We start from the raw sequence: 57,671 nt of genomic DNA on the forward strand, positions 1-57,671 counted from the left end.
CTCCAACATTGCAACATCGAGCCTGATGAGCGGTGTGCCGACCTCACTGCGCGATTGAAGACAAGAAAAACAGATTTTTGCCGATGACAGGAAGACCAGCGATGAATGCGCCACTTCGAACCGAATCGCCTGAACTTGCGCCGCAATCGGCCGATCCGTTGGATCATCTCGCCGATGTGCTCTTCCACAAGATGGGCACCGACGGCGTCTATGCCCGCACCGCGCTCTATGAGGACGTGGTCGAGCGATTGGCCGCGCTGATCACCCGTCACCGCGATGATGGCACCGAGGTAATGCGGTTCCCGCCGGTCATGAACCGCGCCCAACTCGAGAAATCCGGCTACCTCAAGAGCTTTCCGAACCTGCTTGGCTGCGTCTGCGGTCTCCACGGCACCGAGCGCGAGATCAACGCCGCCGTGAGCCGCTTCGATGCCGGCGGCGACTGGACGACCTCGCTGTCGCCCGCGGACCTCGTGCTGTCGCCGGCTGCGTGCTACCCCGTTTATCCGATCGCGGCCGCCCGCGGTCCGCTGCCGGCCGGCGGCCTGCGCTTCGACGTCGCCGCCGACTGCTTCCGCCGCGAGCCGTCGCGTCATCTCGATCGCCTGCAGTCGTTCCGCATGCGCGAATATGTCTGCATCGGCACGGCGGACGACGTCTCCGATTTCCGCGAGCGCTGGATGGTGCGCGCGCAACAGATCGCGCGCGACCTCGGCCTTTCCTTCCGCGTCGACTATGCCAGCGATCCCTTCTTCGGCCGCGTCGGCCAGATGAAGGCGGTCAGCCAGAAGCAGCAATCGCTGAAATTCGAGCTCCTGGTACCACTGCGCTCGGAAGAAAAGCCGACCGCCTGCATGAGCTTCAACTATCACCAGGCACATTTCGGCACGACCTGGGGCATCAAGGACGCCGATGGCGAGCCGGCCCATACCGGCTGCGTCGCCTTCGGCATGGATCGTCTCGCGGTCGCCATGTTCCACACCCACGGCACCAACCTCGATGCGTGGTCGGCCAAGGTGCGTGAGCTGCTCGGCTTGCCAGCCCACGCCATCGCCGACGCTCACATCGAAGGCTGGCGCTGACAGCGACTTGATGCCGTGAACGCGCAGAGGCCACAAACCCGGTGCCGCGAAATCAGCGAGGCGGACCTCGACGCCGTCGCCGACTTGCTGACGCGCGGCTTCGTCGGCCGGTCGCGCGACTACTGGATGCAGGGGTTGCGGCGCCAGGCCGCGCGCGAGGTGCCGCAGGGCTATCCCCGCTTCGGCTACATGCTCGACCATGACGGCATGCCGGTCGGCGTGCTGCTCCTGCTCTACTCGCTGCGCCCGAACGACGGCGAGCTTGCGATCCACTGCAATCTCTCGAGCTGGTATGTCGAGCCCGCGTTCCGCAACTACGCGCCGATGCTGACCAAGATCGCGCAGCGGCACAATGAGGTCACCTATTTCAATATCAGCCCGGCGACCTGGACCTGGCGGATCATCGAGGCCCAGGGCTTCCGCGCCTATTGCAAGGGCCTGTTCTTCTCGTTCCCACTCTTGTCGCGCTCTGCGACCGACATGACGGTGGAAGTCGTTTCCGCGGACGCGACCGAGGTCGATGGCCTGCCGGCGTCCGACGTCGAGCTTTTGACGCGGCACGCGGCGTTCGGCTGCCTCAGCCTGGTGTGCCGGACGGCAAACGGCGCCTTCCCCTTCATCCTGTTGCCGATGCGCATCCGCCGCGGCTGGATCGCGCCGCCCGCGATGCAGCTCATCTATTGCCGCGATGTCGCCGACTATGTGGCCTGCGCCGGCGCGATCGGACGGGCGCTGCTTTCGCGGGCCAAGGTTTCGGTGTTGCTCAATGCCAACGGCCCGGTCGAGGGACTCGCCGGCTTCTACACCGAGCGGCGCGGCCGAAAATATTTCAAGGGCCCGCATCGGCCGAGTCTGGCTGATCTCACCGACACGGAATTGGTGCTGTACGGGCCGTAATATAAGAGCCCGTCATTCCGGGATGGTCCGAAGGACCAGACCCGGAATCTCGAGATTCCGGGTTCGATGCTTCGCATCGCCCCGGAATGACGGATGAAACAGTTACGCCGCCAACCTCACCGCGTGCGCAAAATCCCAATAGAGTTTTCTCGCCCGCGTGTAGAAGGGGCCGGGCTGGAGCTGCCGGTCGTCAATCCTGATCACCGGCGCGACCTTGGCGAAATTGCCCGTCGAGAAGATCTCATCGGCGGTCTCGAAATCCTTATAGCGCAGCGTCTTCTCGATCACGGTGACGCCGTCACCGCGCAACAGCTCGATGACCCGTTGCCGCGTGATGCCGTTCAGGAAGGTGCCGTTCGGCGCCGGCGTGTAGGCCACGCCATCCCTGGCCATGAACACATTCGCATTGCCGAATTCCGCGACATTGCCGAGCAGATCGAGCATCAGGCAATTGTTGAAGCCGCGCGAGGCCGCTTCGATCAGCGCGCGCGAATTATTGGGGTAAAGGCAAGCGGCCTTGGCGTCGACCGGCGCGCATTCCATGGTCGGCCGTCGGAACGGTGACAGCGTGATCGCGCTGCCCACAGGCTGCGGCATCGGCGCCTCGTAGAGACACAGGCACCAGTTGGTGGTCTCAGGGTCGAACAGCACGCCGCCACCGGAGCCATGCTGGGCCCAATACATCGGGCGAATATAGAGTTCGGCAGTCGGCGCAAAGCGGGCCATGCCTTCACGCGCCAGGCCAATCCAGGTCTCGGTCTCGACCACCGGCTTCAGCCGAAAATTGGTGGCGGACCAGTTGACGCGGGCGCAGTGCCGGTCGAGATCGGGCGAGACGCCTTCGAAAGCGCGCGCGCCATCGAACACGACCGAGCCGAGCCAGGCCGCGTGCGTGCGCGGCCCCATGATCGGCGCATTGCCGTCATGCCACTTGCCGTCGAAGAAGGTCCAGGTCTGCGAATAGCTGACGGGTCTTGCGATATGGGCCATGGTTGCCAATCCTGACGGCAGCGCGACGAATTGCGCATGATTGCCGCAATTCCTTAATCGATTTCATCCTATGTCGATACGGCCGCCCGTTCACGGGAGAATGGCGGCCATGGTAAGGTCTCTTGGTTAACCGGAACAGCCATGCCGCTCGATCCTCTCGCCAAGCGTTTCCTCGCCATGATGGCCGCGGCTTCGCCCGGGACGCGAACGCGGCCGACCGCGAGCGAGCGCCGCCAGTCGCTGGCGAAATTGATGCAGTTTGCCCGCACCGAGGCGACCGACGTCACAGCCACGGACGGCGTTTTGCCGGGGCCGGCGGGCGACATTCCCTACCGCCTGTATTCGCCGGCGCGAGACGACGACACACCGTCTGGCGGCTTTGTCTTCTTCCATGGCGGCGGCATGGTGGCCGGCAGCATCGAGACGCATGACCGGATCGCAGCCGCGCTTGCGGAGGCGACCTCCTGCCGCCTGATCTCGGTCGACTATCGCCTCGCGCCGGAGCACAAGTTTCCAGCGGCGGTGGAAGACGCTATCGCCGCAACCGAATTCGTCGCTCGCAACGCGGCTTCTTTCGGCATCGATGCGGAAAGGCTCGTGGTGGGCGGCGATTCCGCCGGCGGCACGCTGGCGGCGGTGGTCTGCCAGCACGCCCAGCGCCATGCCTCCCTTGCGATCGCGGCACAATGCCTGATCTGTCCCGTGCTGGATTTCGAGGAAATCTCGCCCTCGCGCGAGGCCTTTGCCGACGATCATCTCATCGGCAAAATGACGCTGCAAGCCGATCTCGCCGACTATCTGCCTGATGGCGCCGATGTCGCCGACGTCAGGATTTCGCCGCTGCGCGCGCTCAACGTGAAGGGGCTTCCCACCGCGATCATCCACACCGCGGAGTTCGATCCCGTCCGCGACGAGGGCAATGCCTACGCCCGAAAGCTGCTTGCTGCCGGTGTCAACGTCGAGCACATCTGCCACGACGGCATGATCCACAATTTCCACGCCATGGGCGCGGTGCTGCCGCAGGCGCGGCTGGTGCTGTCGCAGATCGGCGAGCAGGTCCGCCGCGCCGTCAGCGCGCGAGAATTTGAGTCAAATTTTAATTAATCGACCGCAATTCGTTAGGGTTATTTCGTCAATCTTGGCGCGAATTATTGCTCGTTTTACGCCTCGCCTCTAATCAACGGAGAGGACAGAACGCATCTCGAAAAAGATGCGATGTACCTTCGCGGAGGCCGACGATGCGCAACGAGACGATAGCCATTCACGCCGGCTACGAGCCCGATCCGACCACCAAATCCGTCGCCGTCCCGATCTACCAGACCGTCGCCTACGCCTTCGATACGGCCGACCACGGTGCCGCCCTGTTCAATCTCGAGGCCGAAGGTTTCCGCTATAGCCGCATCGCCAATCCCACGACATCGGTGCTGGAAAAGCGCATCGCCGAGCTGGAAGGCGGCGTCGGCGCGCTCGCGGTCGCGACCGGCCAGGCCGCGCTGCATTTTGCGTTCGTCAATCTCGCCGACTTCGGCGGCAACATCGTCTCCGTTCCCCAGCTCTACGGCACGACACATACCCTGCTCGGTCACATCCTGCCGCGCCAGGGCATCATCGGCCGCTTTGCCGAAAGCGATCAGCCGGACGCGATCGAGAAGCTGATCGACGAGAACACCAGGGCCGTGTTCGCCGAGACCATCGGCAATCCCGCCGGCAACATCTGCGACATCGAAGCGCTCGCCAAAGTCGCGCATCGCCATGGCGTGCCGCTGATCGTCGACAACACCGTTGCCACGCCGATCCTGCTGAAGCCGTTCGACTACGGCGCGGACATCGCCGTCCATTCGCTGACGAAATTTCTGGGCGGCCACGGCACCACGCTTGGCGGCGCCATCGTCGATTCCGGCCGCTTCCCCTGGAAGGACCACGCCGACCGCTTCCCCGCCTTCAACAAGCCCGACGCATCCTATCACGGCCTCGTCTATGCCGAGCGTTTCGGGCCGAAAGCCTATATCGAGCGTGCGCGCAGCGTTTATCAGCGCACCATGGGCTCGGTACTGTCGCCGTTCAACGCGTTCATGTTGCTGCAGGGCATCGAGACGGTCGCGCTGCGCGTCGAGCGCCATGTCGAGAATGCACGCAAGGTCGCCGAGTACCTGCGCAAGGACCCGCGCGTCGCCTGGGTCAATTATGCCGGTTTCCCCGACAGCCCCTACTACGCGCTCGCGCAGAAATATCTCAACGGCAACTCCTCGTCGCTCTTCACCTTCGGCATCAAGGGCGGCATGGAAGCGGGCAAGACCTTCTACGACTCACTGAAGCTGATCACTCGCCTCGTCAATATCGGCGATGCCAAATCGCTTGCCTGTCATCCGGCCTCCACGACGCATCGCCAGATGCCGGTCGAGCACCAGCGCATCGCCGGCGTGCTGCCGGAGACCATCCGCCTCTCGATCGGCATCGAGCATATCGACGACATTATCGAGGACATCGATCAGGCGCTCGCGCAAGCCTGCGGCCGGCAATCGCTCCAGGCCGCGGAATAAACCAGCGAGAGCGGCATGGCGCTTACCTTCGACAAGCAGCGACCGATCCCGAGCCCCGCGCTGGCGCCGGCGCAGAACGAATTCGAGCGCCCCACCGAAGCGGAGCTGACGATCGCGCTCGTCAACAACATGCCCGACAGCGCGTTGAAGGCAACCGAGCGGCAGTTCATGCGGTTGGTGCAGGGCGCCGCCGGCAAAAGAAGCGTTCGCTTTCACTACTTCGCGCTGCCGTCGGTCAGGAGGTCCAAACCAGCAAAAGAGCATATCGACAAGGAATATACCGAAATCACCGAGCTCGATCGGTTGCACATCGACGGGCTGATCGTAACCGGCGCCGAGCCGATCGCGCCTCGTCTGCAGCAGGAGCAATACTGGCGTGAGTTCACCGGCCTCGTCGATTGGGCCAGGACCAATACCCGCTCGACCATCTGGTCCTGCCTCGCCGCCCATGCCGCGGTGCTGCACCTTGACGGCGTCGAGCGGCAGCGGCTGACGCAGAAATGCTCCGGCGTCTATGACTGCGCCAAGGCCACGTCCCACGACTGGCTCCTCGACGATCTTCCGGCCTCAATCAAGGTCTCGCATTCGCGCCTCAACGAGGTCAGGGAAAGCGAGCTCATCGCACGCGGCTATCGGATCCTGACCCGTTCGACCGAGGCAGGCGTCGACATCTTCGCCCGCGATTTCGACAGCCGCTTCATCTTCTTCCAGGGCCATCCCGAATACGACGCGCTGTCGTTGCAGCGCGAATATATGCGCGACATCGCGCGCTACCTTGGCGGCGAGCGGGAGACCTATCCCGCGATCCCCGCCTCCTATTTCGACGCGACGACCGAGGATATTCTGGTGAATTTCGAGCGGCGCGCACGCAACGAGCGCAGGGGCGAATTGGCCGCCGAGCTTCCCGGCCTGACGCTCCGTCCGAGCGTGCCGGCCGGCGGCGCGGCCACGACGATTTTCCGCAACTGGCTGGATTATCTCAGCGTGGACGCACGCGCGATTTCTTCCGAATCCATTCGAAAGTGATTTCGCGCATGCGCACCGACTGGTCGTCGTTCAAGGCTCGGGTTTCGAACCGCCTTTCCCGTCATTTCCTGGCAACTCCGCTTGCGTGGTCCGGCAAAGAGCCGATGGTGAGCCTCACCTTCGACGACATCCCCGACAGCGCCGCAAGGGTGGGCGCGCCGATGCTCGAGGAATATGGCGCACGCGGAACCTTCTATGTTTCCGGCAGCCTGCTCGGCCAACGGTCCGACCACTGGCGCGGCGCGGATGCCGACGACATCATCGCTCTGCGTGCGGACGGCCATGAGATCGCCTGCCACACCTATTCACACCGGCTCACATCTGATCTCGATGCGGCCGCGCTGGCCGAGGAGATCGAGCTGAACCGCCGCTTCCTCGAGGGGCTGGATTCCTCGATCCGTCTGGAGAATTTTGCCCACCCCTACGGGGTCGCTTCGGTCACACGCAAGAGTCAGCTCGCCGGCACCTTCCGCTCCTCCCGCAGCATCCTGCCCGGCGTCAATCACGGCAATATCGACCTGCAATTCCTGCGCGCAACGCCGCTGGTCAATCAGCATCTCGACGACGCCGGCATTGAGTGTGTGTTCGACGAGACCATCAAGACCGGTGGCTGGCTGATTTTCTACAGCCACGACGTGGCAGCGACACCGAGCCCCTATGGCTGCACGCCAAGACTGATGCGCCGGGTGCTGGATGCTGCTGTACAGCGCAAGCTGCCAATCGTCAGCGTTGCAGAGGCGCTGCGGCGGGCTGATTCAGCGGAAATTCGTGCTGCTTAGGTTCAGCTTTTTTACTTTGCGCATTGCCGGACGGCCGGTTCCCATCTTTCCGGATCATGCGCGCGGCGGCGCGCCGACATAACCCATGAACAGGATGAGACCGGTCTTCTCGTCTCGCAGCGCGAAGACGAATGGCTTGTCGACGACCATCCTGATGTGATCGGAGATTCCAATCCCGCGCGTGGTCATGACCGCGGTCGCGGCGGCACCTTCGGTGCCTTCCTCGCTCACGCGCAATTCGATCTTTTGCAGGATTCGCGAGATGGTGAGGGGCTCGTCCGAGAAGCCCTCGAGCGCGTCAGGCGAATGGCGCTCAGCGGCAAGCCCGAGCGCATCCAACGCTGGTAGCAGCTCGCCCGCGGCCGACAAGGTCAGCTTCGGCAGGGCGATCTCGCCGTCCCGCGCCTCAAAACCCTGCCCGTTCAGCCAGCCGGCCACCGCAGCAAACTCCGGCGCCGGCGCAGGCACGGATTTGGTGGTGGCGACCACCAGCCGGAAATTCTTGTTTTGATAGCCGAGCTCGGCGGCGACGAAGCGATCATCCTGGCGGAAGCGGAACGGCGCGACCTTCGAATGCATCATCTGGACCTCCACCGGCTTGCCGGAGGTGGTCTGGAACGGTTGTGCTTGCGTGCTGGACGGCCGGAATGGCGTCTGCCACTTGTCCTTGAAATAGAGCGCGTTGATCGCGACAAGACCAAGCGTTTCCGGCGCCTCGCTGATGATCGTCGGGATCAGATCGTGCGTCTTCTGCTTGACCCATCCATTGATGCGGTCGACGACCTTGGCGTCGGCCAGATGGTCGACCAGCACGTCAGCGCCGGCGCCGGACAGGCCATACATCGCGAGCGGCTTTGGATCGACGGCGCGATCGAAGGCAACGAGATTGGCGAGCACCAGCGGGCCGTCCTTGCGGCTCTGGGCGATGATGCCGGAAACGCTACGCCGCATCTCCCGTAAATCCTTCTCCGCCTTGTGCCGTGCTGTCCGCTTAAAGCCGAGCGCACGGTGGATGGCCCGACGCATCGCGGGGCTGGCGCCGAGATCGACCAGCGACAGGATCGCCGCAAGGCTTGCAGGCGAGACCACCACATTGGCGTTGGTATTGTCCTTGGCGCCGTCGACGGCGCCGATTTCCTTATGGCCCGCGAGGTGGCGGATCAGGAGACCGCCGAGCCGCATCTGCGCAGCAAGCACGCCGTCATCGCCCATGATCGCATCGTTGTCGGTGACCAGCACGTCCGCCAGTGAGGAGCCACCGATCAGGCCCAGGAGGGCCGTGAAGCCGCCCTTCAGAAGCCATCGTCGTTGGACCCACATCGGTTTCATGGCGATGCGCCTCAATCCTGAGCAACTGCACGGGGATGCCGGGGGCATTTGACCATGCCAAAGCGGAACGGTAGCGTGATCTAAATCACGGAGCCCCGTCGGGCCCGCTGCCTTGTCATGGCCCATCGATGTCGCTAGCTGCGGCCGAATCTGGCATAGGATGGGCGCGATCGTGCCTCTTCAGAGTTCAAGTTCATCCATGTCGGTTTCCGCCAGCGCGACCCCTCAGAAGGCCGAAACCGATGCCAGCGACGCGCTATCCCTGCTCAATTCCGTGTTCGGCCTGCCCGCCTTCCGTGGCGCGCAGGAGAAGATCATCCAGCATGTGGCGCATGGCGGCAATTGCCTGGTGCTGATGCCGACTGGCGGCGGCAAGTCGCTGTGCTATCAGTTGCCAGCGCTCTTGCGCGAGGGCTGCGGTATCGTCGTCTCGCCGCTGATCGCCCTGATGCGCGACCAGGTCGCAGGTCTGATCGAGGTTGGCGTCAACGCCGCGGCATTGAACTCGACGCTGACGCCGCAGGAAGCTTCCGACGTTGAACGACGCCTGATCGCGGGCGATCTCGACCTGCTCTACGTGGCTCCTGAACGGCTGGTCACGCCGCGCTGCCTCTCGCTGCTGGCGCAGGCGAAGATCTCGCTGTTTGCGATCGACGAAGCCCATTGCGTCTCGCAATGGGGTCATGACTTCCGGCCCGAATATGTCGCCCTGTCGGTGATCGCCGAGCGATTTCCCCGTGTCCCTCGGATTGCGCTCACCGCGACCGCCGACGAGCTGACGCGGAAGGAGATCGTTGAGCGGCTGCAGCTTGCCGATGCCCCGCAATTCGTCTCGAGCTTTGACCGGCCCAACATTCGCTATGAAATCGTCGACAAGCAGAACTCGGTCGCGCAGCTCAAGGCCTTCATCGCCGCGCGCCATGCGGGCGAAGCCGGCATCGTCTATTGCCTGTCGCGCGCCAAGGTCGAGGATACGGCTTCCGCGCTCTCCGACGCCGGAATTGTTGCGCTGCCCTATCACGCGGGGCTCGAGGCCAGCGTGCGCGCCCGCCATCAGGACCGCTTCATCAATGAGGACGGCATCGTCATCGTGGCGACGATCGCGTTCGGCATGGGGATCGACAAGCCCGATGTGCGATTCGTCGCCCATCTCGATTTGCCAAAGAGCATCGAGGCCTATTATCAGGAGACCGGCCGCGCCGGGCGTGACGGAAAACCGTCCAGCGCCTGGATGGCCTACGGCCTGTCCGACATCGTGCAGCAGCGGCGGATGATCGAGGAATCAGAAGCCTCCGACGCCTTCAAGCGCGTGTCGATGGGCAAGCTCGACGCGCTGGTCGGGCTCGCCGAAGCCGCGCATTGCCGCCGCAGCCGCCTGCTCGGCTATTTCGGCGAAACTGTTGTCGCAACGACTTGCGGCAACTGCGACAATTGCCTGACCCCGCCACGCGTCCGCGACGGCAAGATCATCGCGCAGAAACTGCTCTCCTGCGTCTATCGGACCGGACAGCGGTTCGGTGCGATGCATCTGATCGACGTGCTGGTCGGCCGCCTGACTGAGCGGGTGACGCAATTCGGACACGACAAGCTTTCGGTGTTCAACATCGGCCGTGAGCTGAATGAGAAGCAATGGCGCGCTGTGATCCGCCAGCTCATCGCCATGGGCCATCTCCGCTCCGACAGCGAGGCCTTTGGCGCTCTGAAATTGACCGAGACCGCGCGCGGCGTGCTGAAGGGCGAGACCGAGGTGTGGCTTCGCGAGGAAGACCCGGCCAAGCGCATCCGCGCCATCCGCACCAAATCGCGCCGCGGCGATCTCGCGCCAGCGCCCGAGAGCCCCGCGGGCGATGTCGATCCCGACTTGCGCGCAAGGTTGCGGGCGTGGCGTTCCGAGGTCGCGCGCCAGCGCGGCGTGCCGGCCTATGTGGTGCTGCACGACTCCACCCTCGACGGCATTGTGCGAACCTGGCCGACCACGCTGGACGAGCTCCGCGGCGTTCCCGGGATCGGCGACAAGAAGCTCGAGCACTATGGCGAGGAGCTGTTAAGGCTGGTACGAGACCGAGCCGATAGTCGCTAACTCGTCATGCGCGGGCTTGACCCGGGCATCCATCAAAAAATGATTCTCGCTGAGCGATGGATTGCCGGGTCAAGCCCGGCAATGACGAAGCCAATTGGAACGACAAGCTCACCCATTCCGGAAGGCGTAGGCATATCCGTTGATTGCGGGCGCGCCGCCGAGATGGGCGTAGAGCACTTTCGATCCCGCCGGGAAAAAGCCTTTCTTCACGAGATCGATCAGGCCCTGCATCGATTTCCCCTCATAGACGGGATCGGTGATCATGCCTTCGAGCCGCGCGGTGAGCCGGATCGCTTCTTTGGTGTCCTCCGATGGCACGCCGTAGGCCGGATGCGCGTAATCCTCGATCAGCACGACATCGTCCTCGACGATCTCCTTGCCGAGTTCGACCAGGCGCGCGGTGTTCTGGGCAATCGACAGCACCTGCGCCTTGGTCTGCGCCGGCGTGAAGGATCCGTCGATGCCGATCACCTTGCGCGCGCGGCCGTCCTTGGCGAAGCCGACCAGCATGCCGGCATGGGTCGAGCCGGTGACGGTGCAGACGATGATGTAGTCGAAGGCAAAGCCGAGCTCCTTCTCCTGCGCGCGCACCTCCTCGGCGAAGCCGACATAGCCGAGCCCGCCATATTTGTGCACGGAGGCGCCGGCCGGGATCGCGTAAGGCTTGCCGCCTGCGGCCTTCACCTCCTCGAGGGCCTGCTCCCAGCTCTTGCGGATGCCGATATCAAAACCTTCATCGACCAGGCGGACATCGGCGCCCATGACGCGGCTCAGGAGGATGTTGCCGACGCGATCATAGACGGCGTCCTCATGCGGCACCCAGCTTTCCTGCACGAGGCGGCACTTCATGCCGATCTTGGCGGCCACCGCCGCAACCATGCGGGTGTGGTTGGACTGCACGCCGCCGATCGACACCAGCGTGTCGGCGTTGGAGGCGAGCGCGTCCGGAATGATGTATTCGAGCTTGCGCAGCTTGTTGCCGCCGAAGGCCAAACCCGAATTGCAGTCCTCGCGCTTGGCGTAGATGTCGACGTTGCCGCCGAGATGGGCGGATAGCCGCGGCAGTTTTTCGATTGCCGTGGGCCCGAAGGTGAGCGGATAGCGCGCGAATTTTTTCAGCATGCGTGATCCCGATGGTTGGTGCGATTCCGCGCCAGCCCTATCATCAATGACGCCGAAGGTGCTCTCGAATGCGGGCTACGATTTTGATCTGGATTGCGCATATGGCGTGATTTGTTATAACTTTAATCACAAAATGTCACTTCTGCGGAAGATTCTTTCATGGACGACCTCGATCGCATCGACCTGAAAATGCTGCGGCTGCTTCAGAACAACGGGCGGCTTGCCAATGCGGAGCTGGCCGAAAAGGTCGGCGTCAGCGCGGCGACCTGCCATCGGCGGACCCAGCGGCTGTTCGAGGAGGGTTTTGTTCGCGCGGTGCGGGCGATGGTCGCGCCCGGCAAGGTCGGCAAGGGCGCGCTCGTCATGGTCGGCGTCGTGCTCGACCGCTCCACGCCCGAAAGCTTTGCCGCCTTCGAGCAGGCCGCCGCAAAACTGAAATTCGTGCTCGACTGTCATCTGGTCGCGGGCGATTTCGATTATTTCCTGAAGATCCGCGTCGCCGGCATGGAAGATTTCAACCACATCCATGGCGAGCAGTTGATCCGGCTTCCCGGCGTGCGCCAGACGCGCACCTTCTTCGTGATGAAAGAGGTGGTCGACAACGCGCCGCTGGATTTCTGACGGCCCGCCCCTGTTCGATCGCGCCCGCTGGCCGGAGCGACGGCCAGAGGCGGACGTTCGGGACGCCGTCGCATGGCGCAAGCCATGCTTCCGCGACGGGGCTAGCGAGCCCCGGAGGCAGCGCCAAGCATATGGACTTTCTGAATTATTGTCCCTACCCCAGAGGCTATCGCGGCGCTTCGCCAAGCGGCGTGATTGCAAACCACGGGGAGATCGGAGCTGAAATCCGTGCCAGACAACCGGCCATTGGCCTCCATTGAAGCCGTCGAAAGCGGGCTTGCCACCCAGGGCTATATCGCGAGCCGCCAGATCGCGACCGCGGTCTACCTGTCGGAGCAGATCGCAAAGCCCATCCTGGTCGAAGGGCCGGCGGGCGTCGGCAAGACCGAGCTCGCCAAGGCGATTGCCGGCTGGCGCGGCCTGAAGATGATCCGCCTGCAATGCTATGAGGGGCTGGACGAGGCCAAGGCGCTCTACGAGTGGAAATACGCCAAGCAGCTGCTCTACACCCAGATCCTGAAGGACAAGCTCGGCGAGGTGCTGGGCGGCGCCGAGACCCTGCACGCCGCGCTCGACCAGCTCCACGATTTCGGCGACGTGTTCTTCTCCAAGGAATTCGTCGAGCCACGGCCGCTTCTGCAGGCGCTGGAGCAGCCTACGGGCTGCGTGCTCCTGATCGACGAGATCGACAAGTCGGACGCCGAGTTCGAATCGCTCTTGCTGGAGATCCTGTCGGATTTCCAGGTCAGCATTCCCGAGCTCGGCACCGTCGCAGCCGCCGTGCCGCCGACCGTGATCCTCACCTCCAACAGCGAGCGCAATCTCGGCGATGCGTTGAAGCGCCGCTGCCTGCATCTTCACATCGGCTTTCCCGAGCAGAAGCTGGAGGAGCGCATCGTCGAAAGCCGCGTGCCCGGCATCTCCGAGAGGCTCCGCAAGCAGCTCGTCAGCTTCATTCATTCGATCCGCACGCTCGACCTGAAGAAGCAGCCTTCGGTGAGCGAGACCATCGATTGGGCGCGGGTGCTGGTGTTGCTGCAGGCCTCGGAACTCGGCCATGAGATGGTCAAGGACACGCTCAACGTGCTCCTGAAATATGAATCCGACGTCGAGGCCGCGCTGCCGCATGTGACGACATTCGTGGCCAACGCCTCGCGGCAGAACGTGTTCGGCTAGCGGCCAAGGGACTATCATGAGAGAGAACCTGCATCGCTTCTTCCGGGCCGCGCGGGGAGCGGGCGTGCATGTCTCTCCGGCCGAAAGCATCGATGCGATGCGGGCGGTCGCCAAGGTAGGCTTCGAGGAACGCACCATTCTGCGCGACACGCTCTTGCTGACGCTTGCCAAGAGCGAGGACGAGAAGAAGGCGCTTGGCGCGTGTTTTGACCTGTTCTTTTCGCAGCCGGAACCGTCGGGCGAGAAGAGCGAGCGCGACGCGGCGAATGAGAATCAGGCGCCGCAGGATCAGGCCGCGCCCGGCGCGGGCGGCGGCCAGTCGCAAAATCTCGGGTCGCTGGCGCAGATGCTGCTGTCACAGGACACGTCCGAGCTCGCAGCCAGAATGGCGAATGCGGCGAGCGCCGCAGGCCTCCCCGACATCCGCTTTTTCACCCAGCGCGGCATCTTCCAGAGCCGCATCCTCGAGCAGATGGGCATCCACCGCCTCAACGACGACCTCGACGCACTGACCTCGAGCAACCCGGCGCTGGCCGAGCGGCTTGCCGCCGCCACCGATGCCCTGCGCGAGACGGTGCGCGAGCGGGTCTCGCAGGCCTTGTTGCTCTACGGACGTGAAGAGTCCGAAAACCTGCGCAACGAAATCCTGCGCAACGCGCCGCTCGGGCGAATCGAGCCGCGGCAGATCGAACAAATGCGCACGCTGATCCGCCAGATGGCGCGGCGGCTGCGCGAGCGCTTTTCCAAGCCCCGCAAGCGGCAGCGGCGCGGTCATCTCGACGTGCGGCGGACACTGCGCAAGAACGCCGCCTGGGGCAGCGTACCCTTCCTCACCGCCTGGAAGCGCAAGCACCGCGACAAGCCGAAGATCGTGGCGCTTTGCGACGTCTCGGGTTCGGTGGCCCGGGTCTCCGATTTCCTCCTCCTTCTGATCCACAGCCTGCACGAGGTCGTCTCCGACGTGCGCTCCTTTGCCTTCTCCGGTCACCTGATCGAGGTCAGCGACGTCCTCGAATCGAAGAGCGCGGAGGAAGCGATGCGCGACATCATGGCCAGGGTCGGCTTCGGCTCGTCCGACTACGGCTCCTCCTTTGCCGATTTCGAGCGGCAATGGATGGAGACCGTGACGCCGCAGACCACCGTCATCGTGCTCGGCGATGCCCGCAGCAACAACCTCGATCCCGGCGCCGACATCCTCCGCCGCATCTCCGAGCGCGCCAAGCGGGTGGTCTGGCTCAATCCGGAAGGCCGCATGACCTGGGGTTGGGGCGATTCCGAGATGCCGCGCTACGCGACCTTCTGCAACGTGGTGCGCCAATGCGCCACCGCCCAGCAGCTCGAGCGCGCCGTCTCCGATATTGTCGCGACGTATCAGTAGCGCGGGGCTCCGCCTCACCTCTCCCGCTTGCGGGGAGGTCGCATCGCATCGAAGATGCGATGCGGGTGGGGGAAACTCCCTCCGCTTTGAACATTGTCAATCGCGGCAGCACCCCCATCCCAGCCCTCGCCCGCAAGCGGGAGAGGGAGCGCAGCCGCCGTCATTTCACTTCGTCTGCGAGCTCTCCGCCTTCGCGGCTGTCACGAGCGGGCAGCCGCCCTTGTCCAGCGGACGGAAAGCCTGGTCGCCGGGCACGGTCTGGATGATCTTGGCGTAGTCCCAATCTCCTTTCGATTCCTCCGGCTTCTTGACCTGCAGCAGGTACATATCGCGCACCACGCGGCCGTCGATCCGGAGCTTGCCGTTATGGGTCATGAAGTCGTTGATCGGCGTCTCCCGCATCTTCGCCATCACCTTGAGCGGGTCCTTGCTGTTCAGCGCCTTGACCGCCTTCAGATAGTGGAGGGTCGCGCTATAGACGCCGGCCTGCACCATGGTCGGCATGTGGCCGACCTCCTTGATGAAGCGCTGCGAGAAGGCGCGGGTCTCGTCATTCTGGTCCCAGTAGAAGGCCGTGGTGAATTGCAGTCCCTGCGCGGCCTTCAGCCCGAGCGCATGGACGTCGGTGATGAACATCAAGAGTGCTGCGAACTTCTGGCCGCCCTGCGCAATCCCGAACTCGGCGCCCTGCTTGATCGAGTTGGTGGTGTCGCCGCCGGCATTGGCGAGGCCGATGATCTGCGCCTTGGAGGCCTGGGCCTGCAGCAGGAAGGAGGAGAAGTCCGAGGTGTTGATCGGTGCGTAGACCGCGCCCGTCACCTTGCCGCCTTCGGCTTCGACGACCTGGGCGGTATCGCGCTCGAGCGCATGGCCGAATGCATAGTCGGCGCCGATGAAGAACCACGACTTGCCGCCGGACTTCACGATGGCGGAGCCCGTGACGTGGGACAGCGCATAGGTGTCGTAGTTCCAATGCGCGGCATAGGGCGAGCAGTTCTTGCCGGTGATGTCGGAGGAGGCCGGTCCGTTGAACAACACCAGCTTCTGCTTTTGCCGCGAGACATCCTCGACCGCGAGCGCCACGGCGGAAGAGCCGCCGTCGGTGACCATGTCGACACCCTCATTGTCGTACCAGTTGCGGACGATGTTGACCGCGACATCCGCCTTGTTCTGATGGTCGGCGGTGACGATCTCGACCGGCTTGCCGAGGACGGGACCGAAATCCTCGGCCGCCATGCGCGCCGCGACACCGGTGCCCTTGCCGGTGATGTCGGCATAGAGCGAGTTCATGTCGCTCAGCACGCCGATCTTCACTTGCGCTGCCGCAGGGGTCGCCGCCGTCGCCAGGATCGCGACGAGCAGTGCCAGATTTTTTCGGCTCATTTGTTTTCCTCCCGTTATGATTTTTTCGATCAGCGCTTTTCGGATGATCGGTGTTTTCAAGCTTGTCTCGCTTGTCGTCATTGGGAACGCTTCATGGGTTCCGTCGCGCATTCAATACTGCTCCAGCAGGCCCATCAAGGAGGACGGCCGGGCGACTTCGCGCGTTCGAAATGTCATTTAGTCGAGGCTTTTTCCGCCGGACGGCATTGTCGAGCCGGACCGAAAAATGCCGGAACGGTCGCGCGATCATTTGCCTTTGAACTCCGCCTTGCGGCGCTCGTTGAAGGCCGCCACGCCTTCGCGCCGGTCCTCGGTCGGCACCAGGCGGTTATAGGCCTCGATCTCGAAGGCGAGCCCGTCGGCAAGCGACATCTGCAGGCCGCGATGGATCGCTTGTTTGGCCTGGCGCACCGCAATCGGCCCGTTGCCGGCGATGCGCGAGGCGATGGCGAAGGCTGCGTCCAGCAATTGCTCTTGCGAAACCACCTTGTTGACCAGCCCCCAGACTTCGGCCTCATGGGCCGAGAACGGCAGGCCGGACAGGATCATTTCCTTCGCGCGGCGCTCGCCGATCGCGCGCGGCAGATTCTGCGTGCCGCCGGCGCCGGGCATGATACCGAGCGTGACTTCGGTGAGCGCAAACCGCGCATTGTCCGAGGCGTAAATGAAGTCCGCTGCCGCCGCGATCTCGCAACCGCCGCCATAGGCCGCGCCATTGACAGCGGCGATGATCGGAATCGGGCACGCCAGCATCGCCCTCAGCATGCGCTCGAACACGAGATGCTGGGCCTGCCAGGCCTCGTCGGTCATCCCGTTGCGCTGCTTGAGATCGCCACCCGCGCAGAACGCCTTGCTGCCGGCCCCGGTCAGGACGATGGCGCGGAGACCTTCGATGTCGACCGAGAAGTGCTCGAACAGTTCGACGAGGTCGAGCCCCATCTGCGTGTTCAGCGCGTTGGCGGCGTCCGGCCGGTTCAGCGTGAGCAGGAGGATGTGGTTGTCGCGCCGCTGGACAGTGAGAGTTTCGAGATCAGTGCGCATGTGGTTGCTCCCGGGCGCGATTGCCGTTGTTGTATTCTATCCGGCTGCTCGTTGTTGCGACCATACAGCGTCTGCGCTCGACCTCAACCGTCGTCCCGGACAAGCGAGGCGCAGCCGAGCGCCGATCCGGGACCCATAATCACAGGCTCTGATTTGGCGAAGATTCGGAGTGGCAGCCCGCCACAACAACAGAAGCCTGTGGTTATGGGGCCCCGCCTTCGCGGGGACGACAGCGGAGATTGTTGCACGTAGCCGGGCACACAAATCCGCCTTCTCGCGGCACGACGTGTCCGAGCTTTGCGTCAATCCGTCACCCTCGAAATGAGAGGGCGCAGGGAATGCCGGGTGCAGGCCGCACCCGCGAGCCTTGCGTGCAAGGAAGGTGCACTTTGCGCACGCAAAGCAACAACAGGGCAGCCAAATCAACCGGCATTCCCTGCGCAATGGTTTACGGCTTATACGCGATCTCCCCGGTGTGCCGGGCTTGTTAGCCACCGTCGCTTGCCGATCATCACCGACAAACTTGATGCCAGCGTCGGGGCATCAGGACCACGCGATTTCGCCGTCCGTCGAGGCGACGCTCGTCTTGCGCACCACCACGTCCATCGCATCCCTGGCCCAACGTCCGTGACGATCGCGATACGTCCCTCTTGCGGGCCGGGGACGTGCGGAGACAATCATAATTTTCCGAAAAGCGGAAGCGGAATATTTTTGATGGAGGGGGTTGACATTTATTCTGATAAAGCGAAACAAAGCCGAACTGATTTGCCTGTCGGGCAGAAGGTGTCGACGCAAATTCGTGGGGTGGGCAAAGGCGCGCGGCGCCGTGCCCACCATCCAACGCGCACTTGAAATGGTGGGCACGCGGAGCCTGTCATCGGGCCGCGCGCTCGCGCGGACCCGTTGGCTTTGCCTACCCTACAAACCGACGCTAGCGATCCGTTTCGGTTTCAGCGTCGACCAGCGAATAGCTCGTGCTGCGGCCGCCGGCCGGGTCCTTGGCCAGCACGCCCTTGGCGATGAGATCGTCGATGTCGCGCAAGGCAGTGTCCGGCGAACATTTGGCGAGCTGCGCCCATTTTGACGAGGTGAGCTTGCCTTCGAAGCCATTGAGCAGACGATCGATCATCGCGCGTTGACGCTCGTTGAAGGTCGCGGCGGCATGCTTCTTCCAGAAGCGCGCCTTCCTGAGCACCGCCCCCAGGATGGTCTCGGCGCGGTCGAACGCGCGGTCGAGGCAAGCGAGAAACCATGCGAGCCAATCGGTGATATCGAGATCGCCCTTCTGCGTGGCTTCGAGCATGTCGTAGTAGGCGTCGCGCTCCTGCCGGATTTGCGCGGACATGCTGTAGAAGCGTTGCGACGTCTTCTCCGAGCGCGCCAAGGCCATGTCGGCAATCGCACGCGCGATGCGGCCGTTGCCGTCGAAGGGATGGATGGTGACGAACCAGAGATGCGCGATGGCCGCCTTGATGACGGGATCAATATCCTGGCTGCCGTTGAACCAATCGATGAAGGTTTTCATTTCGTCGGCAAGCGCCGCCGCCTTCGGCGCTTCGTAGTGAACGCGCTGGCGCCCGATGGCGCCGGAGACGACCTGCATCCGGCCCGTCGCATCGGTGCGCCAGGCGCCGACTGTGATTGTCTTCATGCCGCTGCGTCCCATCGGGAACAGCGCGGCATGCCAATCGAACAAGCGTCCGGAGGTGAGCGGCTCGCTGTATTTTTCCGTGGCGTCGAGCATCATCTCGACGACGCCTTCGACATCACGATCCGCCGGCGTCAACGCGCCGATATCGACGCCGAGCCGGCGCGCAATCGATGATCGCACCTGATCGCGGTCGAGGATCTCACCTTCGATTTCGCTCGACCTAGTGACTTCCTCGGTGAGCGCTTCGAGGTTGGCTTCGCTGCGCAGCCGGAAGCCGAATTCTTCCATCCGTCCGGTGAGACGGCCCTGCCTGTTGCGGACGGCCGCGAGCTTTTGGGCAAGCCGGGCGTGGTCCCAGTGGAAGTGGGGCCAATCCTTTCGTTCGTGGATGTAAGTCGCCATATTCTCCGCATCCTATGCGGAGAATATGGACCTTAATCGTCGCGAGCGCAAGGTGTTCCCCGCAACTTATGCGGCGAATGATTCTCATCGTGAGCAAAGCCGAATGTAATCCCCGAGACGGGCCATATCCTGATGCGTCCATTGATACGATGCTTGATACGCAATCAATCCTTATGTTAGATATGGAATCAGATATAGATCGATAGCGGGAAATTATACCCATGACCGAAGAGACAACCGACCAGTTTCTAGCCCGCCGCGAACAAGAACTGACAAACCGCGCGGCCGCGCTTCGCGGCCAGCTTGCCCCTATCGAAGCCGAACTCGCCAAGGTCCAGCGAATGAAGACACTGCTAGAGGAGACTCCGCGGCCAGTAAGCGAATTGGCGAAGCTTCTTGTCGCCGCAACTCCCCCTTCTGCCGTACAGCATGGACCGCCGCCCGCCATTCCCTTTTCAGAATTGCTATCTGCGAGCTTCGCCAACTGGACGATTAAGGACTTGGTGATCCAAGCATTGCTTGATGGCTTCCCACACGGCGCAACAACTCTTGAGCTAACAGAGTTCATACGCACGGGTTACTCTCGCGAGATCGATCCTGCCAGTCTTCGCACTCAACTCCATCGGCTTAAAGCCGCTGGAATTCTTGGTCAGGAACCCAACACCCAGGAATGGAATTTCCGCGACGGCAAACGCCCGCTTCCGTGGGCTCGCGCCAAGCAGGACTCGAAGGAATGAGAGTTTGGGCCACAGGCCGCGTGCCGGCGGCCTGTGGCCCCTAACGGCGGTTGATGACCGCTAACCCGAGCCCCGACAGGCTCCTACCAGAAAGGCGGGTGGTGCTCAGTGCGTAAAGACCGCACGTTATTAGATTAGTGGACAGCCGCGCCATCGGAACTCATCACCCGATGGTGCGGCTTCCGCATGCAACAATATAGGCTGAAACTTCACGGATTAACAGGTCGGCTAATGCTCAATGCTGCGGTTATCCTCGAGTCCACCCCGCCTTGTACGCCTCTCACCCCACCTTCGCCCTTGTCCGCGCCGGGAAGATCCGAAACTCGCGCCCCTCCTTCAGCCAGCTCGCGCGTTCGTCGCGCAGCAGCGTGCGGCGGACCTTGCCTGTATCGTCGCGCGGGGCGACCGTGACGGCCTCGAAGCTTTCGGGGTGCTTGTAGCGGCTGAGTTGCTCGGCGAGAAACTCGCCCATGGCGTCGGCGATCGCCTGCGCTTCGCTCGCATCGGCAAGCTCGACGATCGCGTGCACGCGCTGGCCGAATTCGGCATCGGGCAGGCCGACGACGACGCAGGAGCGGACGTCCGGGTGCGCGCTCACCGCGGCCTCGATCTCGGCGGGATAGATGTTGGCGCCGCCGCGCAGGATCATGTCGGCGAGGCGATCGCCGAGATAGAGATAGCCGTCGGCATCGAGCCGCCCGATATCGCCGAGCGATTCCCATCCGTCGGCGCGGCGCTTCGGCTCGGCGCCAAGATAGTGATAAGTGCAGCCGGGGCCGTCATTGGGCAGGAAATAGATTTCGCCCATCTCGCCCGGCGCGACGTCGTCGCCGATGATGCGCAGCCGCGCGGTCTCGCCGATCTTCCCGACCGAGCCCTTGTGCGCAAGCCATTCGACGCCGGAGATGATGGTCGCGCCCTGCCGCTCGGTGCCGCCATAGAGCTCGAAGATGCGCTCCGGCCCGAGCCACGTGATCCAGTTTTCCTTCAGCCATGGCGGCATCGGAGCGGCCATGTGAAACACGACCTTGAGGCTCGAGAGATCATAGGCGTTGCGCACGCTTTCCGGCAGAGCCCAGATACGATGCATCATGGTCGGCACGAAATTCACCCATTCGACGCGTTCGCTCGCGATCAGGCGCAGCGTCTCCTCGGCATCGAACTTTTGCATGCCGACGATCCGTCCGCCGGCGAACAACGCGAAATGCGACACCAGGAAAGGCGCGTTGTGATAGAGCGGGCCGGGATTGAGCAGCGTCGTGCCGGGCGCAATGCCGAGCGGCTGCGGCTGATCGATCGAGGTTTCCATCACCGCCGGCTGATGATCGAGGATCACCTTCGGCCGCCCGGTCGAGCCGCCGCTGGTCATCGCTTTCCAGTAACGCGCCACCAGGTTAGTCAGCGGTTCGTCCGAAAAACCTTCCGGCACAAAACCCGCGGGCAGCGTATCGCCTGCGTTCCAGTCGGCTTCGCCGCCGACGACCAGCGAAGGTTTCAGGATCTCCAGCACCGCCGCGGCCTCGCCGCGCGGCAACCGCCACGACAGCGAGGTCGGCGTCGCGCCGCATTTCCACACCGCAAAGGTGGTCTCGAAAAATTCGTTGCTGTTGGGCAGCCCAATGGCGACGAAATCGCCGGGCTTGACGCCCTTGGCCGCAAACGCGCGGGCGCGCCGGTTGGCATTGCGCTCGAGCTGCCACCAGGTGGGCTTCTCCGCCCCGTGACCGATCGCAATGGCATCAAGAGCTTTGCGCTCGGCATACCAGCGCGGCACATCGGCAATCGGGATCAGCATGCGGGCGTTTCCGTGGCGCATGAGGGCGCTTTTGATTGATCACTATCGCATCGCCCCCCGCGCGAGGCAATTGCGGCGCGGCAGCGAAACGGCGCGATCAGGGCCGATTGCCTAAGCCTCGTCATTGCGAGGAGCGAAGCGACCGAAGCAATCCACACAGCCCGCGCGAAACTCTGGATTGCTTCGCGGAGCCTGTCATCGGGGGCGCATTCGCGCGACCCGTTGGCTCGCAATGACGTATCCCCCGCGGCATCGGCAAGCGCGCACCCGTCAGCTATGCGCCGGCCAGTGCCGGTCGCGGAACCAGGCACGGTATTCCGACATTTTCGCGCGCTGCGCCTGCGGCGCGTGACGCTTGCAGGTCGAGGCCTCTTCGCTGTTCTCGGGCGCGCCCCAGCGGAGCTCCACGCAGTCGTTCGGGTTATAGGCCATCTCGAAATCCGTCGCCCGATCGACCACATCCTTGACCGACAGCGTCCATGGCGAGCCATCGCTGCGGGTATAGGTGATCTTGCGAGAGGCAAGCTCCGACTCAAGCATGGTCTGCAATTCGGCCTTCATGTCGGCGACGCTCTTGCCGGGCGGCAGCGCATAGCGGTTGGCGCGGCGCACGAAGCGATCCGGGAAACCGCGCACCACGTCGATGGCGATCAAGAGACGAAAATCGCGCGCCGGTGTCGAAAAATCCTCCCAGGCGCCAGTCGTCTCGAAGATCGAAGCGCCGTTCGGCATGGTCGCGTCGCCACCTTGCTTGTCCTGCCATTTCCGTCCGTTCTCCACGGAGGTGACGCGTATCTTGATCTGCTCGTGCAGGCTCGTGATGGCGTCCGTCATCGCGCGCACCGGATCGAGCGGCTCGGGCGACATGACGTCGTCCATGCGATCGTAGAAATCCTCAACGCCCATCTGCGACTGCTCGGGCGAATAATCATTGTAGTCAGGGTCCTTGTTGATCTCGGCGTTGGCGAGCCGCCGCAACGAGCCGCTCTTCTCGCGGATGATAGGGCGGAAATGCTTGAAGCCGGGGGTGCCGAGCGAGGGTTCGTGCGCGAAAAGGAAGTTGCCGCGCCAGAAGCGCTTGCGCGTGATCGATCCGTCGGGCTCGGCGTCGACGGCGAGGAACACACCGGGCGTGCCGTTCACTTCCGGCACGCGGCGCACCAGCATCATCACATGGCCGTAGGGGTCGGCGTAGACCGTGCCCGGGCGCAGCGCCTCTCGCGTCAGCGGCACCGTGTAGAAATCGGCGCTTTCGTCGCCGGCACGCACGGCGCCGGTCTGCACGACGTCGCCGACGTCGCGCAGATATTCGCCAAAATTCGTCGGAGCCTTCGGCGCCGGCGGAGCCGGCTTCGCAGCCGGAGCCGCGGGCGGTTGAGCGGGCGGCGGCTCTGACCGGCCAAACAAGCCCATGAAGGTCGGCCTCCGCTCGGGCGGAGGGGGAGCAGGCTCCGGCGCTGCCTGCGCAACGACCTGGCCGGGCGGCGGAGCCGGACGCGTGACCTCGGGATGAGCGACGTTGAACCACTGGGAGCATCGCGGCGGTTTGCCGCCGAAGCCGCGCGAGCAGCTCGAATAGCCGAACGGCAGTCCCATCTTGAAAGCAAAATAGGCGCGCAGGAAGTAGACGAAGTCGGCGCAGTCGGGGCGAAGGCCGGTTTGGGTATTGTCTTCGTTGCGTCCGAGATAGTTGTACAGGAAATTGCGCGACTGGTCGCGCAGCACCTCGTACCAGACCTTCCAGTCCAGATCCTGGTCGGGCGGCGCGTCGAACAGTTTTGCGATCCATGCCGAGAACAGCGCTTCGTAGGTGCTGTTCCAGCTATTGCGCACCTGCCAGATGCTTCCCGGCGGGAAGCGAACCGGCGCCGGCTTGCGTGCGCCGACGGCGATGTCGTGGGTGACGGGGCTGCAACCTGCCGAGCGCTGCAGCGTCGCGTGCCAGGTGCCGGCGGCCGGAGCAGCGACCTCGGCAAACCAGAAATAAGGCGGCCCGTCGTGCCGGTCAGTCGATTTGACCGCGACGCTGCCATCGGGCGCAATCAGCGACAGCACGCCATCGACCGGCTTCTCGGCGGCGACCATGACGCGCAGCGGCGCGCCGCTCCAGGGCGAAAACGGCGACGGCAGGATCGTCACCTCGCCCGAGCTTGCGCAGGCATCGGACGCGGCCGCGGCCGCAGATTGCGTCGCGCCGAGCAGCAACAGAAAAAGCCCGCCCGTGATCGGCAAGAATGCCGTGGCAGCGGCAATTAAGCGGCGCCGAACAAACATCTCGAGATAGTCCCCTGCTCAGGTCCTTAAAACCTGCATCCGGCCCTGCCCGCGGGCCGGATCGCAACGTAGCGAATCGAGCGGAGGAAGTCAGCGGAATTGAATCCGGGTTCCATGGCCATTATAGGATCATCGCGCCGCATCCGGGTTTCGCCGGGGCAGTTGGAACACGCCGCGACGAGACGCCGCGCAGGCCCCATAGGGCGGAGAGAGATGATCTTCATGTCTTTGCGGGTTTTGAGCGGCGCAATGAAAATCAGCCTCCGTCGATTGGCCACCGGCTTCGCCACGCTGCCGCGGGCATGCACGCTACTTGCCTGCGCCTGGTCGCTGCTGGTGGTCGCGGCAGCCAATGCCGCCTCGGAAAGACCGGTAGCCGCCGAGAAGGGCATGGTGGCCAGTGCGCAGCATCTGGCCACCGACGTCGGCGTCAACATTCTCAAGCGCGGCGGCAATGCGGTCGATGCCGCGGTCGCGGTGGGATACGCGCTCGCCGTGGTCTACCCGGCAGCCGGCAATCTGGGCGGCGGCGGCTTCATGACCATCCGCTTTGCCGATGGACGAACGACGTTCCTCGATTTCCGCGAAAAGGCCCCGCTTGCAGCGAGCCGCGGCATGTATCTCGACAAGGACGGAAACATCATCAAGGGCCTGACCACGATCGGCTGGCTCGCCGTCGGCGTCCCCGGCACCGTCTCGGGCCTGGAGTATGCGCGCAAGAAGTACGGGACAATGACGCGCGCCGCGTTGATCACGCCGGCGATCAAGCTCGCCGACAACGGCTTCGTGCTGCAGCAAGGCGACGTCGACATGCTGGCTTCCCAGGCCGATGACTTGAGAAAATTTCCTCCGACCGCTGACATCTTTCTCGACAAGGGACAGGCTTTCTCGGCCGGCCGGAGGCTGGTGCAGGGCGAGCTTGCCGATACGTTGCGCCTGATCCGAAGGCGCGGCATTGACGGTTTCTACCGGGGCAAGACCGCCGCGGCCATCGTCAAGGCGAGCAAAGCGGGCGGCGGCATCATCGATGGCGAGGATCTTGCGCGCTACAAGACCCGCGAGCTTGCTCCGATCGAATGCGAATACCGCGGCTATCACGTGATCTCGGCGCCGCCACCGAGCTCGGGCGGTGTCGCGATCTGCGAGATGCTGAACATTCTGGAGGGATATCCGCTGCGCCAGCTCGGTTGGGGATCTGCAGCGGCGCTGCATGACGAGATCGAGGCGATGCGTCACGCTTTTGCCGATCGAGCCAGTTTTATCGGCGATCCGGATTTCGTCAAAAACCCCGTCAGCGCGTTGATCGACAAGAGCTACGCCGCGAAAATCCGGAAGGAGATCAAGCCGGACAAGGCAGGAGACTCCAGCGCGATCAAGCCCGGCGTTGCGCCTCACGAAGGCACCCACACGACGCACTTCTCCATCATCGACAATGCCGGCAACGCGGTTTCGATGACCTACACGCTCAACGACTGGTTCGGAGCAAAGGTCGTTGCGTCGGGCACAGGCGTGTTGATGAACGACGAGATGGACGATTTCACGCCGAACCCGGGTGGCACCAGCGCCGACGGAGCTGTCCAGGGAGATACGAATGCCATTGCGCCCGGCAAGACGCCGCGGAGCTCGATGACCCCGACGATCCTCACCAAGGACGGCAAGCCCCTCCTCATTCTCGGCACGCCGGGGGGAGCCCGCATCATCACGGCTGTCCTGCAGACGATCCTCAACGTCGTCGATTTCCGGATGAATATTCAGGAAGCCGTCGATGCCCCTCGCATCCATCATCAGTGGATGCCGGACGTGACGAAGGCGGAGCCCTACGCGCTTTCGCCCGACACCCGCCAGATCATGGAGGGCATGGGCTATCGATTCGAGGATTCGGAGGAGGCCAACCACGTCGACGCGATCATGGTCGGCGCGCCCAGCCTTGGCGGCAAGCCGATCGGTCGCAACCGGTACTATGGGGCAAACGATCCGCGCGGCGGCACCGGATCAGCACTGGGGTATTAGAGGCGGTCCCTGCGTGGCCAACGAAATTGGCGCGTCCTCGATCAAGAACCTCTTGACCTGCCCCCTGGGGCCGCCTCGATAAGGTTGGCCGGGACAGCCAACAACGAGGTGAGTCGTGACACCCTCCATCCGATTCCTGAGTCCGTCCGAAGCGGCGAAACGGCTCGGCGTCTCGCCCAAGGCGCTGCGGCTCTACGAGGAGCGCGGCCTAATTTCCCCTGGCCGCACGCCGGCCGGATGGCGCGCCTATGGGCCTGAGCAGATGGCCGAGGCCAGCGAGGTCGTGGCGCTGCGCCGGCTCGGGCTTAGCCTTGCGCAGATCGCGCGGGCGCGCAAAGGCGAGCCCGAGAGCCTTGAGCCGGCGCTCGCCGCGCACCAGGCGGCGCTGGAAGCTCGCATCCGCGAGCTGGCCGCTACGCTCGAAAGGGTTCAAGGCGTTCGCGCCGACCTCATCCGCGGCATGACGCCGGCGAGCGGAGAGCTGGCGCGTCTGCTCAATCCATCCGCGACGCTCGGTGTCAGCTTTGAGCTTCCCTGGCCGTGGGGCGGCGAAGTTTTCGAGCTCTCTGATATCAGGCCGCTGACCTACATCATCGGCCCGCTCGGCAGCGGCAAGACCCGCCTGGCACAGCGCCTCTCCGAAACGCTGCCCGATGCCGCGTTCCTTGGTCCGGACAGGCTGGCGGATGGCGGAGCCGCGGCTCGCGCGCGGCGCGATGCCGATCCCGCCCTCAAAGCGCGCGTCGATCAAGTCTTGAGTTGGCTGGTGGATGAAGGCGCCGTGGTATCCGATGCTCTCCTCGCCCTGATCGTCGCCCTTGAGTCCGATGGACCCGCCATTCTGGTCATCGACCTGGTAGAGCAGGGACTGGACCAGGCGACGCAGGAAGCCCTGAGCGCCCATCTGCGCCAACGTGCGAGGTCCGGCGCACGACCACTGTTCCTCCTGACGCGATCGACTGCGATCCTCGACCTCGCTGCCGTCGGCCCGGACGAGGCGATCATCCTTTGCCCCGCCAATCACAGCCCGCCGAGGCGTGTCGCGCCTTATCCGGGCGTTGCCGGCTACGAGGCGGTGGCGACCTGTCTCGCCTCGCCCGAGGTGCGCGCCCGTACCGAAGGCGTGATCGCGTGGCGGCCCGATGTGGCGTGATCTACTTGATTTTCGTCTCCGCCGAGATCAGCTCTCCGCCCTCCGCGGTGCTGATCGTCAGCCGCACTTGATCGCCATTGCCGGCGGCGATAGCCGCTGAAATATGGTTGCCGTTTTTCGGATCGGGCTGCACGCGGTCATCGAACAGGACCGTCTCGCCGCGCTTCAAGGTGACACGAAGCGGCGCGGTCGGCTTGATGGCGAAGAACTGAAGATTCACGCGCGACGCGTCAGCCAAGAAATTAATCAGGATGTTCTCGTTCGCCTGTGTCACGTTGCTCATGCCGACGATCGGGCTGTACGTCTCCGGTATCGACACTTCGCCGTGCGCCGGGAAATCGGCCTTGTGAAAGAACTGGTCCGAGACGCCGGCCCACAATTCGACATAGGGCTGCGCCTCGTTCGGGTTCTTGCGCGCCTCGGCTGCGTTCGCAAGCGACGGAAATCCCCAGGTCCACATCTTCAAGCCCCGCGTCACCTTGTTGTCGGCGATGCGGATGATGCCCTCTTCATTGTCGTGATTGATCACGCCCCAGAAATTGCCACCTTGCATATCGGGCGCGGCGTAGGCGATGCCCATCGTCGGCCAGTTCTTGAAGGAGCGGATTTTTTCGAAACGATGCCGGCCCGAGCCCGCGCTCGCATCGCCTTCGGCAATGTTCGCCGACCAGCCTGGCGTGGTGTAGGCCGCGATCGACGCGACGATCTCGGCGCCGGCGGTCGTCATCGGATGGTTCGCCTCCGATCCCGGCGCGAGCGCGGTGCAGGTCCAGTATTCGTATTTGATGCTCTCGTCTTTCGGATTTTTCAGCACCACGCGGGCGTCGAGCGCGGCGCGGCCGGCTTTCAGCGTGACAAAGTTCGTCGCTTCGATGCCACTCGAGCCCTTCATGAATTTGCCCGGCGGCGCGGAGTAGGCGAAATCGTCCTTGATCGACATCGCCACCGTGATTTCGCTGTCCGTCTGATTCACGATCCTGAACGCCCAGGGCTTGAGCCATGTCTTGCCGTGCTCGGGATCCGGAAAGGTCGGGAAGATGCCGCCATAGACCATCAGCCAGTCGTAATAGAAATTGCCGGCCTTGATGCCGTAGGGCACGCCGACTTCGGTGCGGTAAAGCTCCTCATGGCCGGTCGGCTTGTAGAGAATCGAAATGATGCGCCCGCCGAATTCCGGCACCAGCGTGACCTTGAGATACCGGTTCTCGAGCACGTAGGTCTTGAACGTGTGCTCGACGATCGTCTTCTTGTCGAGCGAGCCGGCGACGAATCCGTTCTCGGCATCGCTTGCGTATTTGACGGTGCTCCAGGAAATCGTCGACTTGCTGAGCGAAACCTTGTCTGTGGCCTGCGCCTGCACACGCGCCGGCGCGCCGATAGCCGAAAGCACGGCAGCCGCGACAAGGATGCGGCCAGGCCCGCGACCACGAATTGCCATGTCCGTCGCCTTCCAATGAGGAGGAGCGGCAATTCTAGCGCAGAAACGCAGCGCGCGCTCACCTCGCCTGCGCTACTGGCGCAGCGCTCGCCGTGTTGAACGGCGCAGGCTTGACCGGCTTCGGCGGCCGCGGCTGGATGATCATCGTCACCACATGCTCGCTCAACAGCTCGCTCTGCCCAGGGAACCACATGCCCGTGGGGCCTGCGGCATTGGCGTGCTCGGCGAAGGCGCGGCTCAAGCCAAAATGTTCGAGCCGCGCTTCTTCCCGCGCAATGCCAAGGCGCTTGTCAGCCGCGGTCTGACCCCGGAAGTAGGACTGGTGGAACCCAAGCCTGGCGCTCGCGAACAGATAGCGCTGCCTGCCGCCGAGGAAGACGATGGTGCAGGCGGAGAGGCATTGCTGCGTGACGTAGGTCGACAGTCGCCGCGCACGGATCAGGTCGGAGATCTTCTGCGCTTCGGCGATGCGCCCGCCGATCGAATTCAGCCGCACGGTGCGGACGTTGTCCATGGCATTCAGCATGGTCTCGAACTCCCTGGCCGTGCCGAACGAGATGCCGCCGGAGAAATCGAGCATGGTGCCGTTGTTCATCACCTTGAAGTGATGCGGCCCGAGGCGCTTGTCGCCGGCGAGAATCTCCAGCACGCCGGAGGTCTGCGGGATCGCGACGACGCAAAGGCTGTAAACGAGGTTGAGCAAGCCGAGCCCGATCGTCACCTTGGCGGCCGCGCCCCAGAAGCGCTTGCCGCTTCGGCGGTAGGCCGTCGCCGCGCGCCAGACGCCGACCATCGCCCAGAGCGAGAACAGGATGATCCCGCCCCAGGTCAGGCCGAGCGAGATCAGCCAGCGCACCGGCTGCTCGGCCGCGCGGTGGTTGATGGCCGCCGCAAGCGCGGCGAGCGAGACGCCGACGCAAATGCCGAGCACCAAATGGTTGACCCAATAGGAGCGCGCCAGCGACAGCTCGCCGCGCCAATGCCGCACGAAGACATTTTGCGCCGGCGCTCTCGGCAGCGGCGGCGGCAGCGGGGCCGGCGGCAACGGTGGCGGCGCGAGGCCGGGCGCATCGGCGGCATGGCCGAAAGCGGATGTTTCGCTCGCGTCGTCCATCAGCGAATCATGCAGCGCGTGGGTCACGGGTCCTTGTCCTTGGTTCCTTCGTCAGGGCTCGACGGACAGGCAGGGCGATTTTTCGATGGTGGCGGGGAAAATTCTGTGAGGAAGCGCACGCTCACGAGGGCGCGCGCAGACCTGGAACAGAGGGATCGAACCCAGCGGAATGGAGCCGGCACCAAAAACAAGGCGGATGCGTCCGCCGACGGCGGCATGGGCCGGAGATCAGGCCAGAACCGCCTCGCCAATGTCGGCAGGCCAGTCAGATGAAGATGCGCATGTTGAGGGAACTCATTCGCTTCGCCGCCGGCATTCCTGCCTCATGTGCCGCGCTCGTCGATCGCGCCGCCGATGCATTCGCCCGGCTCGAATACCGGTGTCTTATGCGCTGAGCCTGGCGACGAGAGGACCGCGCGGAATCAGCTCTTCGACGGCTTCTTGCCGTGCGAGACATCGGGCGTGCCGCGGAACAGCGACATATGCGTATGCGTCGCAGTCCAGGGATCGCCGACATGCGCGCGGGTGAAGGACACGGTGGCGCGGCCCTTGCGGTCGAACGGCTTGCCGTCGGGAAAATACCCGGTCGAATCCCACACCGCGAGCCCGACCGCAAACAGCCGGTCCGGCGAGACCATCGCCCTCGCTTCGTCCAGCTGCCAGACAAACCCGTCGATGGTCGGCCAGACGTTGCGCCACTGATTGTCCTCCGCAAGCTCGCGGCCGATCATGAAATCGGTGAAGGTGCCGAAGGCGACAAAGTCCTCGGCAAACAGATGACGCGCGGCGGCGAAATCGACCGCCCGCACATGCTCGGCAAGCTCGGCAAACCAGGCCTTGACGGCGGCGAGATCGGCAGGCGTGGCTGGCGGCAGGGTCATGGGGTGTCCTTGATGGCAATCATTGATATCGCGGGTGATTGATTTCATCAAACATGGCCCGGCCGGCCAAGCGGGGTTCACGGCCCCCGATTCCGGTTGATTCAAATCAAGCCATCCCTGCCGGCGTGCCCCTAACCTGATCCAAACCAGCCTTGGAGCCCTGCATGCGCGCACACCAGATCATGACGCGGAATGTGATTTCAGTTGATCCCGACGCAACGGTCGCCGAGGCGGCAAACCTCATGCTGCGGAAGCACATCAGCGGGCTCCCCGTGGTCGACAAGGCAGGCACTGCCGTGGGCATCCTGTCAGAGGGTGATTTTCTACGCAGGAGCGAAATCGGCACGCCGCGCCAGCGCGGTCGTCTGTTGAGTTTCTTTCTCGGTTACGGCGGCGCCGCCGAGGACTATGTCCGCGAACATGGCCGCAAGGTTTCGGAAATCATGACGCGGCCGCCGATCACGGTCAGCGAGCAGGCATCGCTACCGGAAATCGTTGCGGTTATGGAGCGGAAGCACATCAAGCGGGTCCCGGTCGTGCGCGACGGAAAAGTCGTCGGGATCGTGTCGCGATCCAATCTGTTGCAGGCCCTCGCAAGCCTTGCCCGTGATGTGCCTGACCCCACAGCCGATGACGACCACATCCGCCGGCGGATCATCGCCGAGATCGAGAAATACGACTGGCGTCCCATCGGCCTGAACGTCATCGTCCGCGATGGCATCGTGCACCTGAGCGGCTCGATCACCGACGAACGCTCCCGGCAGGCGGCCATCGTTGCCGCGGAGAACGTCGAGGGAGTCGTCAAGGTGCATGATCATCTTTGCTGGACGGACCTCGAGACCGGCTACTTCCAGTCTTCTCCCGAAGATGACGAATGGGCGAAGGCAAGCTGACGGTCCCTGGTCCCCGGCATCAAGGTCTGCATCGTCTCCCTACTTCTCGAGATTCTTCGCCGGCGGCCAGTCGCGCGAATAGACGGGATTGGCGAGGAATTGCTTCGGATCGTAGGTCCAGAACTGGCTGACATCGGAATAGGTCTTGATCACCGAATTGACCAGGCGACCGTCCTTGCGCTCCACCTTGCGGATATAGACGTTGCCGACCACGTTGCCGTACTGGTCGAACTTGACCGGCCCGCGCACGGTATCGACATTGGTTGCGCGCAGCGCGGCCATGAAGGCATCCTTGTCCTCGACCTTGCCATTGACCGCCTTCAAGGCCGCTTCCAGCACGGCCGCCTCGACATAGGTGCTCGCGGCGTAGAAGCCGGGGTCGTAACTGAATTGCTTGCGGAAGGCCGGTGCAAACTTCCTGTTGAGCGGGTTGTCGAGCTCGGCGGAATACCAGCAGGCCGTGACAATGCCGAGCGCCTCGTCGCCCATGTTGCGCAGCACGGCTTCATCGAGCGCCGTCATGCCGCCGACCGGCGTCAATTTATCCTTCATGCCGTATTCGACAAACTGTCGGAGGAAGCGGAAACCGTTCGAGCCCGCAAGCCCGAGGAAGATTGCATCCGCGTCGGGCTTGAGATCGGTCACGATGGTCCCATAGTCGGGCACGGTGAGCGGCGGAAACAGTTTCTGGATGATCTTGCCGCCGTCCTCCTCGAATACGCGCTGGAAGCCTGCGCACATCTCCTGGCCATAGGCGATGTCGTCGGCGATGGTGATCATGCGCTTGAACTTCAATTCCTTGGCGCAATAGTCCGCCATCGGATGCGCGCATTGCGACGAGGTCGAGGTGCCGCGCACGAACCAGGGGTTGGGATGACGCTGCGTCATGTCCTCGGCGGCGGCAACCGACAGCGTCGGGGTCTTGGTCTGGCGGATATAATCGTCGATGGCGAGCGCCTCGAAGGCGGCGAGCGGGCCGATCAGGCAATGCACGTTGTTGCGCTCGACGAGCTCCTGCGTCTTGGTGCGCGCAGTCGCGGGAACGCCGGCGGTATCGGCCACGATCAGCTCGACCTTCCTCCCGGCAAGCTCATTGTTGCGCTCGCTCAAGTACATCACGAGCGCGCGCTCCATATCGATGCCGCCTGAGGCGAGCGGCCCCGTCTTCACCGTGAGAAGTCCCACGCGGATCGCGCCGGCGGTTTCCGCAGCCGCCTGCCCCGCAAAGCCTGCCAGCGCGGTCGCCGCACCCGCCTGCATCAAGTCGCGTCTCGTGATCCTCATGACGTCCTCCCTGATTTTGTATGATCTATCGTTCGCGCAGTTTCGTCCTTCCGTCACTGCTTCCGTGGGATCATCGGAAGCAGCAGGTAATTCGCCTCATGATCGTCGAGATGCAGGGTCGTTCGCCCGGCGAAGACAGACGCCGGCCGGTCGCGCGGGTCGTCGTGCAGGAACGGTCCGCACCCCGTCAGCTCGTTCTTGAAGTTCGAGAGCCGCAGCCCCGTCGTCTTCTGCCATTCGTAATCCCGCCCCCGCACCGACAATGCGATCCGGCATCCGGCCGGCACGACGATGGACGTTGGCCAGAGCTCGATGTCCAGATCGACCGGCTGGCCCGGGACGAGGGGCTGCTTTTCGTCATGGGAGTGATAGGGCCGCCATGGTTTTGAGAGGCGGCTATCGAGCTTGCGATGCGAGGCGCGCAGCCAGCCCTGGGCCACCGGTGTATGTGGATCGATCGCGCCCACGAACACGATTTCGCGCAGGTCGGCCGTGAAGACGCGAAATACGAGAAAGAGATCGGCATCGGATGTCGAGGAGGAAACGCGCAGGCGCGCGGCGAGCGGTCCGGTGATTTCGGTCTCCTCGATAAGTGGCTCTGACAGGAAGGTGAGGCCGTCGCCGGCCGCGTCGAAGGGCACGCTGCCGGATGTCGCAGGCGGCGAAGCTGACAAGGTCTGGGAAGCCGGATCGAGATAGAACCTGGTCCAGGCGGTTCGCTCAAGCGGCCACTCTGCTTCGCTCCGCTCCTCGAAGCGATCGACGTGGCGCACCTGCAGCAAGACGCGAGGCCGCTCGCGCCAACCATTATCCTCGCCCTTCAGATAGTAATCGAAGAAGGCCTTCTGCAGCGTGCGCCCGTAATCGGTATAAAAATGCGTCCAATGCTCAAGGCCATGGGCCTCCAACCACTTCTCCTCGGAAGCAGCGCGCACAAATCCCTCGAAATTGCCGCGGGGATGCAGGCCCTGCCCGCCCCAATTCGCGGCGGACAGGAAAGGCACCGTCACCTTGTCCCATTGCGGCGAACGCGCGCGGTGATAGTCGTCATCGAGCGGATGCTTGAGAATGTCCTCGCCGAAGCTGCAGCGGTTGCGCGCGAGCTCGTCGTCGGACAGCGTCTCGTCGCCGCACACCCAAAGGCCGGAGACCGGATTGCGCGGACCGCGTTCGCCAAGACCGTACTGCACGGTCTTCACCTGCATGTCGTACCAGTTCGCCCAGAAGGTCGAGAGGATGCCGCCGTGATGGGTCATGTCGCGGTACCAGTCGGCCGCGCCTTCCCAGATGCACATGGCTTTGAGATGCGGCGGCCGGAGTGAAGCGACATGCCACTGATTGATGCCGTAATACGACACACCCGAAAGGCCGATCCTGCCGTTCGACCACGGCTGCCGCGCGGCCCATTCGATGCAGCCGTAGAAGTCGCGCGTCTCACGCGGCGAGAAATGATCGATGAACCCCGGTGAGCGGCCGGTCCCGCGCGAATCCACGCGCACGCAGGCGTAGCCGTGCGGCACCCACTTCTCGGGATCGACGACCTCCCAGTTCTGATATTTGTTGGTCGACCCGTAAGCGACGTCCGGATGGCTAGCTGCCATCTTCTGCCAGGCGGTCGGATAACCTTGCTGGAAGGAAAGGCCCTTGGCGTAGGGGCCGTAGGTCAAAAGGGCGGGACAGGGTTCGCCCGAGATTGGCCGAAACACGTCGCCCTTGAGCACGGCGCCATCGTCGACCGGGATATCGACATCCCGGTCGATCGCCATGCCGTCCTGGACCACCGTGGCGGCCATCCGCACGCCCCCCGCTGCCGCCATGCGTCGCGATGGAAACCTGTCTTGCGTAAATTATCAAGCGATAAACGCATGGTCCGGACGAGGGTGCAGCCGTTTCCCGCCTGCGCGCGCCCCTGGAATGGGCTGTCCTCGTGGCCTGGTGCTTCGGCGGGCGAAGACAGGTCCGACAAGACCGTGCGCAAACAATGGGCCAGGCGCGATGATGATCGATCATCGCGCTTTAGCGCGCAAACGCATTGCCGCTTTGGACACCGCAGGTCGGAGTGCCGTCATCACACCATCGATCTCGTGCATGGCGCTATCAGCCCCCGGCACATGATGCACGCCCTACCCGATCTTCCGCAGATCACGGATGCCGAGCAGCGCCATGGTGTGCCGCCCTGACACATGATGGAACTGGACCGTGGACGGAAGATCGCTGTTGTGGCCGCCATCAAACCTCCGCTATCTTGGCGTGTCTCTTACAGACCAATGTCGGGCAGGTTTTTCGCATCGGAGGACCGTCATGACAAGTTCTTCGGCTATTCTGCAAAGTCTTCGAACCGGAACCGATGTGGCGCCGCTCCGCGCAAAGTGGGGGTGGATCGTCGCACTCGGTTTCGTCTATGTCGTCGCCGGCTTCGTTGCGCTCGGCAGCGTCGTGATGGCGACGGTCGCGAGCGTCTTCGTCGTCGGCGTCATGATGATCGTCGCCGGCGTCGCCGAGCTCTTCAACGCTTTCCAGGTCAAGAGCTGGGGCAAATTCCTGATCTGGGGCTTGCTTGGCGTGCTCTACATCGTCGCAGGCTTTGTGACGTTCGAGAACCCGCTGTTCGCCGCCGTGCTGCTCACGCTGATACTGGGCGCATCGCTGGTTGCTTCCGGCGTCGTGCGGATCTTTCTGGCATTCAACATGAAGCGCGAAATGCCATGGATCTGGGTGGCGCTCTCCGGCGTCATCACGCTCCTGGTCGGCCTCGTGATCCTGGTGCACTGGCCGGTCAACAGCGTTTACATCCTCGGCCTGTTCCTGGGTATCGACCTTATCATGGCGGGCGCCGGATGGATCGGGCTCGGCCTTGGCCTGCATCGCGTTCCGGCTGCGCGACCGGCCTGATCGCGTCGTGACCGTGCCGTCGCGATCGACGGTTTAGTATCAGTTTCCCGCCCTTCGGGAGGGAGGAGATTCCATGCGCTGGATCTATTTGTCCCTGATCATTCTGTTCGCGCTGGCGACGTTGATCTTCGCACTGCAGAACCTTGAAGTCGTGACCGTATCGTTCCTCAGATTCGAGGTCCGCGCGCCGCTCGCGCTGCTGGTGATCGTCGTCTACCTCCTTGGCGCCGCGACAGGTGGCAGTCTGTTGGCCTTGCTGCGCCGGTCCTACGCGGGATCGAGACGGAGCGTCATGGGTTCAGCCTGAGAATTCGGAGCGCCGGTGGAGCCAGAGCCGCCAAACGAGACCGCGCGGAAGCCGATCCTGATCGACCTCGCCTTGCAGGGCGGCGGCTCGCACGGCGCGTTCACCTGGGGCGTCCTCGATCGCCTGCTCGAGGAGCCGTGGCTGACAATCGCGGGGATCTCCGGCACGTCGGCCGGCGCGATGAACGCCGCCGTGCTGGCGTGTGGCTGGACGAATGGCGGCGCCGCAAGCGCCAAGGCGTCGCTTGACGCCTATTGGGAGCGCGTGTCGCGCGCGGCCGCGTTCAGCCCATTGCAGCGCTCGCCGCTGGATCGCCTGATGGGCCGCTGGACCCTTGACACCTCGCCCGCCTATTTCGCGTTCGACCTGATGTCGCGGATGCTCTCGCCCTATGATCTCAATCCGCTCGGCTTCAACCCGCTGCGCACGATCCTCGCGGAAAGCATCGACTTCGATCGCCTCAAGCAGGCCCCCATGAAGCTGTTCGTGACCGCAACGAGTGTACGCACGGGCCGCGGCCGCATCTTCCGCAATGCCGAAATCACACCAGACGTGTTGCTTGCCTCGGCCTGCCTGCCAACGATGTTCCAGGCGATCGAGATTGGCGGCGAGCTTTACTGGGACGGCGGCTATGCCGGCAATCCCACCATCACGCCGCTGGTCCGGGAGACGGACGGACACGACACCATCCTGGTCCAGATCAATCCGCGCGAGCGCACCGACTCGCCGCGCTCCGCAGCCGAGATCCTGAACCGGCTCAACGAGATTTCCTTCAATTCGCCGCTCATGAAGGAGCTGCGCATGATTGCGTTGCTGCGCCAGGTGGCCGATCCGGGCAGTGGCGAAGGCGCACGTTGGGCCGGGATGCGGACGCACGCGATCAAGAGCGATAGGCTCGCGGAGTTCGGCGCGTCGTCGAAGCTGAATGCCGAAAGCACGTTCATCGCGCTGCTCAAGGAGGAGGGACGCCGCTGCGCCGATGAATTCCTTGCAAGCCATGGTGATGATCTCGGCCGACGGTCGACCGCTGACCTCGACGTCTTGCTCACGGAGTGCTGAGCCGATGACGCTGATCGGACTTGCGGGGATGCTTGGCGGGCTCGCTCTTTTGATCGCATTCGCGTTCCGCGGCTGGAGCGTATTGCTGCTCGCGCCGATCGCAGCTCTTGTCGCGGCCCTGTTCTCCCGCGAACCCCTGCTTGCGCACTGGACCCAGACCTTCATGGGCAGTGCCGCGGACTTTCTTGCACGCTTCTTCCCATTGTTTCTGCTGGGCGCGGTGTTCGGCAAGCTGATGGAGGATTCGGGCTCGGTGTCCGCCATTGCGACTTTCATGACGGAGCGGCTGGGTCCAGAGCGAGCGATGCTGGCCGTCGTGCTCGCCGGCGCGCTGGTCACCTACGGGGGCCTGAGCCTGTTCGTCGCCTTTTTCGTTCTGGCGCCGATGGCGCAGGAGCTGTTTCACGCCGCAAATATCCCGCGCCGGCTGATGCCGGCGGCCATCGTGCTCGGCACCTCGACCTTCACCATGTCGGCGCTGCCCGGCACGCCGTCCATCCAGAACGCAATCCCGATGCCGTTCTTCGGCACCACGCCATTCGCAGCACCAGGGCTCGGCATTCTGGCGTCGCTGATCATGCTTGGCTTCGGCCTGTGGTGGCTCGACCGCGAGGAGAGAGCGGCGAAGCGGCGGGGCGAAGGCTTTGGCGGCGGCGCACCGATGCCGGCCGATCGTCTCGCAACCGATGAAAAATTACGCGAGCGGGCGACCACGGCGCGCGAGTTCGATCCGGCGGAAATCGTGCATGGCAAGCAAGCAGACACACCACCGCCCATCGTGCTCGCCGCCTTGCCCCTCGTCGTGGTGATATCGGTCAATCTCGCGATGTCGCTGTTCATTCTGCCCGCACTCGACACGCGCTATCTGGCGGAGGCTCGTTTCGGCGGCGTCTCGCTGGCCGATCTGGGTGGCGTCTGGGCGGTGATATCTGCGCTCGCCTGCGCGATTGTCACGGTGCTCGCAGTCAGTCACAGACGATTGCCGGCTCTCCGCACGACCATGGACGCCGGCGCCAATGCCGCCGTGCTGCCGGCGATGAGTGTTGCGAGCCTAGTCGGCTTCGGCGCGGTCGTGGCCGCCATGCCGGCGTTCGCAGTGGTGCGCGATGCCGTTCTCGGTATCGGCGGCGGCCCACTGGTGTCGCTGGCGGTCGCCGCCAACGTGCTTGCCGCGCTCACGGGATCGGCATCCGGCGGGCTCACGATCGCGCTCGACGCGCTTGGCGCGACCTACCTGGAGCGCGCGACGTCGATCGGGCTCGATCCGGCTCTCCTGCATCGCGTTGCTGTGATCGGATCGGGCACCCTCGACAGTCTGCCGCACAACGGCGCGGTAGTAACGCTGCTCGCAGTCTGCGGCGCGACGCACCGCGAGAGCTATCGCGACATCGTCATGGTCGGAATCGTCGGTGCCCTGATTGCGCTTGTTGTCGTGATCGTAATCGGCTCGATGGCGGGATCATTCTGAGCCGGCTTGAATGCACGGGTGAGAGAGACGCGGCCTTTGGCATCTCATTGCGATCGCCATCGTGCCTCGATCCGGTATAAGGCGCTTGCGCAGGCCTTTCGAGAAAGCGACAGTGCATTGATCGCCACCGGTTCTCTCGGGTCCCCGACACCTTTTTGTTGCTCGAATTGATTGAGCTTCCCAGAATTGTCGAGTGATCTGCTGCTGCGCTTGATTTGCAAGCAGGACAGCCAACACGTCGACCCTTTCGACACCCTTCGGATTATCTCACAAGTCCTGGCCATTCTGATCGCGGTGGGCGGCGTACCGGCCTTTATTTCCCGAAAATGGATTGGCGCCTGACCGTCCTCCTTAAAAAGACACGAGAAAAGGCCTAAGCCGTTCGATGTCCGGCTCGATACCTAGGCCGGGCGCGCCGCTCAGCATTACCTTCCCTTTGGAAACTGCCGGGAAAGGATTGCCCAAGAGCTCGCGAAGCGGGTTGAAGTTGGAATCGACCTCGACGTAACCGTCTCCGCCAACCGCTGCCTTGAGGTGCATCGACGCGACCTGGCCAATGCCCCCTCCGAGCCAATGGGGGCAGAACAGCTTGCCCTGCTCAAGCGCCTGTCGGCCGACTCTGAGACAGCCGCTGAACCCTCCCCATTTTCCGAGGTCAGGTTGGATCACCTTGAGGGCGTTTCCCTCGATCGCTTCCGCGAAGCTCGCGAGCCCGCGTATGTTCTCTCCCCCTGCAAGCGGGACCGGACTCGCCGATGCGACACGAAGCCATTCCGCCGCCGAACGATCCGCCGCAATCGGCTCCTCGAGCCAATCGAGCTCGAATTGGGTGAGCTGCGGCGCAATCCGAATTGCGGTATCCGCGTCCCAGGCCTGATTGGCGTCGACCATGAGCGGAACGTCCCTGCCAAGAAGATCGCGAAGCGCTCGCAGATTGGCGATGTCGCGCTCAAGCCCAAAGCCAACCTTCAGCTTGAACGCGCGATACCCTTCCTTGCGCTTCCGCTCCGCGGTCGCCTCCGGCTCGACAGGATTGATACCTGACGCATAGACCGTTACCTCAGCGGCGCCTGCGAACAACTGCCATAACGGGACGTTCAACCGCCGCCCCACAAGATCCCAAAGGGCCACGTCCGCGCCTGCGATGACCTGGGCCAGGGGTCCCTCCTCGCCGCACTGAATAGCCAGAACGTGCAGCTTGCGGCTGAGTGTCTCGAACGCCTCGAGCGGCGTGGCCCAGTCCCGCTCCAGGAGCAGCGGCGCAACCACATTCTCGAACAGCCGGGCACGGTGCTCGGCGCCAACCGCCGGAAAATTGCACCAGACTTCTCCCCAGCCGACAGCACCGTCCGCGTCCTCGATCCTGATCACAACACTCGGCCGACTGGTCATGACGCCGAACGAGGTGATAACGGGATCTTCGATCGGAGCACGAAAAACCATCGCCTCGACCTTCGCAAGGACGAGGGCAGGATGGCCGGAAGAATATGGAAGCTCCGCCTCAGGCTCCATAATTCGGCGTCCCGTCGTCCTCAAGGATCAGCGCAGCGCCCTTCTCGCCGATCATGATGGAGGCTGCGTTGGTGTTGGATGAGATCATGTCGGGCATTACCGAGGCGTCGACCACACGCAGGCCAACGACTCCCCGAGCCCGCAACTGCGGATCAACGACGGCTCGATCGTCGCTCCCCATGCGGCACGTGCCCACGGGATGGAAAACCGTACCGCCGATCGTCCGCGCGAAATTCAAGAGATCAGCGTCGCCTTGCCGCTGCGATCCCGGCAACACCTCCGCAGCGATGAGGTCGCGAAATGCGGGCTGGGCATAGATCTCTCTCAGCATCCGAACTCCGGCGACGAGCGTCTTGCGGTCCCGCTCTTCGGCGAGATAGTTCGCGTCAATCCGGGGGCTTTCCAGTGGATCAGCAGAGCGGATCGTGATCCGACCGCGCGAAAGCGGTCGGCACTGGCAGGCCGAAGCGGTGAACCCCGAATAGTCATGCAAGGGATCTCCCGGCTTATCGACGGAAAGCGGCATCACGTTGAACTGAATGTCCGCTCGATCGTCCGAAGCATGTTCGGTCTTGGCAAAACCACCGACCTGCCCCGCCCCGACGGTCAGTGGTCCTCGACTGCGCAATGCCCAGTCCAGCCCCATTCTCATGAGCTTGACAGGGTTGCGTACATCATCGTTGAGCGACATGCGCTGCTTCAGTCGCACGATCGTTCGGGCCTGATAGTGGTCCTTCAGATTTTCGCCGACTTCGGGAGCATCCACGACCACCGGCACTCGATGCTGCCGAAGCAGCGCGGCAGGACCGATTCCGGAGAGCTGAAGAATCTGGGGCGACTGGATCGTGCCCGCGGCGAGGATAATCTCCCGCCGGCAGCGCGTGATCTTTACTTCCCGCGATCCCACAGAGGCATATTCGACGCCAACCGCCCGCTGGCCGTCGAACAGGACCCGGTTCACGTAAGCGCGCGGCAGGATGCTCAGATTCGGCCGGTTGCGCACGGGATGCAGGAACGCCCTTGCCGCGCTCGAGCGCCACCGGTTCCGAATGGAAAGCTGGTAGGAGCCCACACCGTATTCGGTCTTGCCGTTCATGTCGGTGTTAAAGGGCAATCCATATTGCTGAGCCGCCTCGAGCCAGGCGCGACAATACGGATGGTCGTTGCGCAACTCAGAGACGCCAAGCTCGCCGCTGCCTCCGTGATATTCGCTTTCTCCGCCTTCGTAGCGTTCCGATCTCTTGAAGTAGGGGAGGACGGAACGGTAGTCCCAGCCTGTCGCACCCTTCTTTGCCCAGTCGTCGTAGTCCTGATGTTGTCCTCGAATGTACAGCAGACCGTTGATCGAACTCGAGCCACCCATCACGCGACCGCGCGGCCACACGATGGCTCGCCCGCCTGCTTCAGGTCCCGGTTCAGTGACAAACAGGCGCGAGAAACGTTCGTCGTAGATGGTTCTGAAGTAGCCTACCGGCAACCGCAGCCAGAAATTCCGGTCCCAGCCGCCGGCCTCGAGCAGCAGCACTCGAACTGATGCGTCGGCTGAAAGCCGGTTGGCGAGAACGCAACCGGCCGATCCGGCACCCACGATGATGTAGTCGTAATCGGCACGCAGCATGCACCCGGAGCTCCGGCTTATGCCTTGATGGCGCTCATGTAGAGCGAGGTATCAAAATATTTGGATGCCGGTACCGGGTCCTGGATCTTCGCGAAGCCGGTAAAGAAGTCCGTAACCTGCTGCAGCCATTTGGTGACCGTGCCGTCAGCATATTTCTGACGCCATTCCCGCGAGGTGAAGACTTTCTCCGCTTTGAACTGCCCCATAAGCTCCGGCAGGGCGACGTTTTGATAGTGCTGCTCCTGCAAGGTGGCGATCGCCTTATCCGGGTTCTGCACCAGATAATCGTTCGCCGTGGCCCACGCCTGGATGATCCGCGTGAGGACATCCTTGTTTTTCTCATGGAAACCGTTCGCGGCAACCCAGCCGTCGACGATCGCTGCTTCCGGATAGAATGCGGACGCGTCGATCAGCATCTTCGCGTCCGGCGACTTCTGTTCCACCGACACGTTGAACGGCACCCAGAGCGCGACTGCGGGGACCGCCTTTGAAATGAAGCCGGTTACCGCATCAGGCATACGCTGGTTGATCAATGTCACGGTTTTCGGGTCGATGCCGTTCTTCCGCAGCGCCGTATCGAGGAAGACGTGAGCAGTGGTGCCGATGGTTGTCGCAATCGTCTTGCCTTTCAGATCGCCGATTGTCTTGATACCCATCTCCGGGTGAACCCAGAGCTGCGCGGTGGCGAACTCGACGTCGTTGATGAGAAACACCTTGCCTTGGCCGCGTGCCGGAAAGTTCGAGAGCACGGCTCCCGTCGCGAGCATGTCGATGCTGCCCCCGGTCATCGCCTGAAAGGCTTCGAGCCCGGTCTGGAACTGGATGTAGTCCATCTCGAGCCCATGTTCTGTCCAGAGTTTCTGCGACTCGGCGAGCCAGATCTGACCGTCCACCGCCAGGGTGTGCAGATAGCCGAGCCTGACCTTCGTCGCCGGTGCAGCGATCGTCGGCGATGAGAGCGTGGATGAGACAGCGGCGGCACCCGCCAATTTCAGGAAATGACGACGATGCATGAGGACCTCCCTGTGGTTTTCAGCTGTAATCTGCCGGCTTGCGCTGCGCTTCCTGCGCAGCGTATTCGCGCATGACGAGATCGTAGATCCGAGACTTCAGTGCGCCGAACTCGTGTGTATCCTGCAGCTCGTGACGCCGGGGATATGCGAATGGAATATCGATCACCTCCCGAATCCGAGAGGGGCGCGCCGAGATCACGACCACCTTCGTCGACAGGTAAACCGCCTCCTCGACGGAGTGCGTGATCAGCAAGACCGTCTTGCCCTCCGCATGCAGGACATCGAGCAGCAGATCATGCATCGCGCTGCGCGTCTGCGCGTCAAGAGCACCGAAGGGCTCGTCCATCAGCAGGAATTCGGGGTTGACGGCGTAGGCGCGCGCCAGGGCCAGACGCTGTCGCATCCCGCCGGACAGCGTCTTGGGGTAGGCTTTCCGAAAATCCCAAAGGCCCATCAGGCGCAGGTATCGCTCCACGGTCGCCGCGCGCTCCTGCGCCGACCTTCGATTTGCCGCGAGCCTCAAGCCGAAGGCGACGTTGTCCTCAACCGAAAGCCACGGGAACACGCCGTAGTCCTGGAACATCACGCCGCGGTCCGGCCCCGGCCCGGCGATTGCCTTGCCGTCCAGCGTCACGCTTCCTCGGGTGGGCCGAAGAAAGCCGGCAACCATGTTCATCAGGGTCGTCTTGCCGCAACCGGAGGGACCGACCAGTGAGACGAACTCGCCTTGCATGATGGACAGCGAGACGTGCTGCACGACATCGAGGCGACCGCCCGCAGTCGCAAACTGCATCGAAATGTCGTCAAAGCGAATGCGCTCGGGCGCGTTGGCTGCGGACATGCTCACGATCCGACCTTGTCCTGCCAGGAGACGAGCCGCGTCGAAAGCCTTCGCAGCACGGTATCCATGAGTAGCGCCAGCGCGCCGATGCAGATGATGCCGAGATAGATGGTGTTGAGGTCAAAGAATGACGAGGCGTTCTGAATCATGGCGCCCAGCCCTTGCTGTGCGGCGACCAGTTCGGCGGCGACGAGCGTTGCCCAGCAGACGCCAAGCGCCACGCGCAGCGCCACCAGCATGTGCGGCACGGTGAGCGGCACCATCACACGCCAGAAGATCTCGAGGTCGGTGGCGCCCAGCGTTCTGGCGACCCGAATGTAGATTGGGCTGATTGCGGCCATTCCTTCGTACATGACGATGACCGCCGCAAAGAAGGAGGCGTAGAAAAGGATAGCGATCTTGGCGATCTCGCCGATGCCGAGATAGACGATAACCAGGGGGATGAGCGCGATAGGCGGCAGCGCCCGAAAGAAGTTGATCAGCGGATCGATCAACCGCCGCACGGGACGATACCAGCCGACGAGGAATCCGACCGGGATGGCCGCGGCCGTGCCGATCAGCAGACCCGCGAGCACGCGCTCGACCGACATCAGGATGTTGATGACGAGATCTCCGTGAGTAAGGCCGCTCCAAAAGTCCGCCACGACCGCCAATGGCGACGGAAGCAATCCCGGATTAATGAGCCCCGTCTCGCGCAGCAGGGCCCAGAGTGCAATCAACGCCACAAAGGGAATGGTCGTGAGCGCGGCGCTAGCGACGACGCTCGAGCTTTTTTCGCCGTCCATCGGCGTCTCCTTCCTTCGCCTCACTAACCGGGGAGGCGTTGCGTGTCTTGTTCTTCTCCGCAGCTCTGCCGCCCCGCAAAAGATCGATTTCGATCTCGATGAGCTGAGCCGGATAACGAATGTTGGCGTAATAGACGACGCGCCCGGTCCCATCGGCGATCGCCCGACGGACGTCCGCTATCGGATCCCCGACGCCGATGTTGAGGAAGGCGGCCGTATCGGCATCGGAAACGGTAATGCGGACGATTTGCTTGGCGGCCCCGATCGTCAGGCCGGGGACCTCGGCAAGCCGCGTCAGCACCGGCACGCGGGTGAAAGCTCCCGCATCCTGTTCGAATATGTTCCGGTCAAGCCATATGTCGATCAGGCAGTAGGCAGCGTCCCCTCGATAATGGACGCGACGCAAATGGCGGTAGGCTTCGGCAGCTTCGCCCGCAATGAAGTCCAGCTCAGGCAAGGCCCTGTTGGCGGCACGCCCAATCGGCAAAACCCTGACACGAAGATCGGCCACTGACGCCAGCAGCTCATCCCACTCCACCGCCAACTTGAACCATCGCTGGGCCGAAAGGTCCTTTGTGACAAAGGTGCCGGACCCGCGCGAACGGCGAATCACCCCTTCGCTCTCGAGCTGCGCCAACGCTTCCCGCAGCGTGGAGCGCGCCACCCCATAGGCCGCCATCAAGTCCTCAAGCGTTGGTATGCGTTGCCCGACGCGCCACTCGCCCTGCTCGATCCTCTGCCGGAACAGCTTCGCGATCTGCAGATAGATCGGCGCCCTGCTTCGCTGAAAGAGAACGGGATCGAAAGTCATAAAGTCCCTATATACGGACTTTTAGCACCGGTCAACCGCTGCCCCGGGCGCGCCAGTTTGAGTTTGACGCGACAGATCGTCGACGTCGCGCGCTAGTCTAGACCGGCACGACATAACCATCGCGGCGGGGATCGCAGCCGCCACTCATCAACCCAGTCGATGGATCCCGCGTCACGCCATGCATGCCGCCAACACGCATGATCCAGTTCTGGCTTGGAATGATGACGTGGCCGCGCCTGGCAAGGGTGGCCAGGACCTCAGGCGCCAACCGCGTTTCCGGTTCGATCTGGCGGCCGTCCCACAAGCGCACGCGCGGCTGCTCGATAGCCTGCTGCAACGGATGACCAAAATCGACGTGCTGGACCAGCGCCTGCACCTGTGTCTGCAAGATGCCGTAGCTACCGGGAGTACCAAGGGCCAACACCGGTGCGCCGTTGCGGGTCGATATGGTCGGCGCCATGCATATGGGCAACGCATCGCCCGGCTTAGCGCGGTGCGGCGAATGCGGCTGCACATCGGCCCAATACATGAAGTTATTCAGCGTCACACCTGTACCTGGCACAATCACCGCAGCGCCATACGGCGAGCCAATGCTGTTGGTCAGGCATACGAGATTGCCGTCACTATCGCCGATCGACATCGAGGTGGTGTGATGTTCGCCAGCGGGCATCCCCACCCATTGCTCCGTCGGCCCATCGATGATGGCGCCGTCGCGCACGCGCGCGCGCAACTTGGCGACATGCGCGTCCGACAGCAGCTCGGCGAGCTTCGCCGGCGGTGGATTGTTATGCGCGATGCGATCGCCGGCGGCGAGGCGAATGGCACGCAGCACGGTATCGACGTGCTCAACGCCGTTGTTATCCATCGCACCGAGTGCGAAACCGTCCAGAATGCGGAGCGCCGACAGCATCTGGAAGCCCTCACAGGGTGGTGGCGGCAAGTTCACCACCAGATCGCGATAGTGGGCGGTGATCGGATCGCTCCACGATTTCGGGATCGTCGTCGCCGTCGCTTCGAGGTCTTTCATCGTCACCGAGCCGCCCGTCGCGGACAGGTGCTCGACCATGGCCCGGCCCAGTGCTCCGCCATAGAGATGACCAGAGCCATGCTTGGCGATCGCTTCATAGGTCCTGGCGAGGTCTGGCTGTTTGAGCACCCAGCCAAGCCGAACTCGGCCGGAGCCCTCGGTATAGTTTTTTGCCCAAGGGGCATAGAGCGCCGGATGCTCGGCGATTTCAGGCGATGTCGAATTCGTTTCAAACTCATTGAATTCGGTGATGCCGTAGCCGTCGTGTGCGGCAGCTATGGCCGGCTGCAGGCAATCGCCGAACGACAATTTGCCGTAGCGCTTGTTCAATTCTGCCCAACCGGCAAGATTACCTGGTGTGCCGACCGCATGGGCGCCGCGTTTTATCTCGTCGCGTTTGGAAAATATCTGATAGGGGAACTTCGCCGGAATCGGCGGCACGAAATTCAGTGTGCGAACCCGCTTTTCGCTCGCAATCCAGCACGTCGCCAGGCCCATGCCGGCAAGGCCCGACATGAATGGTTCGACCACATTGAGCGTCGATGCCACCGCCACGACAGCATCAAATGCATTGCCGCCGCGTGCGAGCATTTTGGCACCTGCTGATGCCGCCATAGGGTGCGCCGCCGCCACGATACCACACTTTGAATAGACTGTCGGACGTGTCCCGTTCATGGCCAACTCCTGATTCGGGTTTTTGCGATGGTGGAAACTACCCGACAGTAGCGGCATGTCGCCAATCCCCTCGCTGCAAATATCGGTTGCACCCGCGGGTCTGATGTTGGGATTCTTCGCTACGCGAACGAGTGTCAGCCGTCCCGCGATCTCCCGGACCGCGCCGCCAGCACCGGGCCCCACGCAAACGAAGTTTGTCCGCTGTGTTAAACGTGGGGTATTTTCGGTCGGTCTCCCGAGAGCGGTTGCAGTGAAGGAAGCGGTGCTTGCCCCGACACTCAGCGCGTGGACGAGGGCGCCTCGCACGATCGCGCCGTGGGCCGGTGGATCGCTGGAGGATTGGCTCACGCCTGCGCGGGCACGACGGCAGGGAAGTCAAGCTCGGGCTGGCAGATGTTGCTCATGAAGTTGGTGTACAGGAACTGGGCCGTGAGGCCGGCGATGGCGACGATGTCGCCGTCGGTGAACCCAGCCGCGCGCACATCGGCGAGGTCCTCATTGCTCACCTTGCCACGCCTGTCTGCGATGGCCTTGGCAAAGCGGACGGCGGCAGCGCGCTTCGGATCGCGCGATTTGCCTTGGCGATTGAGATCGAGCTCCTCGGTGTCGAGCTTCGCGAGCCACGTGCCCAGGAAGACGTGCGACTGCGCGCAGTACTTGCAGCCGCTGTCTTCCGAGACAGCCAAGCCCGTGGATTCGATTGTCGCGACGTCCAGGGTCCGGGAAAGCGTCCCAGAAAGGGCAACGAAGGCTGCGAGTGTGTTGGGACTGAGGGCCATAAACCGGAACAGGTTCGGCGTCCAGCCGAGCCGTTTGGTAACCCCTTCGAGGGTCGCATGGGTCTCGGCTGGCGCCTCGGCCAAAGTCGGAATCGCGATGCGTGACATTGAAGTTCTCCTTTGCGATGCGAGCGGATCTTCGTGGCGCTCTCGGCCAGATCTCTGCTCAAGATGCGTGTCGGTGAGATGAGCAATGATTTACTTCGTCATTGCCCAACCTTGACCTGAGCTGATCAAGCTTTGTTCATGGCGGCTACGAGGGTTTGGAAGCCAATCCATCCCCAATAAACCCGGTGATGGGCGATCAGACCGTTGGCAATATCCATCACCTCGACCAAATCCACCTGGTCGCCCTTCGGGGCCTCGCGCGGATATTCCCAAATCAGCTGCCGTCCGTTGGAAAAGAACTCTCCGGTGCGATACCAGCGGCTCAGTTCGTTTCCGAGCTTGCGGAATCCCGCCTCGAAAAACGGCCTGATCTCGCTCCTTCCCCGCAGAACCCCTTCCTTCCGGTCCTTCAGCGTCACCAGGATCGCCGGCGTTTCGAAAATGGCATCCTCTGCATAGAGTGCGATCAGGCCATCTACGTCCTTCTGCACGATCGTTGTTTGCCATCGGTCGTGGATGTGGCGGATTTGCGCATCGGTGTTGTCGGTCATCGGTAGACTCCTCGCATCAATGGTCGGACCTTACGCGAAGGCAAATGTTACCGACCGGTTCGTAACACGTGACAACTACGAACCGGTCGGTTACATGTCAAGTGAAATCATCGGCAGCAGGGATAGAGGCACGACATGGCCAAGGCAGCGAGACGCAGGGTGGGCAACGCGAAACAAAAGCCGGCGCGCGAGCGGATATTGGCGGTTGCGGCCGACCTGTTCTATCGCAAGGGCATCCGCGCAGTCGGCGTCGAGGAAATCGTCAACGATGCGGGCGTGGCGAAAATCAGCCTCTACCGCAGTTTCAAATCGAAGGACGATCTGATCGTCGCCTACCTCGAACAGCGCAATGTCGAGTTCTGGCAGCAGTGGGACGCGCACTTCTCGCCATTTGCCGACGACCCGCGCACCATGCTCAACGCTATCACGGATTTTTTCGCGCGCCGCACCACGCAGGCCGGGTATCGCGGCTGCCCGTTCATCAATTATGCGAACGAGTTTGCCGACCCCTCACATCCCGGCCATCGCGTGGTCGAGGCCAACAGGCGCGAGTGGCGCCGCCGCCTCACGGCGATCGCCGAGGCGCTCGGCGTGCCGAAGCCGAAGCTCCTTGCGGACGGCCTTTTGCTTCTTGTCGAAGGCGCTTATACGATCAGCCAGACCCTTGGCGGCCCGAAGGGCCCGGGTGCCGCGCTCACGGCCGTGGCAAACGCGATGGTCGTCGGGCATATGCAAAACTGAGCCCCGGACTTGACGCCCAGACTTCGCTGAACATTGGCGACCGTTACGGTTCGCGAACGCCCCTCCCTTCTCCAATACGGAGATGTGCACCTATTGGAGGCTGGCAACCGGGATGGCTCACGCTCCTTAAATTTCAAGCCGAGCTCTTCCTGGAGAGAAGTGAGCTCTCCCGCCCGGTCATTTATGTAGTTCAAAGGATTGCTCCCCGTTAGCTAATCACTTCATAATGCCGGCAAGCCGGAAGCGAAATGCTTCAAACATGACGGAGGGAGCGAATGGCCTATACCCTTGAGCAATTGAGCACTGACATCCGCGAGACTCTTAAGGCGGATTCCGGGGTGACCGGCAAGCAGCTGGTGTGCAAACTTGTGTCGAAGGCGCTGCTCGACCAGGAATTCGTTGCCAGGCACCTGACCGCCGAACAGTGCCGCCCACGCAAGGTGTTGTATGAGGATCCGGAGCTGGGCTTCTGCGTTTGCGGACATGTTTACGAGAACGCCGCTCACGGCGCGCCGCACGATCACGGTTCCAGTTGGGCAATCTACGGCTTGGCGATTGGTGATACGGAGATGACCGACTGGCGCGTTGTCAAGAAAGGTGAGGGTGACGAGCCGACTCTGGTCGAGCCGGCCAAGACTTATGTCCTGAAGCCGGGCGATAGCCACTTCTATGATGTCGGTGTGGTCCATTCGCCGAAGCGAGAGGGGCTCACGAAGCTGGTGCGTATTGAGGGCAGGAACCTGGATCACGTTAAGCGTTCGAACATCAGGGCGGCCTGAGTGAGGCTGGACGGATTGACGACCGGGAAACGCCGCGGCGTCGCAGGTTTGATCGCAACACGAATCTCGACGCCTTCCATGAGAGGCTCGTGGAAGTCGCACTGGCCTGTCGGCGCGGCGCGCGGGGCCGGCTTCGGAAGAAGCAGGATCGCGCTGCCGGCGTCGTCATATCTCCAATGCGGGGGCTGAAGGCATGTCGGGCAACACGATCAAACGCATCGATGCACGAGCATTGAAAGCCCAGCTTCACGATGGCGGCGAGTTGACCCTGCTCGATGCGCGCGAGGAACTGCCGTTCGGCAGGCGCCATCTTCTGATGGCATGTTGCGTTCCGCTCAGCCGATTGGAGCTGCTGATCGACGACCTGGTGCCGCGGCGCGGTACACGCGTCATCTGGTGCGATGATGGTGAAGGCCTGGCGGCGCGCGCCGCGGAACGGATGTCCGCGCTCGGCTATCATGACGTCGCTGCGCTGGACGGCGGAATCGCTGCGTGGGAGGCGGCGGGCTTTCGCATCTATAGCGGCGTGCACGTGCCCAGCAAAGCGTTTGCCGAAGTCGTCGAGCACGAGGCCGGCACACCGTGGATTTCCGTTCGGGATCTTCAGGTGTTGATCGATCGCAAGGCCAACATCGCAATCTACGACAGCCGCTCGTACGAGGAGTACCACAATAACAGCATTCCGACGGCCATCAGCGTACCCGGCGCGGAGCTGGTCTATCGCTTCGCGGATCTCACGCCGTCGCCGGATACAACGGTCATCGTCAATTGCGGCGGCCGCACGCGCAGTATCATCGGGGCGCAATCGCTGATCAATGCCGGCGTGCGCAACAAAGTCGTGTCTCTGAAGGACGGCACCATGGCCTGGCACCTCGCGGGCCTCGAAGTCGTGCGTGGGGCGACGCGAAAGCCGCCCGAGGTCAGTGCGCACGGACTGCAGTCCGCCGGCGAGGCCGCTGCACGGGTTGCCGCGCGCTGCGGCATCGCGCGTATCGACAAGTGTACGCTCGAGTCATGGCGCGCCGAGGCAGCCCAGCGCAGCCTTTACGTCCTGGACGTCCGCTCACCTGAGGAATACGAGGCTGGCCATTTGCGCGGTGCACGCTCGGCGCCCGGCGGCCAGCTTGTGCAGGAAACCGACTCGCATATGGCAACCTGGGGCGCCCGCGTCGTGCTGGTCGACGACAACGGCGTCCGCGCAACCATGACAGCGTCGTGGCTGAAACAAATGGGCTGGCCGGACATTGCGGTTCTGGCCGCCGGGCCGGCCGATGGCGACTGGGTAACCGGACCCCATGTGCCGCGCGTTCCCGGTCTCGAAGCGGCCTCGGCGCCGCAAATCGATGCGATCGATTTGCGCGATCGATTGGCCGCAGGCAAGGTGACGGTGATTGATCTCGACCTGAGCACGCGCTACCGGCTGGGCCATATTCCGGGTGCCTGGTTTGCAATCCGATCGCGCCTTGGCGTTGCACTGACGACGCTCCCCGCCCGTCAGACGATTGTGCTGACGTCGCCAGATGGCGTGCTTGCGGCACTGGCGGCGGTTGAGTTGCAGGCCGTCGCGTCCGTACCGGTGATGACACTTGTTGGTGGCACGCAGGCCTGGGTTCGGGCGGGATTGCCTCTCGAGATGGGGGCAACCCGAATGACGGACCAGCCCGACGATGTCTTTCTCTCGCCGCGCGAGCGCGGCCAGAATCGCGAAGACGCGATGCGCGAATACCTGACCTGGGAGATCAATCTGGCCAACGATATGGCCAAGGACGACGACCACCGCTTCCGCATCACCACATGAACTGAAGCTGTCGCGCTTTTACCTCGCTCTCATCACGCCCGACAGCAGCCGTTCCATAACCGCTCATCGGCACATAAAGCGGGCCAACAATGCAAATCGGCTCTGTGCTAACCGCTCGCCAGCGCCGTTCAGCCAGACGACGGGCGTGATTAGGATCGCGGTTTGACCTTCTTTTCGAAAGCTTTGAAGATGCCGCACGCTGGTTCGACAATTGCGAAATCAGCGAGTCCGATTGTGAATAGGCGCCCAAGATCGACCCCTTCGCCGCTCAATAGATCAATAGCTTAGCTCGCCAATCGGCGTCGGGACCCCCACGCCGATTAACAATGCAGTTCGTCGAGCAAGGCCTTAGCCACCTGCAAATCGCGCGTACTGAAACCTTCCGTGAACCAATCGCGGATTGGTCGAAGAAGCTCTCGAGCTTCGCGGCCTTTACCCTGATCTCGCCAAAGGCGCGCCATGCTCGTCGCCGCACGCAACTCCCAGGATTTTTCTTGTTGCGTGCGCGCAGTCGAAAGCGCGCGTTCAAACGCGGCCTCTGCTCTGGAGACATCAGGTTGGGGTGATAGCAACGCGACCTCTCCCGCTACGCGATGAATTTCAGCTTCGCACCACCTTTCTTTAGTTGTCCGCACGGTCAACAAGGCCTCATCGAGGCAACGCCACGCATCGTCAAATTGTCCAAGCTCTGCATGAGCCTTGGCCAGGTTTGACAGATACCACGGCGTGAACAATGTCGATCCGGTTGAACGGAAGGCTGCAAGGCCAGAAGTTATCATCTTGACGGCACGCGACGTCTGCCCGGTCAGTGCCAAAGCGCAGCCCTGATTTGCCATTCCGATCGCTTTCCAGAACTGAGAGCCTTTCTCATCCGCAAGGGCTTCCACTTCCTCGATGTTTGCCCTGGCTGCGGCTGAATTGCCGCAGAATATGAAGGCAAACGACGTAACGATCAGTGCGTGGTTCAGCGTGGGGATCTGGCCGAACTCGCGCGCGTGGCTCAAGGTTCTGGCTGCATCGGTCAATGCTGCATCCGGATAGCCCAATAGCCAGAGCGCCAAAGCCCGAAATGACAAAATTGCAGTTCGAGCATCCTGACCAAAGCGGGCAGCCAGCGGACGATGTTCGACGGGGTCGTAACGGGCGAGAGCTCGGTCGAGGTGCTCGAGTCCCGGTGCAACTTCGCCTGTATGCATCAGCGTCATGCCCTTCAGGCGGCTGCCAACCATAAGCGGGATATTGGCGTCCCGTTTTTCCGCCAGTGCCAGGAATTGCGATGAGAGTTCGCGCATCCGGTCGCCGCTGAATGCAACGAAGTTGGCCACCCATTGGCCGTAAAGGACAACGAAGGGCAGCAACGGATCCTCAAGGGGCTCACCGAGCGCTTCAGCTTGTTCAACCAGCAACCTTGCCTGCTCGACTGCAGCGTTGGTTTCCGGCGCGGCGTAACCTTTGACATGGATCAGCGGGTTTATCAGCGCGAATTGAAGCCGGATCTGTTCGCGGCGCAGCTTTGGTGTGGAGGGGAGCGCGGCGATCTGCTCAAGTGCACGGCCGAGTTGGGCCAGCGCCTCGAGCAAAGCCGAACGCGCCAAGGACCGTTCTCCCGCCTTACCCCAGAAGTCGACCGCCTTCTCGATTTCGCCGGCTTCGGTATAGTGCCGCGCCACGAGCTCGGGATTGCTTTCGGCGACGTCCGCAAATCGGCTGCAGATGGTCTCCGCGATTTTCGCGTGAAGGGCCCGTCTGGGCTCCCTCAACAGGGTGCCGTAGGCAGCGTCCTGCACCAATGCGTGTTTGAACAGGTATTTCGCATGCGGCGGGATGCCCTGACGGAACAACAGTCCGGCGCTGATCAAACTATGCAGTCGCATCTCGAGTTCTGCCTGCGGCTTGCCCGTGACGGCTGCGATGAGCGCGTGCGAAAATTCGCGGCCGATCGCCGCGCCGATTTGAGCCAATTCCTTCGCAGGACCTAGCCGGTCGAGACGCGCCATCAACGAGGCATACAGCGTCGCTGGAATTTCAAACCTTGGGTGCGGAATGGCGGCCGTGGTTTTCCGGGCCTCGTCCTCGTTCTCCGCCTCGAGCACCGCTTTCGTCATCTCCTCGATGAACAGGGGAATGCCGTCAGTCCGTTCAATCATGTCCTCGCGAATGCCTGCGGGCAGGATCTTGTTGCCGATCATGCGGTCGACGATCGCGTCGATGTCCCGCCGGCCAAGGCGATTGATGGTCAGGGCGCTCACATGCGGAAGCCCAATCCAAGGCGGCTGAAATTCCGGACGATATGTGATGACCAGCAACGCGCGGAGCGTCACGATCCGCTCCAGGATGAGGCCAATGAGCTCGAGACTGGTAGGATCAGTCCAATGCGCATCCTCGAAGATCAGCAACACCGGTTCTGACCGCTCAAACGCTTGGACCTGGGTGAGCAGCGCCTCCAGTGTCTTCTTCCGGACTTGCTGCGGATCCAAGTTAAGCCGCGGATAACGACCGTCATTCGGGAGCGACAGCAGTTGGGCAAGGAGGGCCGAATCTTCAGGAGAAGTCGCGCTCCGTGCCAGCAAGGAATCGAGCTTGTCGAGCTTATCCCTCGCAGTATCATCGTGTTTCAGTCCGGCAGCGCGCTCCAATTGGTCAATGATCGGATAGAATGCGCCATCGGTGCGCTGGGGTGAACAAAAGAAGCGTAGCCGCGTATGCTGGTCGTCGCTGATTTGTTGCAGCAGTGCCATGGTCAATCGGGATTTGCCGATTCCGGCCTCGCCCGAAAGAAGCACAACCTGCCCCTCACCACTCTTGGCTCTCGACCAACGCCGCAGCAGCAATTCCGACTCCTCTTCCCTCCCCACAAACGAGGAGAGGTCATCGGCGTGGAAAGCTTCGAAGCGGCCCTCCACCTGCGCCGATCGCAATGCAGCCCAGACCTGGACCGCACCGTCGATACCCTTGAGCTCCCGGTGGCCGAGATCCTGCAGTTCGAACAGATTGCCGAGGAGACGTCTTGTGGCATCCGCGATCACCACCATGTCCGGCTCGGCAAGCCCTTGCAGCCGCGCTGCGAGGTTCGGCGTCTCGCCCACGATCCCCCGCTCCTGTGCCTGCCCCGATCCGACGAGATCGCCGACCACCACCAGACCCGTCGCAATGCCGACACGGGTCTGCAGCGGCGTATCCATCTTCAGTTTCGCGACGGCCGCGACCAACTCCAGGCCCGACCTTACGGCTCGTTCCGCATCGTCCTCGTGCGCTTCCGGATAGCCGAAATAGACGAGCACTCCGTCGCCCATGTATTTCGCAACAAAGCCTCCGAAGCGGCGAACTGTTTCGGCGACGCATTTCTGATAGGCCGAGATCAGCTTGCGCAGATCTTCCGGGTCCATCCGGGTCGACAACGCCGTCGAACCCACGAGATCGCTGAACAGCACGGTGATCTGCCGCCGCTCGCCGGCATCGGCCGCCGGCTCCGCCGCTGATATGGGCGCGGGAGCAAGACGTTCCGCTTCCTTTGCAAGCTCGGCAATGGCCGCCAGAAGCTTGATCCGGGCTCCCATCGGAAGACCCAGTTCGCGCAAATGGTCCTGGGTCAAGTGAGGCAAGACCGTTTCGTCGATGCCATTGTCGCGGAATGTCGCCTCAAAGCGTTCGAGACCTTGGTTACGCAGCCAATTCCCGAGGTCCATGTCGGCGTCCCAACTGTTTGCGCCGGTACATCCGTGGCGGGTCGCCAATTGCTCACTGGTCCGAGTGACGATTTCCGCTCGTTAATACTGCGCCATTCTCAGAGAGTCCGTTTTGCTCGCCCTGATATCCTATTTTACGACGCGCCAAGGATCGACCTTATCAAGTGATCCGCACGCTGTATCTCATGGCATGAAGATACGAGACAAAAGGAAAAGCGCACATTTGGGAAACTAATCCGAGGTCAAAACATAAAAATATCATTAGAATCAACAAGACATGGCGGAGAGAGTGTCCGCCGGGAAATGAGAGAAACGCCCATTTTATCGGGGTCAGTAGCATGCACCTTTTTGCTACATACACCTGTACATACACCTCGCAAGGTAGTTTCCCCGCGCGTTGAGAGCCAGCGATATTCATCGGCCGTCTTTCAGAATCTTAGCACCAGAGCATACTATTCCCAAAAATGGAAATCCCTTCTTCCATTTTTGGGAAATCCGCGCTAGCGTCCGCTCGTATGCTGGTTATCGGCACGGACATTGTTGAGCGCTACTTTGCCGAACGTTCCGGCCATCGCGGTATCGACGCGGCGCGCGCCCAGTACCGGGCGTGGCTGGCGATCGCGGAGGCTTCGGACTGGCGCACGCCGCAGGACGTGAAGCGTTCGCATCCCAAGGCGAGCATCCTAAAAGGCGGGCGCGTAGTGTTCAATATCAAGGCCAACGACTACCGCTTGATCGCCTTGGTACAATATCGCGACGGCGTGTTGATAATCCGCTTTTTCGGCAGTCATGAAGACTATGATAAGGTGAATGCGGAGGCGGTGTGATGAAGGCGACTTTGATCATTATCCAGAATGAGGCCGATCATGAGACGGCGAAGGCGCTTGTCAGCAAGCTGATGCGATCGAGCGAGGCTGACGACCGCGCGCGCATGGTGGCGCAGGCTCGCCTGATCGAGGCATATGAACGCACGCGATGGCCGCGCAAAGCGCCGCCGTTGCCCGATTTGTTGACCTATCTGATGGAGCAGCATGGTTTGACGCGCGCTGATCTTGTGCCGCTTCTGGGCACGGCGAGCCGTGTCAGCGAGGTCATGTCGGGCAAGCGCGAATTGAGCATGACGATGGTAAAGCGCCTGCGCGAGCGTTTCCATGTTCCGGCGGATTTGCTGATTTTGGCCAGTGAGAGTGTCGCGGCCTAAGCCGGATAGGGACGCGCCAGTAAGTCAAGTATTTTCCAGACTTCGGTGGCGGTCTAAAGCGATGAGTATGGAGGCCCGGAGGACCGGTGCGAGGAAATGGTACAACTATCGCCCTCACTAGACCTCATCGAACTCGGGTTTCGGACGCCATGAGACGGGGTCGGCAATCCAGCGGTTGATGTCGGACTCATGCCAACCGGTGCCGTTGACGCTGATTTTGATCTGAGCCGGGAAGGTGCCCTGGGCGATCTTACGGTAGATGGTGGAGCGGGACAGCCCGGTCCTGGCGAGGACGGTTTTCAAACGGACGATACGATCTGGTTCGCGCATGGCCGCGCTGCCTCCTGCTGGCTTTTTCTGACAGCTTCTGGGACCAGACAGGACAACGGTTGCAGACGCGCAAGCGCATTTTACACATCGTCGTACTATGGCGTTCAGACGGCGGCAAACAGGATGATGGATCAAATTCCAAGGCCCCGACCCCTTCCAAGATCGATGCCATGGGTGAAGGCCAATTCGAGGCCGAGCCGGCGTCCTGATTCGAAGGAGATGCCGAGCTCTCTCTTGCGGTTTTCGAGGATGGATTCCAGTTGCGGATCGCGTTCGAGGCTTTTGGCCATGTCGCCCATCGCAGAGCGCGTCGCCTTGCAGCCGTACATGTCGCCGGCCTGATACTGGCGCTGACTGGTCTGCTTGAGCTCCTGCCAGCGCTCCACGAAACGGTCGGCGCGGCGGCTGGGATCGATGCGTAACTCGGTTTCGAGCTGGAGGGCGCGGATGGCGCGGTTGACCCGGCCCAACCCAGCCTCGCGGGCAAGATCCGGGCTCTTCTTGTAGGCGGCCTCTGCATCATGCGAGCCATAGGGCCGCACCTCCTCGAAGACCTGGCGGGCCTTTTGTAGCTCTTTCACCTGCTCGGGACTCGCCTTGCCGCCCATCTCCTG

Annotated in this window: 48 protein-coding genes and 1 pseudogene (1 of these 49 running past the window's edge); 24 read left to right on the forward strand and 25 right to left on the reverse strand. The window is 62.8% G+C overall.

The window, feature by feature from the left end:
* The first annotated feature begins 101 nt into the window (after positions 1-101).
* Both VKR55_RS16450 and VKR55_RS16455 read left to right on the forward strand, forming a co-directional pair.
* Entirely contained in the window at positions 102-1,082 is a 981-nt protein-coding gene (locus VKR55_RS16450; protein ID WP_324404966.1) for an amino acid--[acyl-carrier-protein] ligase, read from the forward strand.
* A gap of 15 nt (positions 1,083-1,097) precedes the next feature.
* Entirely contained in the window at positions 1,098-1,979 is an 882-nt protein-coding gene (locus tag VKR55_RS16455; RefSeq protein ID WP_324404967.1) for an acyl-CoA acyltransferase, read from the forward strand.
* Between the two features lie 102 nt (positions 1,980-2,081).
* On the opposite strand, the gene VKR55_RS16460 is transcribed toward VKR55_RS16455, so the two are convergent.
* Positions 2,082-2,969: a branched-chain amino acid aminotransferase gene (locus VKR55_RS16460; protein ID WP_324404968.1), complete on the reverse strand. Its 888-nt coding sequence runs from the start codon at positions 2,967-2,969 to the stop codon at positions 2,082-2,084.
* A gap of 141 nt (positions 2,970-3,110) precedes the next feature.
* Here VKR55_RS16460 and VKR55_RS16465 point away from each other — a divergent pair, with 141 nt between their 5' ends.
* From VKR55_RS16465 to VKR55_RS16480, 4 genes are all read left to right on the forward strand, one after another.
* Entirely contained in the window at positions 3,111-4,073 is a 963-nt protein-coding gene (locus VKR55_RS16465) for an alpha/beta hydrolase (protein ID WP_324404969.1), read from the forward strand.
* Positions 4,074-4,207: 134 nt separating this feature from the next.
* Entirely contained in the window at positions 4,208-5,509 is a 1,302-nt protein-coding gene (locus VKR55_RS16470) for an O-acetylhomoserine aminocarboxypropyltransferase/cysteine synthase family protein (RefSeq protein ID WP_324404970.1), read from the forward strand.
* A gap of 15 nt (positions 5,510-5,524) precedes the next feature.
* Positions 5,525-6,535 (forward strand): homoserine O-succinyltransferase MetA, encoded by a 1,011-nt coding sequence (metA, locus tag VKR55_RS16475; RefSeq protein ID WP_324404971.1) that lies wholly within the window; start codon positions 5,525-5,527, stop codon positions 6,533-6,535.
* Positions 6,536-6,543: 8 nt separating this feature from the next.
* Positions 6,544-7,314: a polysaccharide deacetylase family protein gene (locus VKR55_RS16480; RefSeq protein WP_324404972.1), complete on the forward strand. Its 771-nt coding sequence runs from the start codon at positions 6,544-6,546 to the stop codon at positions 7,312-7,314.
* Positions 7,315-7,368: 54 nt separating this feature from the next.
* Here the strand turns inward: VKR55_RS16480 and VKR55_RS16485 are convergent, their stop codons facing one another.
* Positions 7,369-8,643 (reverse strand): serpin family protein, encoded by a 1,275-nt coding sequence (locus VKR55_RS16485; protein WP_324404973.1) that lies wholly within the window; start codon positions 8,641-8,643, stop codon positions 7,369-7,371.
* A 199-nt stretch (positions 8,644-8,842) separates the two neighbouring features.
* Here VKR55_RS16485 and recQ point away from each other — a divergent pair, with 199 nt between their 5' ends.
* Complete coding sequence (gene recQ / locus VKR55_RS16490) at positions 8,843-10,723, forward strand: DNA helicase RecQ (RefSeq protein WP_324404974.1); 1,881 nt, start codon at positions 8,843-8,845, stop codon at positions 10,721-10,723.
* Positions 10,724-10,831: 108 nt separating this feature from the next.
* Here recQ and VKR55_RS16495 read toward each other — a convergent pair whose 3' ends face one another.
* Positions 10,832-11,845, reverse strand: a complete 1,014-nt coding sequence (locus tag VKR55_RS16495) for a 1-aminocyclopropane-1-carboxylate deaminase (protein WP_324404975.1) — start codon at positions 11,843-11,845, stop codon at positions 10,832-10,834.
* A gap of 159 nt (positions 11,846-12,004) precedes the next feature.
* On the opposite strand from VKR55_RS16495, the gene VKR55_RS16500 reads away from it, so the two are divergent.
* The 3 genes from VKR55_RS16500 (at position 12,005) to VKR55_RS16510 (ending at position 15,020) form a co-directional block, all read left to right on the forward strand.
* Positions 12,005-12,466: an Lrp/AsnC family transcriptional regulator gene (locus VKR55_RS16500; protein WP_324404976.1), complete on the forward strand. Its 462-nt coding sequence runs from the start codon at positions 12,005-12,007 to the stop codon at positions 12,464-12,466.
* 228 nt (positions 12,467-12,694) lie between these two features.
* Positions 12,695-13,642, forward strand: coding sequence for an AAA family ATPase (locus tag VKR55_RS16505; protein WP_324404977.1), 948 nt, complete (start codon positions 12,695-12,697; stop codon positions 13,640-13,642).
* A gap of 16 nt (positions 13,643-13,658) precedes the next feature.
* A complete protein-coding gene (locus VKR55_RS16510) occupies positions 13,659-15,020 on the forward strand; it encodes a vWA domain-containing protein (RefSeq protein WP_324404978.1) in 1,362 nt (453 codons plus the stop codon).
* A gap of 165 nt (positions 15,021-15,185) precedes the next feature.
* On the opposite strand, the gene VKR55_RS16515 is transcribed toward VKR55_RS16510, so the two are convergent.
* From VKR55_RS16515 to VKR55_RS16525, 3 genes are all read right to left on the reverse strand, one after another.
* Complete coding sequence (locus tag VKR55_RS16515; RefSeq protein WP_324404979.1) at positions 15,186-16,403, reverse strand: ABC transporter substrate-binding protein; 1,218 nt, start codon at positions 16,401-16,403, stop codon at positions 15,186-15,188.
* 246 nt (positions 16,404-16,649) lie between these two features.
* Entirely contained in the window at positions 16,650-17,444 is a 795-nt protein-coding gene (locus VKR55_RS16520) for an enoyl-CoA hydratase/isomerase family protein (protein WP_324404980.1), read from the reverse strand.
* Positions 17,445-18,375: 931 nt separating this feature from the next.
* Positions 18,376-19,497, reverse strand: a complete 1,122-nt coding sequence (locus VKR55_RS16525) for a Fic family protein (RefSeq protein ID WP_324404981.1) — start codon at positions 19,495-19,497, stop codon at positions 18,376-18,378.
* A 221-nt stretch (positions 19,498-19,718) separates the two neighbouring features.
* On the opposite strand from VKR55_RS16525, the gene VKR55_RS16530 reads away from it, so the two are divergent.
* Positions 19,719-20,234, forward strand: a complete 516-nt coding sequence (locus VKR55_RS16530) for a hypothetical protein (RefSeq protein WP_324404982.1) — start codon at positions 19,719-19,721, stop codon at positions 20,232-20,234.
* 280 nt (positions 20,235-20,514) lie between these two features.
* Here the strand turns inward: VKR55_RS16530 and VKR55_RS16535 are convergent, their stop codons facing one another.
* Both VKR55_RS16535 and VKR55_RS16540 read right to left on the reverse strand, forming a co-directional pair.
* Positions 20,515-22,029: an AMP-binding protein gene (locus VKR55_RS16535; RefSeq protein WP_324404983.1), complete on the reverse strand. Its 1,515-nt coding sequence runs from the start codon at positions 22,027-22,029 to the stop codon at positions 20,515-20,517.
* 270 nt (positions 22,030-22,299) lie between these two features.
* Positions 22,300-24,303 (reverse strand): hypothetical protein, encoded by a 2,004-nt coding sequence (locus VKR55_RS16540; RefSeq protein ID WP_324404984.1) that lies wholly within the window; start codon positions 24,301-24,303, stop codon positions 22,300-22,302.
* A gap of 249 nt (positions 24,304-24,552) precedes the next feature.
* On the opposite strand from VKR55_RS16540, the gene ggt reads away from it, so the two are divergent.
* A complete protein-coding gene (gene ggt, locus VKR55_RS16545; RefSeq protein ID WP_324404985.1) occupies positions 24,553-26,313 on the forward strand; it encodes a gamma-glutamyltransferase in 1,761 nt (586 codons plus the stop codon).
* Positions 26,314-26,428: 115 nt separating this feature from the next.
* A complete protein-coding gene (locus VKR55_RS16550) occupies positions 26,429-27,466 on the forward strand; it encodes a MerR family transcriptional regulator (protein ID WP_324404986.1) in 1,038 nt (345 codons plus the stop codon).
* 1 nt (position 27,467) lies between these two features.
* Here the strand turns inward: VKR55_RS16550 and VKR55_RS16555 are convergent, their stop codons facing one another.
* Together VKR55_RS16555 and VKR55_RS16560 are read right to left on the reverse strand one after the other, a co-directional pair.
* Positions 27,468-28,904, reverse strand: a complete 1,437-nt coding sequence (locus VKR55_RS16555; RefSeq protein ID WP_324404987.1) for a DUF5107 domain-containing protein — start codon at positions 28,902-28,904, stop codon at positions 27,468-27,470.
* A gap of 58 nt (positions 28,905-28,962) precedes the next feature.
* Positions 28,963-30,045, reverse strand: coding sequence for a COG3904 family protein (locus VKR55_RS16560; RefSeq protein ID WP_324404988.1), 1,083 nt, complete (start codon positions 30,043-30,045; stop codon positions 28,963-28,965).
* Positions 30,046-30,287: 242 nt separating this feature from the next.
* Between VKR55_RS16560 and VKR55_RS16565 the strand changes: the two genes are divergently transcribed.
* Positions 30,288-30,413 (forward strand): hypothetical protein, encoded by a 126-nt coding sequence (locus VKR55_RS16565; protein ID WP_324404989.1) that lies wholly within the window; start codon positions 30,288-30,290, stop codon positions 30,411-30,413.
* A 27-nt stretch (positions 30,414-30,440) separates the two neighbouring features.
* Here the strand turns inward: VKR55_RS16565 and VKR55_RS16570 are convergent, their stop codons facing one another.
* Positions 30,441-30,899 (reverse strand): YybH family protein, encoded by a 459-nt coding sequence (locus VKR55_RS16570; protein ID WP_324404990.1) that lies wholly within the window; start codon positions 30,897-30,899, stop codon positions 30,441-30,443.
* Between the two features lie 164 nt (positions 30,900-31,063).
* Between VKR55_RS16570 and VKR55_RS16575 the strand changes: the two genes are divergently transcribed.
* Entirely contained in the window at positions 31,064-31,792 is a 729-nt protein-coding gene (locus tag VKR55_RS16575) for a CBS domain-containing protein (RefSeq protein WP_324404991.1), read from the forward strand.
* Positions 31,793-31,831: 39 nt separating this feature from the next.
* On the opposite strand, the gene VKR55_RS16580 is transcribed toward VKR55_RS16575, so the two are convergent.
* Together VKR55_RS16580 and VKR55_RS16585 are read right to left on the reverse strand one after the other, a co-directional pair.
* Positions 31,832-33,076, reverse strand: a complete 1,245-nt coding sequence (locus tag VKR55_RS16580; protein ID WP_324404992.1) for an ABC transporter substrate-binding protein — start codon at positions 33,074-33,076, stop codon at positions 31,832-31,834.
* Between the two features lie 53 nt (positions 33,077-33,129).
* On the reverse strand, positions 33,130-34,869 hold the full coding sequence (locus tag VKR55_RS16585) for a CocE/NonD family hydrolase (RefSeq protein WP_324404993.1): 1,740 nt from the start codon (positions 34,867-34,869) through the stop codon (positions 33,130-33,132).
* 508 nt (positions 34,870-35,377) lie between these two features.
* Here VKR55_RS16585 and VKR55_RS16590 point away from each other — a divergent pair.
* From VKR55_RS16590 to VKR55_RS16605, 4 genes are all read left to right on the forward strand, one after another.
* Positions 35,378-35,968 carry an HdeD family acid-resistance protein gene (locus tag VKR55_RS16590; protein WP_324404994.1) on the forward strand — a complete coding sequence of 197 codons (591 nt, stop codon included), beginning with the start codon at positions 35,378-35,380 and terminating at the stop codon, positions 35,966-35,968.
* 73 nt (positions 35,969-36,041) lie between these two features.
* A complete protein-coding gene (locus tag VKR55_RS16595) occupies positions 36,042-36,275 on the forward strand; it encodes a LapA family protein (protein ID WP_324404995.1) in 234 nt (77 codons plus the stop codon).
* A 15-nt stretch (positions 36,276-36,290) separates the two neighbouring features.
* Complete coding sequence (locus VKR55_RS16600) at positions 36,291-37,334, forward strand: patatin-like phospholipase family protein (protein WP_324404996.1); 1,044 nt, start codon at positions 36,291-36,293, stop codon at positions 37,332-37,334.
* A gap of 13 nt (positions 37,335-37,347) precedes the next feature.
* Positions 37,348-38,802: a GntP family permease gene (locus VKR55_RS16605; protein ID WP_324405013.1), complete on the forward strand. Its 1,455-nt coding sequence runs from the start codon at positions 37,348-37,350 to the stop codon at positions 38,800-38,802.
* A gap of 351 nt (positions 38,803-39,153) precedes the next feature.
* Here VKR55_RS16605 and VKR55_RS16610 read toward each other — a convergent pair whose 3' ends face one another.
* The 9 genes from VKR55_RS16610 to VKR55_RS16650 form a co-directional block, all read right to left on the reverse strand.
* Positions 39,154-40,314: a mandelate racemase/muconate lactonizing enzyme family protein gene (locus VKR55_RS16610; RefSeq protein ID WP_324404997.1), complete on the reverse strand. Its 1,161-nt coding sequence runs from the start codon at positions 40,312-40,314 to the stop codon at positions 39,154-39,156.
* On the reverse strand, positions 40,304-41,932 hold the full coding sequence (locus VKR55_RS16615) for a GMC family oxidoreductase (protein ID WP_324404998.1): 1,629 nt from the start codon (positions 41,930-41,932) through the stop codon (positions 40,304-40,306). The genes VKR55_RS16610 and VKR55_RS16615 overlap by 11 nt, the downstream gene beginning before the upstream one ends.
* Positions 41,933-41,949: 17 nt before the next feature.
* Entirely contained in the window at positions 41,950-42,945 is a 996-nt protein-coding gene (locus tag VKR55_RS16620; RefSeq protein WP_324404999.1) for an ABC transporter substrate-binding protein, read from the reverse strand.
* A 19-nt stretch (positions 42,946-42,964) separates the two neighbouring features.
* Positions 42,965-43,702 (reverse strand): ABC transporter ATP-binding protein, encoded by a 738-nt coding sequence (locus VKR55_RS16625; protein ID WP_324405000.1) that lies wholly within the window; start codon positions 43,700-43,702, stop codon positions 42,965-42,967.
* A gap of 86 nt (positions 43,703-43,788) precedes the next feature.
* Positions 43,789-44,571 carry an ABC transporter permease gene (locus VKR55_RS16630; protein WP_324405001.1) on the reverse strand — a complete coding sequence of 261 codons (783 nt, stop codon included), beginning with the start codon at positions 44,569-44,571 and terminating at the stop codon, positions 43,789-43,791.
* Positions 44,537-45,382, reverse strand: coding sequence for a GntR family transcriptional regulator (locus tag VKR55_RS16635; RefSeq protein ID WP_324405002.1), 846 nt, complete (start codon positions 45,380-45,382; stop codon positions 44,537-44,539). The genes VKR55_RS16630 and VKR55_RS16635 overlap by 35 nt, the downstream gene beginning before the upstream one ends.
* A gap of 97 nt (positions 45,383-45,479) precedes the next feature.
* Positions 45,480-47,141: a gamma-glutamyltransferase family protein gene (locus tag VKR55_RS16640; RefSeq protein WP_324405003.1), complete on the reverse strand. Its 1,662-nt coding sequence runs from the start codon at positions 47,139-47,141 to the stop codon at positions 45,480-45,482.
* A gap of 287 nt (positions 47,142-47,428) precedes the next feature.
* Positions 47,429-47,971 carry a carboxymuconolactone decarboxylase family protein gene (locus VKR55_RS16645; RefSeq protein ID WP_324405004.1) on the reverse strand — a complete coding sequence of 181 codons (543 nt, stop codon included), beginning with the start codon at positions 47,969-47,971 and terminating at the stop codon, positions 47,429-47,431.
* A gap of 125 nt (positions 47,972-48,096) precedes the next feature.
* On the reverse strand, positions 48,097-48,522 hold the full coding sequence (locus VKR55_RS16650) for a nuclear transport factor 2 family protein (protein WP_324405005.1): 426 nt from the start codon (positions 48,520-48,522) through the stop codon (positions 48,097-48,099).
* Positions 48,523-48,657: 135 nt separating this feature from the next.
* On the opposite strand from VKR55_RS16650, the gene VKR55_RS16655 reads away from it, so the two are divergent.
* The 3 genes from VKR55_RS16655 (at position 48,658) to VKR55_RS16665 (ending at position 51,840) form a co-directional block, all read left to right on the forward strand.
* A complete protein-coding gene (locus VKR55_RS16655) occupies positions 48,658-49,263 on the forward strand; it encodes a TetR/AcrR family transcriptional regulator (protein ID WP_324405006.1) in 606 nt (201 codons plus the stop codon).
* Between the two features lie 275 nt (positions 49,264-49,538).
* Complete coding sequence (locus VKR55_RS16660) at positions 49,539-50,042, forward strand: hypothetical protein (protein WP_324405007.1); 504 nt, start codon at positions 49,539-49,541, stop codon at positions 50,040-50,042.
* A gap of 193 nt (positions 50,043-50,235) precedes the next feature.
* Entirely contained in the window at positions 50,236-51,840 is a 1,605-nt protein-coding gene (locus VKR55_RS16665) for a rhodanese-like domain-containing protein (RefSeq protein WP_324405008.1), read from the forward strand.
* Positions 51,841-52,160: 320 nt separating this feature from the next.
* Here VKR55_RS16665 and VKR55_RS16670 read toward each other — a convergent pair whose 3' ends face one another.
* Positions 52,161-55,526 (reverse strand): adenylate/guanylate cyclase domain-containing protein, encoded by a 3,366-nt coding sequence (locus VKR55_RS16670; protein WP_324405009.1) that lies wholly within the window; start codon positions 55,524-55,526, stop codon positions 52,161-52,163.
* 515 nt (positions 55,527-56,041) lie between these two features.
* On the opposite strand from VKR55_RS16670, the gene VKR55_RS16675 reads away from it, so the two are divergent.
* Entirely contained in the window at positions 56,042-56,353 is a 312-nt protein-coding gene (locus tag VKR55_RS16675; protein ID WP_324405010.1) for a type II toxin-antitoxin system HigB family toxin, read from the forward strand.
* Complete coding sequence (locus VKR55_RS16680; RefSeq protein WP_324405011.1) at positions 56,353-56,727, forward strand: helix-turn-helix domain-containing protein; 375 nt, start codon at positions 56,353-56,355, stop codon at positions 56,725-56,727. Before VKR55_RS16675 ends, VKR55_RS16680 begins: the two co-directional genes overlap by 1 nt.
* Before the next feature lie 117 nt (positions 56,728-56,844).
* On the opposite strand, the gene VKR55_RS16685 is transcribed toward VKR55_RS16680, so the two are convergent.
* Positions 56,845-57,057, reverse strand: a complete 213-nt coding sequence (locus tag VKR55_RS16685; protein WP_324405012.1) for a helix-turn-helix transcriptional regulator — start codon at positions 57,055-57,057, stop codon at positions 56,845-56,847.
* Positions 57,058-57,188: 131 nt separating this feature from the next.
* Positions 57,189-57,671, reverse strand: a pseudogene (gene traA, locus VKR55_RS16690) (Ti-type conjugative transfer relaxase TraA) (it continues 2,529 nt past the right edge of the window).

It is taken from the genome of Bradyrhizobium sp. (genome assembly GCF_035309285.1).
Classification (GTDB): Bacteria; Pseudomonadota; Alphaproteobacteria; order Rhizobiales; family Xanthobacteraceae; genus Bradyrhizobium.

What these genes read in the sequence shown, in the direction of transcription:
- VKR55_RS16450 (WP_324404966.1), top strand. Translation starts at nt 102, where the DNA reads ATGAATGCGCCACTTCGAACCGAATCGCCTGAACTTGCGCCGCAATCG.
- VKR55_RS16460 (WP_324404968.1), bottom strand. Translation starts at nt 2,969, where the DNA reads ATGGCCCATATCGCAAGACCCGTCAGCTATTCGCAGACCTGGACCTTC.
- VKR55_RS16465 (WP_324404969.1), top strand. Translation starts at nt 3,111, where the DNA reads ATGCCGCTCGATCCTCTCGCCAAGCGTTTCCTCGCCATGATGGCCGCG.
- VKR55_RS16470 (WP_324404970.1), top strand. Translation starts at nt 4,208, where the DNA reads ATGCGCAACGAGACGATAGCCATTCACGCCGGCTACGAGCCCGATCCG.
- metA (WP_324404971.1), top strand. Translation starts at nt 5,525, where the DNA reads ATGGCGCTTACCTTCGACAAGCAGCGACCGATCCCGAGCCCCGCGCTG.
- VKR55_RS16480 (WP_324404972.1), top strand. Translation starts at nt 6,544, where the DNA reads ATGCGCACCGACTGGTCGTCGTTCAAGGCTCGGGTTTCGAACCGCCTT.
- VKR55_RS16485 (WP_324404973.1), bottom strand. Translation starts at nt 8,643, where the DNA reads ATGAAACCGATGTGGGTCCAACGACGATGGCTTCTGAAGGGCGGCTTC.
- recQ (WP_324404974.1), top strand. Translation starts at nt 8,843, where the DNA reads ATGTCGGTTTCCGCCAGCGCGACCCCTCAGAAGGCCGAAACCGATGCC.
- VKR55_RS16495 (WP_324404975.1), bottom strand. Translation starts at nt 11,845, where the DNA reads ATGCTGAAAAAATTCGCGCGCTATCCGCTCACCTTCGGGCCCACGGCA.
- VKR55_RS16500 (WP_324404976.1), top strand. Translation starts at nt 12,005, where the DNA reads ATGGACGACCTCGATCGCATCGACCTGAAAATGCTGCGGCTGCTTCAG.
- VKR55_RS16510 (WP_324404978.1), top strand. Translation starts at nt 13,659, where the DNA reads ATGAGAGAGAACCTGCATCGCTTCTTCCGGGCCGCGCGGGGAGCGGGC.
- VKR55_RS16515 (WP_324404979.1), bottom strand. Translation starts at nt 16,403, where the DNA reads ATGAGCCGAAAAAATCTGGCACTGCTCGTCGCGATCCTGGCGACGGCG.
- VKR55_RS16520 (WP_324404980.1), bottom strand. Translation starts at nt 17,444, where the DNA reads ATGCGCACTGATCTCGAAACTCTCACTGTCCAGCGGCGCGACAACCAC.
- VKR55_RS16525 (WP_324404981.1), bottom strand. Translation starts at nt 19,497, where the DNA reads ATGGCGACTTACATCCACGAACGAAAGGATTGGCCCCACTTCCACTGG.
- VKR55_RS16530 (WP_324404982.1), top strand. Translation starts at nt 19,719, where the DNA reads ATGACCGAAGAGACAACCGACCAGTTTCTAGCCCGCCGCGAACAAGAA.
- VKR55_RS16535 (WP_324404983.1), bottom strand. Translation starts at nt 22,029, where the DNA reads ATGCTGATCCCGATTGCCGATGTGCCGCGCTGGTATGCCGAGCGCAAA.
- VKR55_RS16540 (WP_324404984.1), bottom strand. Translation starts at nt 24,303, where the DNA reads ATGTTTGTTCGGCGCCGCTTAATTGCCGCTGCCACGGCATTCTTGCCG.
- ggt (WP_324404985.1), top strand. Translation starts at nt 24,553, where the DNA reads ATGAAAATCAGCCTCCGTCGATTGGCCACCGGCTTCGCCACGCTGCCG.
- VKR55_RS16555 (WP_324404987.1), bottom strand. Translation starts at nt 28,904, where the DNA reads ATGGCAATTCGTGGTCGCGGGCCTGGCCGCATCCTTGTCGCGGCTGCC.
- VKR55_RS16565 (WP_324404989.1), top strand. Translation starts at nt 30,288, where the DNA reads ATGAAGATGCGCATGTTGAGGGAACTCATTCGCTTCGCCGCCGGCATT.
- VKR55_RS16570 (WP_324404990.1), bottom strand. Translation starts at nt 30,899, where the DNA reads ATGACCCTGCCGCCAGCCACGCCTGCCGATCTCGCCGCCGTCAAGGCC.
- VKR55_RS16575 (WP_324404991.1), top strand. Translation starts at nt 31,064, where the DNA reads ATGCGCGCACACCAGATCATGACGCGGAATGTGATTTCAGTTGATCCC.
- VKR55_RS16580 (WP_324404992.1), bottom strand. Translation starts at nt 33,076, where the DNA reads ATGAGGATCACGAGACGCGACTTGATGCAGGCGGGTGCGGCGACCGCG.
- VKR55_RS16585 (WP_324404993.1), bottom strand. Translation starts at nt 34,869, where the DNA reads ATGGCCGCCACGGTGGTCCAGGACGGCATGGCGATCGACCGGGATGTC.
- VKR55_RS16590 (WP_324404994.1), top strand. Translation starts at nt 35,378, where the DNA reads ATGACAAGTTCTTCGGCTATTCTGCAAAGTCTTCGAACCGGAACCGAT.
- VKR55_RS16595 (WP_324404995.1), top strand. Translation starts at nt 36,042, where the DNA reads ATGCGCTGGATCTATTTGTCCCTGATCATTCTGTTCGCGCTGGCGACG.
- VKR55_RS16610 (WP_324404997.1), bottom strand. Translation starts at nt 40,314, where the DNA reads ATGGAGCCTGAGGCGGAGCTTCCATATTCTTCCGGCCATCCTGCCCTC.
- VKR55_RS16615 (WP_324404998.1), bottom strand. Translation starts at nt 41,932, where the DNA reads ATGCTGCGTGCCGATTACGACTACATCATCGTGGGTGCCGGATCGGCC.
- VKR55_RS16620 (WP_324404999.1), bottom strand. Translation starts at nt 42,945, where the DNA reads ATGCATCGTCGTCATTTCCTGAAATTGGCGGGTGCCGCCGCTGTCTCA.
- VKR55_RS16630 (WP_324405001.1), bottom strand. Translation starts at nt 44,571, where the DNA reads ATGGACGGCGAAAAAAGCTCGAGCGTCGTCGCTAGCGCCGCGCTCACG.
- VKR55_RS16635 (WP_324405002.1), bottom strand. Translation starts at nt 45,382, where the DNA reads ATGACTTTCGATCCCGTTCTCTTTCAGCGAAGCAGGGCGCCGATCTAT.
- VKR55_RS16640 (WP_324405003.1), bottom strand. Translation starts at nt 47,141, where the DNA reads ATGCCGCTACTGTCGGGTAGTTTCCACCATCGCAAAAACCCGAATCAG.
- VKR55_RS16645 (WP_324405004.1), bottom strand. Translation starts at nt 47,971, where the DNA reads ATGTCACGCATCGCGATTCCGACTTTGGCCGAGGCGCCAGCCGAGACC.
- VKR55_RS16650 (WP_324405005.1), bottom strand. Translation starts at nt 48,522, where the DNA reads ATGACCGACAACACCGATGCGCAAATCCGCCACATCCACGACCGATGG.
- VKR55_RS16655 (WP_324405006.1), top strand. Translation starts at nt 48,658, where the DNA reads ATGGCCAAGGCAGCGAGACGCAGGGTGGGCAACGCGAAACAAAAGCCG.
- VKR55_RS16660 (WP_324405007.1), top strand. Translation starts at nt 49,539, where the DNA reads ATGGCCTATACCCTTGAGCAATTGAGCACTGACATCCGCGAGACTCTT.
- VKR55_RS16665 (WP_324405008.1), top strand. Translation starts at nt 50,236, where the DNA reads ATGTCGGGCAACACGATCAAACGCATCGATGCACGAGCATTGAAAGCC.
- VKR55_RS16670 (WP_324405009.1), bottom strand. Translation starts at nt 55,526, where the DNA reads ATGGACCTCGGGAATTGGCTGCGTAACCAAGGTCTCGAACGCTTTGAG.
- VKR55_RS16675 (WP_324405010.1), top strand. Translation starts at nt 56,042, where the DNA reads ATGCTGGTTATCGGCACGGACATTGTTGAGCGCTACTTTGCCGAACGT.
- VKR55_RS16680 (WP_324405011.1), top strand. Translation starts at nt 56,353, where the DNA reads ATGAAGGCGACTTTGATCATTATCCAGAATGAGGCCGATCATGAGACG.
- VKR55_RS16685 (WP_324405012.1), bottom strand. Translation starts at nt 57,057, where the DNA reads ATGCGCGAACCAGATCGTATCGTCCGTTTGAAAACCGTCCTCGCCAGG.